42 protein-coding genes and 1 tRNA gene (2 of these 43 running past the window's edge) are annotated in these 57671 nt (G+C 40.1%); 29 read left to right on the top strand and 14 right to left on the bottom strand.

All coding sequences use genetic code 11. The annotated features are described in order from the left end of the window. The 11 genes from BUR11_RS17545 to lhpI all read left to right on the top strand — a co-directional run. Positions 1-288, top strand: the final stretch of a protein-coding gene (locus tag BUR11_RS17545) for a DUF6090 family protein (RefSeq protein ID WP_074226322.1). The gene continues 471 nt to the left of window position 1, outside the view; 288 of the gene's 759 nt are visible here — the last part of the coding sequence; its start codon lies off the left edge, out of view; its stop codon occupies positions 286-288. A gap of 21 nt (positions 289-309) precedes the next feature. Then, complete coding sequence (locus BUR11_RS17540; protein WP_143186069.1) at positions 310-1089, top strand: DUF6090 family protein; 780 nt, start codon at positions 310-312, stop codon at positions 1087-1089. Further along, entirely contained in the window at positions 1086-1856 is a 771-nt protein-coding gene (locus tag BUR11_RS17535; protein WP_074226320.1) for a hypothetical protein, read from the top strand. Before BUR11_RS17540 ends, BUR11_RS17535 begins: the two co-directional genes overlap by 4 nt. A 536-nt stretch (positions 1857-2392) precedes the next feature. After that, complete coding sequence (locus BUR11_RS21430; protein ID WP_074226319.1) at positions 2393-5116, top strand: LuxR C-terminal-related transcriptional regulator; 2724 nt, start codon at positions 2393-2395, stop codon at positions 5114-5116. Between the two features lie 42 nt (positions 5117-5158). Further along, positions 5159-5506, top strand: a complete 348-nt coding sequence (locus BUR11_RS17525; protein WP_074226318.1) for a hypothetical protein — start codon at positions 5159-5161, stop codon at positions 5504-5506. 13 nt (positions 5507-5519) lie between these two features. Then, positions 5520-7157, top strand: a complete 1638-nt coding sequence (locus BUR11_RS17520) for an amidohydrolase family protein (protein WP_074226317.1) — start codon at positions 5520-5522, stop codon at positions 7155-7157. 50 nt (positions 7158-7207) lie between these two features. Next, the gene (locus BUR11_RS17515) at positions 7208-8872 is read left to right on the top strand and encodes a M81 family metallopeptidase (protein WP_084561058.1); all 1665 of its coding nucleotides are present in this window, start codon (positions 7208-7210) and stop codon (positions 8870-8872) included. Positions 8873-8913: 41 nt separating this feature from the next. After that, positions 8914-9906, top strand: a complete 993-nt coding sequence (gene bla, locus BUR11_RS17510) for a class A beta-lactamase (RefSeq protein WP_074226315.1) — start codon at positions 8914-8916, stop codon at positions 9904-9906. Between the two features lie 125 nt (positions 9907-10031). Continuing rightward, complete coding sequence (locus BUR11_RS17505) at positions 10032-11540, top strand: serine hydrolase domain-containing protein (protein WP_074226314.1); 1509 nt, start codon at positions 10032-10034, stop codon at positions 11538-11540. A gap of 380 nt (positions 11541-11920) precedes the next feature. Next, positions 11921-13198, top strand: a complete 1278-nt coding sequence (locus BUR11_RS17500; RefSeq protein ID WP_074226313.1) for a DcaP family trimeric outer membrane transporter — start codon at positions 11921-11923, stop codon at positions 13196-13198. Positions 13199-13637: 439 nt separating this feature from the next. Beyond that, positions 13638-14585 (top strand): bifunctional Delta(1)-pyrroline-2-carboxylate/Delta(1)-piperideine-2-carboxylate reductase, encoded by a 948-nt coding sequence (gene lhpI, locus BUR11_RS17495; protein ID WP_074226312.1) that lies wholly within the window; start codon positions 13638-13640, stop codon positions 14583-14585. An 84-nt stretch (positions 14586-14669) separates the two neighbouring features. Here the strand turns inward: lhpI and BUR11_RS17490 are convergent, their stop codons facing one another. The 3 genes from BUR11_RS17490 to BUR11_RS17480 form a co-directional block, all read right to left on the bottom strand. Continuing rightward, positions 14670-15416 carry a molybdopterin-dependent oxidoreductase gene (locus BUR11_RS17490; RefSeq protein WP_074226311.1) on the bottom strand — a complete coding sequence of 249 codons (747 nt, stop codon included), beginning with the start codon at positions 15414-15416 and terminating at the stop codon, positions 14670-14672. Between the two features lie 2 nt (positions 15417-15418). Continuing rightward, a complete protein-coding gene (locus BUR11_RS17485) occupies positions 15419-16162 on the bottom strand; it encodes a cytochrome b/b6 domain-containing protein (protein ID WP_074226310.1) in 744 nt (247 codons plus the stop codon). A gap of 203 nt (positions 16163-16365) precedes the next feature. Beyond that, complete coding sequence (locus BUR11_RS17480; protein ID WP_074226309.1) at positions 16366-17010, bottom strand: NAD(P)-dependent oxidoreductase; 645 nt, start codon at positions 17008-17010, stop codon at positions 16366-16368. A 227-nt stretch (positions 17011-17237) separates the two neighbouring features. Here BUR11_RS17480 and BUR11_RS17475 point away from each other — a divergent pair, with 227 nt between their 5' ends. The 10 genes from BUR11_RS17475 to BUR11_RS17435 all read left to right on the top strand — a co-directional run bounded on the left by BUR11_RS17475 (position 17238) and on the right by BUR11_RS17435 (position 26782). Then, positions 17238-18224: an FAD-dependent oxidoreductase gene (locus tag BUR11_RS17475; RefSeq protein ID WP_074226308.1), complete on the top strand. Its 987-nt coding sequence runs from the start codon at positions 17238-17240 to the stop codon at positions 18222-18224. Positions 18225-18281: 57 nt separating this feature from the next. Continuing rightward, positions 18282-19205 carry an alpha/beta fold hydrolase gene (locus BUR11_RS17470; RefSeq protein ID WP_074226307.1) on the top strand — a complete coding sequence of 308 codons (924 nt, stop codon included), beginning with the start codon at positions 18282-18284 and terminating at the stop codon, positions 19203-19205. Positions 19206-19284: 79 nt separating this feature from the next. Beyond that, positions 19285-20958 carry an N-acyl-D-amino-acid deacylase family protein gene (locus BUR11_RS17465; RefSeq protein ID WP_074226306.1) on the top strand — a complete coding sequence of 558 codons (1674 nt, stop codon included), beginning with the start codon at positions 19285-19287 and terminating at the stop codon, positions 20956-20958. Between the two features lie 85 nt (positions 20959-21043). Then, the gene (locus BUR11_RS17460) at positions 21044-21892 is read left to right on the top strand and encodes a hypothetical protein (RefSeq protein WP_074226305.1); all 849 of its coding nucleotides are present in this window, start codon (positions 21044-21046) and stop codon (positions 21890-21892) included. Positions 21893-21969: 77 nt separating this feature from the next. Then, entirely contained in the window at positions 21970-22299 is a 330-nt protein-coding gene (locus BUR11_RS17455; protein ID WP_074226304.1) for an ArsR/SmtB family transcription factor, read from the top strand. Between the two features lie 23 nt (positions 22300-22322). Next, on the top strand, positions 22323-23210 hold the full coding sequence (locus tag BUR11_RS17450) for an arsenite methyltransferase (protein WP_074226303.1): 888 nt from the start codon (positions 22323-22325) through the stop codon (positions 23208-23210). 147 nt (positions 23211-23357) lie between these two features. Then, a complete protein-coding gene (locus BUR11_RS21340) occupies positions 23358-23978 on the top strand; it encodes an MFS transporter (protein ID WP_234982192.1) in 621 nt (206 codons plus the stop codon). Then, positions 23975-24547, top strand: coding sequence for an MFS transporter (locus tag BUR11_RS21335; RefSeq protein ID WP_234982191.1), 573 nt, complete (start codon positions 23975-23977; stop codon positions 24545-24547). Before BUR11_RS21340 ends, BUR11_RS21335 begins: the two co-directional genes overlap by 4 nt. 188 nt (positions 24548-24735) lie before the next feature. Further along, a complete protein-coding gene (locus BUR11_RS17440; protein WP_074226302.1) occupies positions 24736-26046 on the top strand; it encodes an alpha/beta hydrolase family protein in 1311 nt (436 codons plus the stop codon). 73 nt (positions 26047-26119) lie between these two features. After that, complete coding sequence (locus BUR11_RS17435; protein ID WP_074226301.1) at positions 26120-26782, top strand: DUF2461 domain-containing protein; 663 nt, start codon at positions 26120-26122, stop codon at positions 26780-26782. A 153-nt stretch (positions 26783-26935) separates the two neighbouring features. Here the strand turns inward: BUR11_RS17435 and BUR11_RS17430 are convergent, their stop codons facing one another. From BUR11_RS17430 to BUR11_RS17410, 5 genes are all read right to left on the bottom strand, one after another. Further along, positions 26936-27787, bottom strand: a complete 852-nt coding sequence (locus BUR11_RS17430) for a sugar phosphate isomerase/epimerase family protein (protein WP_074226300.1) — start codon at positions 27785-27787, stop codon at positions 26936-26938. An 84-nt stretch (positions 27788-27871) separates the two neighbouring features. Then, positions 27872-28894: a ThuA domain-containing protein gene (locus tag BUR11_RS17425; RefSeq protein WP_074226599.1), complete on the bottom strand. Its 1023-nt coding sequence runs from the start codon at positions 28892-28894 to the stop codon at positions 27872-27874. Between the two features lie 69 nt (positions 28895-28963). Beyond that, the gene (locus tag BUR11_RS17420) at positions 28964-29836 is read right to left on the bottom strand and encodes a phytanoyl-CoA dioxygenase family protein (protein ID WP_074226598.1); all 873 of its coding nucleotides are present in this window, start codon (positions 29834-29836) and stop codon (positions 28964-28966) included. A 249-nt stretch (positions 29837-30085) separates the two neighbouring features. Beyond that, on the bottom strand, positions 30086-31588 hold the full coding sequence (locus BUR11_RS17415) for a RagB/SusD family nutrient uptake outer membrane protein (RefSeq protein ID WP_074226299.1): 1503 nt from the start codon (positions 31586-31588) through the stop codon (positions 30086-30088). An 18-nt stretch (positions 31589-31606) separates the two neighbouring features. After that, on the bottom strand, positions 31607-34705 hold the full coding sequence (locus tag BUR11_RS17410) for a SusC/RagA family TonB-linked outer membrane protein (protein WP_074226298.1): 3099 nt from the start codon (positions 34703-34705) through the stop codon (positions 31607-31609). 488 nt (positions 34706-35193) lie between these two features. Here BUR11_RS17410 and BUR11_RS17405 point away from each other — a divergent pair, with 488 nt between their 5' ends. Further along, on the top strand, positions 35194-36606 hold the full coding sequence (locus BUR11_RS17405) for a Gfo/Idh/MocA family oxidoreductase (protein ID WP_074226297.1): 1413 nt from the start codon (positions 35194-35196) through the stop codon (positions 36604-36606). 74 nt (positions 36607-36680) lie between these two features. Here BUR11_RS17405 and BUR11_RS17400 read toward each other — a convergent pair whose 3' ends face one another. Continuing rightward, the gene (locus tag BUR11_RS17400) at positions 36681-37727 is read right to left on the bottom strand and encodes a PorP/SprF family type IX secretion system membrane protein (RefSeq protein WP_143186067.1); all 1047 of its coding nucleotides are present in this window, start codon (positions 37725-37727) and stop codon (positions 36681-36683) included. Positions 37728-37809: 82 nt separating this feature from the next. Between BUR11_RS17400 and BUR11_RS17395 the strand changes: the two genes are divergently transcribed. The 5 genes from BUR11_RS17395 to BUR11_RS17375 all read left to right on the top strand — a co-directional run bounded on the left by BUR11_RS17395 (position 37810) and on the right by BUR11_RS17375 (position 51914). Next, positions 37810-43317: a T9SS type B sorting domain-containing protein gene (locus BUR11_RS17395; protein WP_074226296.1), complete on the top strand. Its 5508-nt coding sequence runs from the start codon at positions 37810-37812 to the stop codon at positions 43315-43317. Between the two features lies 1 nt (position 43318). Further along, the gene (gene yaaA / locus BUR11_RS17390) at positions 43319-44071 is read left to right on the top strand and encodes a peroxide stress protein YaaA (protein ID WP_074226295.1); all 753 of its coding nucleotides are present in this window, start codon (positions 43319-43321) and stop codon (positions 44069-44071) included. 110 nt (positions 44072-44181) lie between these two features. Then, a complete protein-coding gene (locus tag BUR11_RS17385; RefSeq protein ID WP_143186064.1) occupies positions 44182-47682 on the top strand; it encodes a gliding motility-associated C-terminal domain-containing protein in 3501 nt (1166 codons plus the stop codon). Positions 47683-47803: 121 nt separating this feature from the next. After that, positions 47804-50548, top strand: coding sequence for a hypothetical protein (locus BUR11_RS17380; protein ID WP_074226293.1), 2745 nt, complete (start codon positions 47804-47806; stop codon positions 50546-50548). Positions 50549-50669: 121 nt separating this feature from the next. Beyond that, positions 50670-51914: an MFS transporter gene (locus BUR11_RS17375; protein WP_074226292.1), complete on the top strand. Its 1245-nt coding sequence runs from the start codon at positions 50670-50672 to the stop codon at positions 51912-51914. A gap of 33 nt (positions 51915-51947) precedes the next feature. Here the strand turns inward: BUR11_RS17375 and BUR11_RS17370 are convergent, their stop codons facing one another. Then, complete coding sequence (locus BUR11_RS17370; RefSeq protein ID WP_074226291.1) at positions 51948-52196, bottom strand: YgdI/YgdR family lipoprotein; 249 nt, start codon at positions 52194-52196, stop codon at positions 51948-51950. A gap of 229 nt (positions 52197-52425) precedes the next feature. After that, a tRNA-Arg gene (locus tag BUR11_RS17365) sits at positions 52426-52499 on the bottom strand. A gap of 181 nt (positions 52500-52680) precedes the next feature. On the opposite strand from BUR11_RS17365, the gene BUR11_RS17360 reads away from it, so the two are divergent. After that, the gene (locus BUR11_RS17360; RefSeq protein ID WP_074226596.1) at positions 52681-53418 is read left to right on the top strand and encodes a porin family protein; all 738 of its coding nucleotides are present in this window, start codon (positions 52681-52683) and stop codon (positions 53416-53418) included. 83 nt (positions 53419-53501) lie between these two features. Here the strand turns inward: BUR11_RS17360 and BUR11_RS17355 are convergent, their stop codons facing one another. Together BUR11_RS17355 and rpoN are read right to left on the bottom strand one after the other, a co-directional pair. After that, on the bottom strand, positions 53502-54122 hold the full coding sequence (locus BUR11_RS17355) for a PA-phosphatase (RefSeq protein ID WP_074226290.1): 621 nt from the start codon (positions 54120-54122) through the stop codon (positions 53502-53504). Further along, on the bottom strand, positions 54122-55576 hold the full coding sequence (gene rpoN / locus BUR11_RS17350) for an RNA polymerase factor sigma-54 (protein WP_074226289.1): 1455 nt from the start codon (positions 55574-55576) through the stop codon (positions 54122-54124). Before rpoN ends, BUR11_RS17355 begins: the two co-directional genes overlap by 1 nt. 177 nt (positions 55577-55753) lie before the next feature. Between rpoN and asnS the strand changes: the two genes are divergently transcribed. Next, positions 55754-57205: an asparagine--tRNA ligase gene (asnS, locus tag BUR11_RS17345; protein WP_074226288.1), complete on the top strand. Its 1452-nt coding sequence runs from the start codon at positions 55754-55756 to the stop codon at positions 57203-57205. Between the two features lie 44 nt (positions 57206-57249). On the opposite strand, the gene BUR11_RS17340 is transcribed toward asnS, so the two are convergent. Further along, positions 57250-57671: the 3' portion of a DUF3667 domain-containing protein gene (locus tag BUR11_RS17340; protein ID WP_074226287.1), read on the bottom strand. The gene runs 421 nt beyond the window's last position; 422 of the gene's 843 nt are visible here — the last part of the coding sequence; its start codon lies off the right edge, out of view; the stop codon is at positions 57250-57252.

Raw genomic sequence — 57671 nt, 5'->3', positions numbered from 1 at the left:
AATCAGGAAGATGGCTTTGTCAGGAGGCTATTAAATGAGCGTTTTTGGCCAGCAACAGATGGCAAACTGAATGCATTAAATGGTTTGGCAACTACAGGGAGGTATGAAGAATTCCCAGAAGGAACTTATCTTTCTGATTATGAATGGTTTTTCAGTAATCGTGAAATGGAAGATTTGTTAGCCAATATTGTCGCATGGAGAAAAGAGAATGTTTTGGATGAACAAGTTTTCAAAGAGAAAATAGACCGAATGATTCAGATTATCCAGGCTGAATTAAAAGATAAATAAAAATAGCTTGTACTGATAACCATGTTAAAATTCTTCAGAAAAATTCGGCAACATATGTTGGTTGAAAACAAGTTCACGAAATATCTACTTTATGCATTTGGGGAAATTATCCTGGTGGTAATTGGAATTCTAATTGCATTATCTATCAATAATTGGAATGAGGAGCGAAAAAACAACCTGGAAGAAACCGCCATCCTAGAAAGTCTGGATAAAAATTTAATTCTGGCAAAAAAACAATCCGAGGCCTTAGTTTCTGCTGAAAGGGAAACAAAGGGCGTTCTGTTAGTGGTTCTAGGGCTAGACTCAATCAAGTCAAATCTGGATGATCTTACGATTACAGATAAGATTTTCAAAGATGCTTTTTGGAATTTAGAAAATGACATACCTGTCATTAATACCTATACCGACCTCAAAAACACCAATAAACTGGGACTTATCAAGAATCAAAAGATTAAAGAAAAATTCACCAGCTTGGAAGTAAATTTAAATGAACTGAGAGGCATGCTAGAAGACCGATTAAATGTGCAACAAATTCGAATTGATGATATTGCTGAAAACGAGATCAATTTTATTCCTCTTATCAAATCAGCCATCCCCTCAATCAACATTACAAATGAAACCCAAAATGATTACAAGAGTATCCTATCCGATCAGCGCATCAGAAACCTGTTAGGTATCAAATTGAATATGACTCAAGATGTATTGGACTACCGAGTGAATTTAGACAATGACATCAGTGAGTTGACTATGCTGATCGAATCAGAATTGAAAGAAACCAATGAAAGAGGTACCAAACTATGATCAACTTCTTTAGAAAATTCCGCCAAAAATTAATATCTGAAGATGTTTCCACCTTTAAATCCGATAAAATAGTCAGGTATCTTTTTTATGCAATCGGAGAAATTTTGCTGGTCGTCATCGGAATATTGATAGCTCTTTATATCAATACCAGCCGTGAGGATTTTCTAGAAGACCAATACACCAAAAGTGTATTCGAACAAATCCACAAGGATCTTCAAAACGACAGGGTAAAGCTGGTACTTGATATTGAGAATATCGAGACTACCAATCAATTTATTCTCGATATGCTTGGAAATAAAATTCCAGATTCCTTTTATGAAAGCATCGATGCAGTCACTTATGATGACCCTAATATCAGGCCCATCCGGAGTTTATGTACTGACTTTGTGGCTTTTCTACCAAATACCAAAGGATACGATTTGCTCAAACTGCTTAATAATAAGGATTTGGTCAATGACTCATTAACCAATGACATTATCAGCTATTATTCACAGTTGGGAACTGTTCTTCCAGAATACAACAAAGTTACCGTGGAGATCTCCAAAAGAAACATTCAAGAATATAAGCAATACGATTGGTTTGAAAACTGGGCAATTGGCACGTATGACCCAGATTTTATTGAATATCTCAAGGAAAATAAAGACAACAAAAAGCGGATGGCTGAATTTTATTCCTACACTTCTGTGAACGAAACCTATTGGAAAGACCTAAAGCGAAACACTGATGAGTTGATCAACAGGATCGAGAAAAAATTAGAAACTCACTGAAGAATGTTAATAGAATTATCCAGAAAAATGATCCCTTGCCATTCTAGATATAATCATTTGAATTTCATGCCTAGAAGTATTTTTTAACTCTTCCTAGTGCTGTTTTAGCTCCAAAGATCAAATTCTCCTCCTATACGATAGAGAAACTTAAAAAACCATACACAAATATATACCACAACAATCCACCTTTTTGCTACTGAAGTAGCAGAAATTGTTAAGTAACCTCAAATAAAAATAGAAAAATAATTTATCCTTGAAAAAAAGAATCAATTCGTCCCAAAAGGCGAAAATGGAGCGAAAAAATTTATTGATAAGTTATAGTATATTTATTCTATGACTGGCCTTAAAAACACTTCTTTAAGAACTTGAAAAACTGGTCACTCTTAACAAGAAAAGAGTTGTGACTTTGACAGGAATATCCAAATGAAAGAAGGATAAATCCATAAAAACAATGGTAAGTAGGCTGTTTGAGATTATTTTAAACCAAAGAAAAGCAATACCTAATAATCCGACAGGAATAATAAAGTTAATCGCTGATGAATAGATCCCCGGAAAATTTCACCAAAATTCAATTCGTTGCGAAGTCCAAACTTTACAAACCTGCTTTAAGGAAAGAGTTTGTAAATCGAAAAGCTCTTATCGACCAGTTGGAGGCCAATATTTCTGCACCATTTACCTTGGTCTCAGCTTCAACAGGTTGTGGTAAAAGCATAACAGTAAGCCAATGGATTGAAGAAAAGGGGCATAATTACGGATGGCTCTCCCTTGATGAGGAACACAATGACGTGCAGGTTTTCCTAACGTATATAGTTGCCTTATTCAAAGAACAATGGCCGCAAAGAACCTTCCATTTGGAATCTTTGCTTGGAGGAAGTGATCTTCCATCAAATTTAATTTCTGCCCTTCTGATCAATGATTTGGATGAAACTCACGAGCCTTATGTTCTGGTTCTGGATGACTATCATGTCATCAGAGAACAGAAAATTCATGAAATCATTCAGGAAATTTTGCAGTTTCCTCCTGAGAAATTTCATTTGGTGATTCTGACCCGACGGGACCCTCCATTTAAAATGGCTAGGCTAAGGGCACAGAATAAGCTTTTGGAGATCAGAATGGTGGATCTCGCATTTACTGCGGAGGAGGCAATAAAACTTCGATCTAAAATTGCTTCCACCATTACGGATGAACAAATAAAGTCCTTAATCCAGAATACAGAAGGATGGATTACGGGAATCACTGTAGGACTTATGGGATTAAAAGAGGGGATTTCATTTGAGAAAATTCTGGCATCTCTGACAAATAGCAATTCCATAATTTCGGACCTGTTTGATGAAGTTGTCTACAAGGGATTGCCAATAAATATCCAAAAATACCTGATTTTGACTTCCTTGTTGGATCAATTCTCATTGGAATTGATCAGAACTATGGAAGCAGCCATAGATGACAGTGACCTCACACAGCCCGGGTGTAGGGAATTTATAAGATTGTCAAGGGAGCGTAATTTCTTTCTTATCCCACTTGATTCTACGGGCCAATGGTACCGGTATCACCACTTATTCAGGAGCCAGCTGAATTATCGAACCGAACGCTATTTTACCAAGGAAGTTGTTGAGCGTCTCTATAAAGCAGCAAGTGGTTGGTTTGAGGAAAACCAAATGTTTGAAGAATCACTGATATATGCAATTAGATCAAAGGATCTTCAATTTGCTGTGACAGTTTTTAACAGACATCGAATTGAATTGTTTAATCACGATAGGATCCAAAAACTGAATCAGTTTATTTCCCTTTTCCCCCCTCAGGCGATGAATGATTGCCTTGAAATAGTACTTAGTTCGGCAATGTTACAAAACTACAATGCCAACTTTGTGGATTTGGCAAAACACATCGATCGCGCCGAAGAGCTATCCAAAGCGTTGGATTTCTACAAACCCTACGATAGGAAGTTGTTTGGTGAGTTACACTGTTTAAAGGATATTATGTCCTTCAAATTAGGAGATATTGAGCGAACACTATTTTATGCGGAGAAAGCGATGGAGTTCATCCCTGGGGATGAACACTATTTTCATCGGGAATCCTCTGTGGCCTATTATTCCATGGCCTTGTACGTCAAGGGTTTAAAAGATCAGGCTTTGGAGAATCTGGATAGTGAGTTCGGAAAATTTGCGTCTTCGGACCCCTATTATAAGATGCGCTTGTTGCAGGGAAGATGTTTAATTCATTTTCTGGAAGGAAATACGGACCTGTTGGCAACTGATGGCGAAGCCCTTAAAACGTTTGCTGCCTCAGACATATTCCCCGCTGCTTGGATGATGGGCGCGTATAGTTTAGCTACTTCGCTATACATTACTAACCGTCTTGATAAAATCGGGGAATTCCATGAAGATTTAAAAAAACACCGCTATAGAGGTTGGCCCTTATGGATCATGCACTTTTATTTTATAAAGTGTCTTTCAGACATGGCTACAGGTAAATGGGAGGAACTAGACCGTGAAATTACTCACTGCGAAATTCTGGCAAATGAATTTGACCAGGAATCGATTAAGGGATTGGTGAAAGCATTTCAAGTGGAAGTGTTTCTGAGAAAAGGTGATATTGATAGCGCGGTTGCTATTTCACCATTCGCAAACTTCAATGTAGGCTCTTCTTTTTGGGGGCTCTATTATATACCGGAATTAACTCAGGTAAAGCTCCTCATTTTAACAGGTAAAGAGGAAAAGGGAAAAGAACTCCTTGAAAATTTAATTCATTCTGCAAGGGAGTTTCGCAAAAATAATCACCTTATTCAATGCCTTGCACTGAAGGCAATTGTGTATGCAAGGGAATCTCGGTATGAGCAGGCAAAGGAACTCCTTTGTGAAGCACTTGCACTGTCAAAAGATTTAAATCATAAGCGTACCTTCCTAGATATGGGATGGGGGATACTTCCTTTATTGAAGGAAATTGGCGAAACCCACGCAGATAATGCACACGTCCTAAGTCTTTTAAATGCCTTTGAAGAAGAAAAACGTTACTCCCTTAAAAAAGGTCCTGAAAAAATCATAACGCCCAAAAAATCTATATCAGGTTTATCAAAACGTGAATTGGAAATTCTTTTGCTTGTTTCCCGTGGTGCCAATAATGGGGATATTGCAGAGGAATTATTCATTTCCCTGGACACCGTTAAAAAACACCTCTACAGGGCTTACCAGAAACTTTATGTCAATAATCGAATGGCAGCGGTCCGCAGGGCTCAGGAACTCGATTTATTGCCCGAGGAGTAGAACCTGACAAAAATCATACTCCATATCTCTTCTCTTTATTGAATGTCCACTTTAGTGGCTATTGCTGATGGATTTCGATCAATACTTTTGGGTGTACAGATCATCAGCACCTTGTCTCATCCAAAAACCTATACTATTCAGTTTTCAGGCCCTGGCACCTATCGAATCAGGGTCCTGGGGAACATAGGTAAGAATATACTGGATCTCTTTGAGGGGATAGTGGAAAGTGTTGAAGATATCGGTGAAGGAAAGGTTTCCACTTCAATAATCGTAAATGTCCTTGATCAGGCCCAATTATGTGGAATAATCAATATACTCTACGACCATCGCCTGGCACTTATCTCCCTTATATGGGCTCCATCTTACATCAAAGAGAATATTAGCACTTGAAAACACTTGGATTATGAAAAAATCACTTTTAACCCTCTTGATTTCTGCACTTATTTTCAGCAGCTGTAATGAGACTGCAACAGAAAAGGGGGCAGATCCGAATCAGGAATTTGACGTTGTCATCCTTGACGGACGCGTAATGGACCCAGAAACCAATTTTGACGGTATCAGAAATGTCGGAGTTAAAAACGGTAAAATTGCGATCATCACTGAAGCTGAAATCTCTGGAAAAGAAACCATTGATGCTTCTGGACATGTTGTTGCCCCCGGTTTTATTGACGGGCATCAGCATTGTATAGAGCCGTATATGTATAACCTCATGCTTCGCGATGGTCGAACCACCATTATGGATTTGGAGGTGGGAGCCTACGGACCCAAATTAGATGAGTGGTACAAACGCCATGAAGGGAATACTCCTTTAAATTATGGAGTTGCCGTAGCACATGAGTTAGCACGTGCCGCAGTACTTGATGGCTTCAATGAGTGGGAATTCTTGTATACCATGGATGCATTAAAAACCCGTGTAAAAGATGGTTGGTCGAAAACAAGACCTAATCTGGAGCAAGGAAACGAAATATTAGCCCAAATTGATGAAGGGTTGCGTCAGGGAGGTATAGGCATCGGTTCTACGGTGGGTTATATGCGTGAGGGGGTGTCTACCCGTGAAATTTATGAACTGCAAAAATTGGCAGGTGCCTATGGTCGTCAAATAGGTATGCACTTTAGAGGTACCCCTGGAAATGATGTTGCCGAAGTAAATGGCATACAGGAAATGTTGGCCAATGCGGCTGCCCTGGGCGCACCAGCTATTGCCATCCATTTCAATAATCCCGGATACAATTTGGTACACGAATTATTGGTTAAAATGCGTGAACGAGGCTTCAATGTATGGGGCGAAATTTATCCTTATGCTGCAGGTTCAACCGCTTTAAATGCCGTTTTTCTCGAGCCCGATGTTTGGGTAAAATCGTTAGGCAACAAATACGAAGAAACCGTGCAAGACGTGGCCACAGGAGAGTGGTACACCCAGAAAAGCCGTGAGGAAATGCTCAAAAAAGAACCCACCAGAGCTGTTATTGTATATAAAATGCCAAAGGAAGCCATTGTTGACTGGCTAAAAATGCCGGGGGTGGCCATTGGTAGCGATGGTATGCCATTAATTCCATTTACGGGTCTGACCAGAAATACACCCTATGAAGACTTGCCCAATGTTCATCCTCGTTCTTCTGGCGCATTTGCGAAAACATTGCGTTTTGGCCAAGACAATAACATTCCATTAATGCAATTGGTGTCCATGACCTCTTACAATTATGCCAAGCCATTAGGCGACATGGGTTTAAAAGCCATGCAGGTACGTGGTCGTATGCAGGAAGGTATGGTGGCTGACATCACCATCTTCAGTCCTGAAAATGTAAAAGACAATGCAACTTATGCAAAGGGCACAACGCCATCGACAGGGATTCCTTATGTTTTAGTTAATGGAGTTGTTGTTGTAAAAGATTCCAAAGTCATGCCCGATACTGTTAATCCGGGTCAAGCGATCCGTTTTGAACCTGTGGAAGAGAGTAAACTTGTCCCTCTGGATATTGAGAGTTGGCAAAAAGAGTTTTATGCTGTACCAGATGATTTTGGTGGAGTGGGCTTAAAGTGATCCAACTTTAAAAATCGAGGGAGCCCTGATATGTCAATAAATCAAAAAAGATGGAGAGAAGAAAATTTATTATGCTAGCTGGTTATGCAGGTGTAGCTGCAGCATCAACACCTCTTCTTTCCTTCTCTTTGAAAGAGGAAAACAAATTGAAAAAAAATAAAAAATTAAGAGTTTCCTATGTTGGTTTTTTCCATGAAACCAACACCTACCTCACCGAGGGCATGGGCGAAACCACGCTCGACAGAATGCGCACGTTCCGGGGCGATCAGATCAAGAATATGTTGAAAGGAACTGCCATTGGTGGGGCAGTGGATGTGTGCGAAGAAGAAGGCTGGGACTTGCTGCCGGGTATTATGTACTATATAGACTGGTGCTTTAGCACGGTGAGCGATCAGGCTTGGAAAGATGCAAAAAAGGAAATCATGGACACGCTGAAATCACAGATGCCGGTGGACATCGTTTACCTTGGTGTTCACGGTGCCGGCATGGTGAATAGTACGAATGATCTTGAAGGAGACTTGGCGGAATCGGTCAGAGAACTGGTTGGAAAGGACACGATGATTGTCTGGAGTGGTGACCTGCATGGCAAGATCACAGATAAAATGAAGGACAACATGAATTTCTTCAGTGCCTGCAAAGAATATCCTCATATGGATATGAATGCATGTGCACGTGATGTAATGTATCGTGGTGCTGCTATCCTGGCAGGAGAATCGCATCCTACTCCTGCCTATCGCAAAGTGCCCTTGATGATGGGCATGAGTAATACCGAAGAGGAGGAAACCTTTGCAAATCGATTGAAAGAAAAGTGCATTGAAATAGAAAAGCGGCCCGGTGTTCTGAACTGCTCTGTTATGCATGGATTCCCATACCAGGACAGCAATTTTTGTGGTGTGTACCCAATGGTCACTACCGAAAATAACCTCAATCTGGCACAGGAACTGGTGGACGAACTGGCGAAGTGGATATGGGATCACCGGAAAGAGTCCATCCTCCCTTTAGAAACTTTGGACAAAACGATGGGCACTGTGCTGGCCATGCTCGAGAAGGGCGGCTACTATGTTCGTAAACTACCAACGAAAGGCGATATCATCGACCATACTCCTATAGTGATTGGAGACGCTGCGGATAATCCGGGTGGCGGAGCCGGAGGTGGGGGCACCCACCTGCTAAAGGCTCTTATGGAGACCAAAGGCTTGGGGAAAGTCGCTTTCATGTCCATACACGATCCTGAAACCGCAAAGGCTGCAGTGGCTGCCGGTGTCGGAGCTACGATCGATGTGAGCCTCGGTGGCAAATTTGAGAAATTAGCGGGCGAACCGATCAAAACCAAAGCTTATGTCAAGTCTATTTCGGATGGGAATGAGACCGTTCGCGGTGGGACCGCTTTCAACGGCCCATTCCAGCTTGGCCCTACCGTCAGGTTGGTCATCGAAGCGGAGAATACGGTAGATGTAATCGTTATTTCCGGACTATGCCAGACCTATGATGATACGCAGGGACGGCCACATGGCATCATCATTCAGGAATACGATGTCATAGGTGTCAAAAGCGGGATGCACTTTCGAGCCTTCTATGAAAACTTTACCGAAAAGTTGCTGCTCGCAGATGTTCCAGGAACCACTAGCCGTGATATTACGCTTTTCGAGCACACCCAGCTTAAGTATCCTATCTACCCTTTAGATGAAAACGCAACCTTTAGTATTGGGGATTAATATAAATCTAAAAAACGCAATGATTAATACTTAAAAGAAAGATGAAACCTATCATAACCATATTTTCAATTTTGATAGTCTCGGCATTTGTTGCAGTTCAACCTACATTTTCTCAAGAGTATAACACACAACAAATTTCTCAAAAGATTGAGAGACTTTCAGAGAAGTTAGCGGGTCGCATTGGAGTGGCGGCACAGGAAATTGGCTCTAAGGAGATGATCACCATAAACGGTGATGAACAGTTTGTGATGGCAAGTACCTATAAGGTTGCAATTGCTGTCGCTTTGCTGGACCGTGTCGATAAAGGTGAGCTTAAGCTTTCCGATTTAATTGATGTTGAACAAGAAACCATGGTTACAGGTGACGGCGCGATCGCTGTGAACTTCGTGCACCCTGGTATCAAGTTATCTGTAGCCAATTTAATTGAACCCATGATAACGTTGAGTGACAATACGGCAACGGATGCTTGTCTAAAACTAGCGGGTGGTCCGGAAGCGGTAACGAAAATGATGCGAAGTATTGGGATAACAGATCTACGAGTAGATCGATATACCAGCGAAATTTTAAGGGATTTCTATGGCTTACCCGACAGGGCCTACGCATCGGTACTTGCAGAGGCTCTTGTCAATGACCCAACGCTCGCAGCAAAGCAACCACTTCGAAATCTTGAGTTCGAACAAGAAGATCCACGTGACCAGAGCTCGCCAAATGCAATGCTGCAATTGCTATTGGCAATAGACAGCGGAAAGGCCTTGAGTGCCGAAAGCACTCAATTTCTTCTTAGCACCATGTCTCGCACCCGTACAGGTGCAGCTAGGCTAAAAGGCCTCCTGCCAAAAGGAACCCCGGTTGCCCATAAAACAGGAACGATTGGAGGTGTTGCTAATGACGTGGGGTATGTAACGTTACCCGACGGCCGACGTTTTGCGATTGTGGTATTCACCAAGAACAGTACAACCTCAGAAGCTGATCGTGATCGGGCCATTGCAGAAGTGACCCGGACTTTATACGACTTTTATTATTTAAAGCCCTAAGATAAATAAGCTTTACCGTGCCTAATAATTGGTTGCCTCGAATGACGCTTTGAGTCACTGGTGAAACAAGTCCTTAGGCATTCAAAAAATAAACTCAATAATTAATATTTAAAAAAAGAGGGACCATGAAACAAAACATGAAACTTTTATTTGCTGTAATAGTGGCTTCATTATTTGCGGTTCAACCGGCTCTTGCTCAGAAAAAGCAACCGTCTGCAATAAAAATGACAAAGAAGGAAGGCCAAGCGACCTTTGATGCGGTTCTCGCCGAAACGGCTGAGCTGATCAAGGAAATGAAAATCCCGGGGCTTGCAGTCGGGGTCATCTATGGGCCAAACACCTATAGCGCCGGCCTAGGTGTCACTAAGGTAGGCACCGACGAGGCCGTTACCCCTGATACGAAATTTCAAATTGGCTCTGTGACAAAAACCTTCCTTTCGACGGTGGCTATGAAGCTGTCAGAAGAAGGCAAACTGGATTTGAACGCGCGTGTGGTGGACATCCTGCCGTGGTGGAGGGTTGCTGATCCTGATGCAACTTCCAAAGCGCGGGTCGTCGACCTGTTCCATCATCGCGCTGGCTGGTATGGCGACCACGGTTTTCTTCGTGTTCCTCCGGGTGGATCGATCAGCGAGAAGGTCATGCTCCAGGCGGCTTACGTTGAGCAGATCTATCCGTTCGATCAAACCTGGATGTACAACAACACTAGTATCACCTTTGCTACCCATGTGGTGTCGCATGTCGGCGGAAAGCCGATCGAGACCCTGATCGAAGAGCACCTGCTCGACCCGCTCGGCATGGATTCGTCATCCTTTAATTACGACACCACTCCTCCGGCTAATAACTACGCATGGGGTCATCCGCCGATCTACGGGGAAGGCAACATCAGTGATCTAAAACCATACTACATTCCGTTGATTAGAGAGTCCGCAGCCTCCGGTGCACTCCGGTCTACAGTTACTGACATGCTGAAATACGCCCGCTTTCAGCTGGATGGCAAGGACGCCTCAGGGAACCAGCTGCTGTCCCAAGAAGCACTGGACTATGCCCACGCTCCGGCAGTCGAGGCTGAGACTGGCGACTTTACAGGGCTGACATGGTTCGTCCACGACTACGACGGAGTCACCAGCCCCAGCCACGGGGGAAATTGGCCCGGCACACGTTCTTTTCTGCAGCTGATCCCGGATCACGACTTTGCCGTGGTGGTCTTGGTCCACAGCGATCGTGGAGCCGAGGCCTACAAAAAAATTGCCAATGCAATGGTCAAAGCCTTCACGAAAATCGAGGCCAAGTCTCCGGTTGCAGCGGGCGTTGATCCGTCTGTGCTCGACCCCTTCGTCGGCGTCTTCAAGGGTAATTCCCAAAACATCGAGATCCGGAAAGAGGGCGACAAATATGTGTTTGTCCAGTTCTCTGCATTGACCTCGGGAGCGGATCCCGCGCCTGCCAATGTGGCCAACACGGCCGAGGGCTATTTTATCATCACCGAAGGCCCGAACGAGGGATCCCTTGGCGAATTACTTAAAGATCCTTCTGGAGAACTCAACTACGTGCGATTCAACCACCGGATCTTCATACGGGGCGAAGGGGCGGTCGACGAATTCTCGCTCTCCGGATCGGTATTCGACAAATAACCTGTTTGGCAGAGGACATCCCTATTCACGCCGTATGAAATTCTCAAGAAGGTAACCTGGAATAATGATGAAAAAATTTACTTGAATGGGCTGCGCAATTCTTACCAGGCAGTTCGGTGTTGGCGCCATCATCATGAAGGACTGAGTAATCTATAAAAACAAGTTTAAGGACAGGTACTCAGATAGCACCCATTATATGAGGTTGCTGTCTGGGTGCCATCATGCCAGCCATTATAATGCATGTATGAAGTACCATTTCCTTGACTTTTGTCTTTGGGAATATTCCTTATTAGAACTTATCATAAAAGGAAGAATGTAGTCAATAATCAAATAGAGGAATTGTAATACAAGTTTTAGTTTATCCCCAAAAAACATAAAACATGAAAAAATCAACCATTCTGTTTGCAGTGCTAGGCACATGCTCAGTTTTACCTGTTTTTGGCCAGAACTGGCACCCGGGAGATACGCTTAATACAGTTAAAACCGATTCGATTCGAATTAGCGATTTTAGGGATAATATAATTGACTATACCGGGCAGGATTTGGTAGATGCTACTTTCCCAAACTCATGGCCATTGTTTGGCGCCAAAGCCCGAATGGCTATTGGGGGTTATATAAAATTGGATTATATCCAGGATTTTGATGGTGGATATAATCGATTTCAATATGAAATCCAAAACGTTCCAGTGGACGGAGATGGGCGCCCCGCACAAAGTGGTTATATGAACCTGCATGCGCGAGAATCGAGGATCAACTTTGATATTCGAAGCATAAACGAGGTTGGACGCCCTTTTCAAATATTCATTGAATTAGACTTTTATAACCTTGATCGAGGGCCGTTTAACCAAACCCCAAGACTCCGCCATGCATACGGTGTTATGGGTCGATTACTTATTGGTAGAACGTGGGGTACGCAATCGGATTTGTTTGCCGTACCATCTACTATTGATTTTGCAGCTGGTGATGCATTAACAGGAACGCGAAGAGCTCAGGTACGATGGGAAGACAAACTTGGAAGCAGGTTTATGTATGCGTTGGCTCTCGAAATGCTCGAATTTCCAGGTATTGATGGAAGAGATACTGTTGGCCAAGCCAGTCAACAACTCCCTCTTTTAACTGGCAGAATTACAAAAAAAACAGCTTCAGGTGGACGCTTGTTTTTAGGAGCATCGGTCTTTCAACTCCGTTGGGATGGCTTGGGTATTATGCCAAATGCTACAGCAATGGGTTGGGGCTTTAGTTTTAGCGGTCGAGAATATTTTGGCTCAAAAAAGCATTATTTTCGTTGGATGGCCAGTTATGGACAGGGTTGGGGCAGCCAAATTGTAGCTACACTTGGCACAGAATCTTCCGCCATTGTAACACCGGAAGGCAATTTGGAACAGATGCCAGCATTGAATATAGGTGGTGGATTTGGACTCCGCATATCAAATACACTTATAGCTAATCTTAACTCAAACTTTTATTCTATTGATCCTTCAGAGTATAAAGAAGGATATGATATGAAAGCAGGTGTGTCGGGACATGCTAACTTGATTTGGTCACCAATTAAAAGTCTGAATACTGGAATAGAATATATGTTGGCACAGCGAACTAACGTGAATAATTCAAAAGGTAAAGGCAGACGAGCACTGTTGATGATTAAGTATTTGTTTTAAAATCCAAGAAAATTATTTTCCTAATTAACAGTTAAAAATGAATAGTGTGCTAGAACCTCCTTGGCAGTTATGGCATAAAAACTATTTCTTACTCTTTGCCTTCTCTCGACATTATTCTAATGTAACTTGAAGGCTCAAAAAAAAAATTCCTGTGGAATAAATCCTACACGGTTTGATTTCTAGTTTCTGAAAGGAGGACTATTAACTATTCAAAAAAAGAAATTGATATTTAAGTTCACCCTTTGATCTGGAAGACATTGAAGAGCTTTTTGATAGTCAATTAAAGTAACATTCAATCCTGTTTAGCTAATACTTTTCCCAGTCTAACCAGTTTAATTTTAAAGCTGATTATTCACGTCTCATTAACCTATCTCAATCCTTATAGCATTTCTCAAGAAATCCTCGAACTTTATCCATTCAATTAAACTAAGTCACAACTATGCTTATTATTCCAGATGCGGAAATCATTCAATTGCTGGATTATCACAAACTGATTGAAGCATTAAGAGAAATTTTTCAGTCTAATTATACCATGCCTGTTCGGCATCATCATTTTTACCAAACGGCAGAAGGGGATGAAAATACTTTGATCTTGATGCCTGTCTGGAACCAAGATTACCTTGGGATGAAACAAGTCACCGTTGCTCCAGCGAATGCTTCCAAAAACATGCCTTCCATCTTTGCCCAGTACATCTTGAGCGATGCCAAAACTGGCCAGCCCCTAGCGATGATGAATGCCACAGAGTTGACGGCACGAAGAACCGCTTGCGCATCCGCTTTGGCTGCCTCTTTCTTGTGTAGAGAAGATGCGGAACATTTACTGGTAGTAGGCGGAGGTAAAGTAGCCCAGCATCTGGTGCAAGCTCATTCAGCGGTACGTGATTTTAAGAAAGTTAGCGTTTGGATGAGAAACCCCACTAAACTGGAAGATTTTGTTTCGGATTTAAAAAAGCAAGGAATCCTTGCTGAAGGCGTGACCAACTTGGAAGAAGCTGCTCGCCAAGCAGACCTAATTTCATGCGCCACACCTGCAAAAACACCCATCATTAAAGGTGAGTGGGTAAAACCTGGTGCACATCTGGACCTAATCGGCTCATACAAACCCGACACAAGAGAAACAGATGATGTGGCCATCCAGAAAAGCTCCATTTTCGTGGATTCAAGGGCTGGTGCCTTACATGAATCGGGTGAGCTTGCTATCCCTATTGCCAGTGGTATTATCTCCAAAAATGATGTAAAAGCAGACATCGTGGAACTTGTAAAAGGTATTCATCCCGGAAGAACTTCCGAAGATGAAATCACGCTTTTTAAATCCGCTGGATTAGCTGTGGAAGATTTAGCTGCTGCCTTATTGGTGTATAAATGTTATACCCCAGCTAACAGTTAATCGAATAATTCTGGCAAGGATAAAATTAATTACCAGCCCCAATTCAACGCAAAGCCCGGTCTATTCAGATCGGGCTTTAGAATATTAAAACCCATTATACCAGGCCCAACCGATATCTCCTGGGTCAATGTATTCTTCCGAAACCACGATCTTCTCCAAATATTTCATACTCTTGAATCCAATCTGTCTTTCCAATCTCAAACGAACTGGGGCTCCATGGGGAATAGACAGATTTTTCCCATTCATCCCATAGGCCAAAATCGTCTGCGGATGAAATGCATCTATTAAGTCAATGCTGTCCAACCATCCATCATAGGAATAAAAATTCACCCATCTTGCTTTGGGCATAATCCCGGCATGTTCCAATACCAAACGAAGTGGTACCCCAGTCCATTCTGCAATGGCGGTCCATCCTTCTTCACAGGTATGCCGAGTAATCTGAGTACGAGGAGAAAATCGCTTGAGTTGATTTAGAGAATAACTCCCGGGACGTGCAACTAATCCTTCCACTGGCAACTCCCAGTTTTCAAAACCAGTTCGTAAATGTTTGTCATAGTTCTCACTAAAATATTCCTTTGAAGTGTCGGCAGGGTTGATAGTACCTGTAGCAGGCATGGAGGATATATCGCTGAAGCTATATTCTTTGGCTAAGGATTGCTTGGAAAGCAAAGCTCTATGGGCGGCATAGGTAAAATTATCTCCCATTCGAAGGATATTCCCATAGTTGGGAGGCATGGGTTGTTTGCATCCAGGAATCAATAATGCGCCCAATGCTGCCACCCCTGTAGTAAGGGCTGCTCGTCTTGTAATGATTTCTTTCCTCTTCTTCATAGCTATTTACCTAAAGTCATATATTTCAATTGGGCTTTAAATCCTGATAAAATAATCATCAGCACATGGACGATCAGAAAAACCTCTAAAGACAAAGAGGAAAAGAAATGGATCGTACGAGCAGATTGATATCCTCCAAAAAGGTCCAGCAGGAATGGATATGCAGCTGTAATCGCTGGAGACATGGTAAAGCCAGTAATGATTGCCATGGGTAAACCAATGAATATGATTCCCATGTAAGAAAGCTTTTGTAAGAGTCCGTATTGTGGACCACCGGTAGGAGGTGAAACTTTCAATCGGAAATGATCTTTCAAATCCCTGAAAAACTGTGTTGGAGTCAACTCCTTCAGTTTAGGCCAAATATGCTTTTGAAAGTGTCCGCTAAACAACCCAACAATCAGGTAAAAAAGCCCTGTTAAAACCAGGAACCAAGCCGCTAGGAAATGAAGACTTCTCCCCCATCCATTTTGGTTAAACAATTCTTCTTCTCCTCTTCTTCCTGCACTAACTGGAGAATCTTGGGCATCAAAAAAAGAAACCTCTTCCTCCCAATCCGACCATTGGTGGTTTCTGCTGATAGGAAGTTCCAAAAAAGCTGGAGTCAAATCATTCCCCACTTCTCCCCAATACAATCGAGGATGAACCATCAGGATTTCAATTCCGGTAAACACCAAAATCAAAAAGCTCATGGTTATGATCCAATGGGAAGTTTTAACCCATGATTTATGCTTTACTGGTTCAGACATATTCGAATTGTCAACATCAATCTTTAAAAAAATAGGTAAGAAAACAGCTAACTCCCTGTATTTAAATGTACTATTTTATTTGAATATCTTAACTTCAATAAGTTTCGGAAAAACATCAGGAAATTGGCAAAGGAAGAATATGGGTGAAATAATATTTAAAATAAACAAGGTGAAGGCACCTATTGTGCCTTCTTTTTATATCCCTATAAATTGAAAATGAAAGGAGCTTTTTGAATAAACTGACCAGAATGGATTTGGTCTGCTAGAAAAGCCGCCAAGGAAGTGGCACTTATACTATTGCCTTTGCAATCTTTTAAATCTGTTCCAACTGGATTTTTCAGATCAGTAAGCTCAATCATAGGGAGTCTCACCAAGGTCCAGTCTAAGCCTGAATTTAAAATAAGTTCATATTCATTTTGCTTGCTTTGCGTGGAAATTGGGAACGTTTGCTCCATCCAGGCAGTGGCTAGTAAATTCTTTTCACTTTTTTGATCTGAAGGAGTAGTTACATTCAATCCTGTGGTAAGAATATAACGTTTGATTCCAAAAGAACTCATGGTCTTCAGGATGATTAAACTTGCCTTCTCAAATAAATCCGAAGTACTTGCTGGAATTCCTAAACCCAATGTGCTAACTACTGCATCACAACCTTGGATTAATTTCTCAACCTCATTCTCGGCTAACACATCACCTAAGATCACAGTGAGATTATGGGAATCTTCAGGGATTTTCTCAGGATTTCTTACGAGTAGATTTACATGGAAATTTCGGGAAAGAAGCTCTTTGACTAAATAAGTCCCGGATTTTCCTGTGCCTCCTATAACTGCAATTTTTTGATTTGATTTCATGGTATTCTCTATAAAGTGTGGACATTAAAAAGACAGCCTTACATTTAAGAATGAAAGCTATTTTCGATCTGGGAGATCCTCATGCACTATTTATAGAGAGATTCTAATAGGTGAAAGGTAAGAAATTTATTCCATGTGAAATTTTTCTGAATTGGTATTTAAAGAGTAAATATGCTTTTGCTCTTGATAACCATTTTTAATGAAAGATTCCTGCTTAAATTCCCTATATGAAATCAGCCACAATCATAGGTTCAGGAATAATTGGTTTGACTTCAGCAATTGCCTTGCAAGAAGCAGGATTTCGAGTGAAAATCATTGCGAAGGAACCCTTTCAGAAAAGTCTTTCCAATAAGGTCGGTGCGATCTGGTTTCCTTTTGAAATTGCTCCCAAAGAAAAAACAAATACTTGGGCTACTAATTCCTATATCCGCTATTTACAAGACCTGCCTTTTCCATCAGGTGTTTCCATGATTCCTTTTATCAATGCCTATATCGAAGGCTCTAATACAGATTGGAGGCAACAATTACCTCCTGGAACTGTTCGGGAAGCAAAAAAAAAGGAATTACCAAATGGAATAGCTCAAGCTTTGTATGCGGAAGTACCTTTGGTAGAACCCGGAATCTATTTACCCTTTCTTTTCAATCAATTTCTTACGAATGGAGGGCAGTTTGAATTAAAGAAGATTTCTTCCTTGAAGGAACTAGCGGAATTAGGTCAACTCGTTGTGAATTGCACCGGTTTAGGCGCTAAAGAGCTATGTCACGATAAGGAGCTCTACCCTATTCGTGGACAGATTTTAAGATGCGAAAAACTAGACTCAATTTCTTTTGCGGATCCAACCAAAAAAGGGGCTTTGCGCTATGTCATCAATCGGAGTTCGGATACCATCATAGGAGGGACAGACTATGAGCATGATTGGAACCCAGAAGTAGACCCAAAGGATACCACTTTAATTCTTAACAGGTTAAAAGATTCTGGAATATCAGAAGCCCCTAAAATCCTCGATGAATTGGTGGGTTTAAGACCCAAAAGAACAGCCGTTCGGTTCGAGTTCGACGAAGATCACCTTCACGTTTTCCATAATTACGGACATGGAGGAGCAGGATATACGGTTGCTTGGGGATGTGCTTTGGAATTGGCAGAGGTATTAAAAGGGGGAATAAAAATGGTCGGAAAAGGCACAGACCAAAGCAGAAGAGAAAATAGCTTTTAAGTCCTTTTGCCTGAATTCGTTTAACTTGGTAAGGAATACTGCATTCCAAAAAATAAGATGAAGCACTTTTTCACTTTTGTATTTCTCGCCTTCCTATTCATATTCCAAGCTTCAGCTCAGGAACGCTTTGTAGAATTGAATGGATATAAAATCTGGATCAATACTATAGGCATAGAACAAAGAGAAGAAGGTCAGCCCTTGGTGATTTTTGAAAGTGGTCATGGAACACCCATGGGAAATTGGGACAAAGTGATAGAATCAGTAGCTGAATTTGCCCCTATCCTAACCTATGACAGACCTGGAATAGGCAAATCTGAAGCAACAGACTATATGCCTACCCTGAAAAACGTCTCTGAGCAATTGGTAAGACTCTTGGATAAATTAGAATTCGCCCCACCCTATATTTTAGTAGGACACTCATTGGGAGGAGTGTATGTCAGAGGATTTGCCAATTACTATCCAGAAAAATTAGCCGGCTTAGTGATCATTGACCCAGGGGATTTCACTGAAACCCATCAAAACAGAACCGAGTATTACGATATTCTCGATTGGGAACCTTCAAAGGTTGATAGTTTGATTCAGTCATTTATTGACATCAGAGCTTCAAGAAATAAGGATTCCCCAGCACCAATCAAGAGAGAAGGACAGGTGTTGGAAGAATTAAGGGAACAAGATTTCCAGGAAATAAGCGGCACACCACTCCCAAATATTCCTGTTCACATGGTTGTAGGGGGTAGGTTCGATATGCCAGTTCAATTTCAATCCAAAGAATACGATGATAAAGCACTGTTCCGATCCAAAATCAAACATCGAATTTCCCGTTGGACCGACGTCATCCAGTCAGTGGATAAAGGTATGTTGCTCTATAGCGGGGATGCAGGACACTTTGTACAATGGGATGATCCTGAATTGGTGATTTCTAGTATTCGGATTGTGATGCAGGATTATTACACACTTCAGGAAGAAATGCAGCAGAAGTAATCTTTTTTAACGGGTTTTCATTAACATCCTGTAAAGACTTCCAATGTTTTACTAATTTAATAGGCTAACCACCAACCCTATGAAATCCATTTTTCTTTTTTGTTGCACTATCCTTATTCTTGGAAGTTGTTCCAATCCACAAACTTTCGATGTCCTAATCAAAAATGGACAGATTGTCGATGGTTCCGGCAGTTCCTCTTATGTAGGAGATGTTGGCATCAATGCCGATACTATTGCTGCCTTAGGAGATCTTCAAGGGGCCAAAGGAACTTTAGAAATCGATGCAACTGGTCTAGTGGTTGCTCCCGGCTTTATCAATATGTTGAGTTGGGCCGTGGAATCCCTGATCGAAGATGGGAGGTCTATCAGTGATATTAAACAAGGGGTCACCCTGGAAGTTTTTGGAGAGGGGAATTCAATGGGGCCTTTGAATGAAACTATGAAGGAAGATGAACTCCAAGCCCAAGGAGATATCAAATACCCCATTGGATGGACCTCTTTAAGTGAATACTTGGAATTTTTAGTAGACAAAGGTATTTCCACAAACGTGGCATCTTTTATTGGAGCTACTACGGTTAGAATCCATGAATTGGGCTATGAGGACCGAGCTCCAAATCAGGAAGAATTAGAGGCCATGAAAAAATTGGTTCGACAAGCTATGGAAGAAGGCGCTATGGGAGTAGGATCTTCGTTGATTTATGCCCCGGCATTTTATGCCAGTACGGAAGAACTCATTGAATTATGCAAAGTGGCTTCAGAATACGATGGCATGTACATTTCTCATATGCGAAGTGAAGGTGGTAGGTTGCTGGAAAGCTTGGATGAATTGATCCGGATTGCTGATGAGGCAGATATCCGAGCAGAAGTATACCACCTCAAAATGAGTGGTCGTGATAATTGGAACAAATTTGATGCAGTAGTAGCCAAGATTGATTCTGCTAGAGCAGCTGGGTTGGAAATCACAACTGACATGTACAACTACGTGGCGGGAGCCACAGGATTGGATGCTTCCATGCCCCCCTGGGTTCAGGAAGGAGGCTATGATAAATGGGCGGAACGTCTTCAAGACCCTGCCATTCGAAAACGCGTATTGAAAGAAATGACTACTCCCACCAATGAATGGGAAAGCCTGATGCAGGCGGTGGAAGGGCCTGATAAAATCATTTTGGTGGGTTTCAAAAACGACAGCCTCAAATACCTAACAGGAAAAACGCTGGCAGAAGTAGCAGCCATGCGAAATCTTTCTCCTGAAGAAACCGCTATGGATTTGGTCGTTCAGGACGGCAGCCGAGTGGGTACAATCTATTTTTTGATGTCTGAAGAAAACGTAAAAAAGCAGATTAAGCTTCCCTATATGAGTTTTGGTTCGGATGCAGGATCCTACTCCATTGAAGGGGTATTTTTGAAGTCCAGCTATCACCCCCGAGCTTTTGGTAATTTTGCACGAGTACTTGGAAAATATGTTCGAGAGGAAAAAGTGATTCCTCTGGAAGAAGCCATTCACAAATTGACCACTTTGCCTGCCAATAATTTAAAAATCAAAAAAAGGGGCGCATTAAAAGAGGGATTCTTTGCTGATCTGGCAATTTTTGACCCAAATGAAATCCGGGATCATGCAACTTTCGAAGAGCCTATGCAGTATGCCACGGGGATGGTACACGTATTCGTCAATGGAACCCAAGTGTTAAAAGAAGGGGAACATACAGGAGCATTTCCTGGGCAAGTTGTGAGAGGACCAGGGTTTAAGGAGTAAATTTCGATTTGATCATGATAGGTATACCAGATAGGTATACGACATCACATTTTACAATTCAAACAACTAAAACACTTTTATTTTAGTGAATTTTCATCCCCATATTCTTAGAGTATTTCTTCTTATTTCAGCGGTTTTATTTTTAACATATTGTAAAAGTATCCCTCAAGGAACTTTTTTCGATGGGTATAGTGGCTCTCCTACCAAATTAGAATTTATATCCTTCCAACCTCAACCTGTAAATCAAGATTCCACTCCTATTTTAAGTTTTAAATCGGTTTACCATTTCAATAAGAAAGGGCAAACTAAATACATCGAGGATTTTAAAAACGAAAGTCAATTAGCATATGGCCCAACCCATTATTTTTATGATAAAAAAGGATTAAAATCATGTGTCGAATATTATGATTTGGATGGAACAGTTCGCTCAACTACCCAGTATGAATACAACCCTAAAGGGCAAGTAATTCAGACAAAGACATTTACCAATAACAAGATTTACATTAAAAAAACTTCTTTTAACAAAAAGCCTGATAAGATTAATATAGATAAAAAAGACCCTTTCATTGTTTTATTACAAAATGCTTGTATCGAATTGGATGATCAAGGAAGGAAGATTTCAATGACGGATTATTCTCCAAATGGAAACATTAAATCAAGAATAGAATTCGAATATGATGAGCAAGGAAATGAAATAGCTTCCTGGTGGTTCAATTCCCAAAACGAACTTTTTTTATTTTTTTTAAAGACCTATAATTCCAAAAGCTTAGAAAGTTTAATTGAAGAGTTTAGAGTTACAAATTCTGATACACTTCTTACAAACCAAACTTCATTCGAATACAAATATGACTCTCTGGGGAATGTTATTGAGAAAAAGTTTTATAGCGGGGAAACGGTCTTTTTAGAAAAAATTCTAATCTCCTATCCAAAATAAAAGTCATAAAAGAACTTTACTTGATTTTTTCCGGTTAACCATTTGATCGTATTATCACGATTAATTAGTTTTGAACCATGGGACTCGCAAAAACTGAAATATTCAACCAGCAACAAAATGAAATCGCTTCATTGGCCAAAGCTCTAGGCCACCCCGCCAGAATCGCCATTCTGCAACATCTATTTAAAATCAACGCTTGTGTTTGCGGGGATTTGGTAGAGGAAATCGGATTGGCGCAGGCTACCATTTCCCAACATCTGAAAGAATTAAAACAAATCGGACTCATCAAAGGAAATGTAGAAGGCACCAGCGTTTGCTATTGTATTGACAAAGAAAAATGGTCAAAAATGAAAGGACTACTCTCAGAGTTTTTGGATCAAGACCTTCGTAACTCAACTTGCTGTTAAGAACCCTATAAGTACCATATATCATGAACAAGGAACAAGAATTAAAAAACATCGTCAAAGAGCGATATGCAAAAATAGCCGAGCAAGGAAAAGCTGAAAATGCGGCTTCCTGCTGCGGTGCTACCACCCCATCCAATAAGATTTACAATATCATGATGGATGATTACTCTGAAACCAAAGGGTATTTGGAAGATGCGGATTTAGGCTTGGGATGTGGTTTACCTACACAGTTTGCCAAGATCCAAAAAGGAGACACGGTTATTGATTTGGGTTCCGGGGCAGGAAACGACTGCTTTGTGGCCAGACATGAGACAGGTGTAGAAGGCAAAGTGATCGGGATTGATTTTACTCCTATCATGATCCAAAAAGCAAGAGCCAATGCGGAGAAATTGGGCTACAATAATGTGGAATTTAGAGAAGGTGATATTGATAATATGCCTGTCAACGATGCCGTGGCCGATGTAATCGTCAGCAACTGTGTTTTGAACTTAGTCCCAAATAAACAAAAAGTGATTTCTGAAATTCATCGAGTGTTAAAACCAGGAGGGCACTTTAGTATTTCTGATATTGTGTTGGTAGGTGATTTGCCTGAAGCATTGAGAGAAGATGCGGAAATGTATGCAGGATGTGTGGCAGGAGCGATTCAAAAATCCGAATACTTGCAGTTCATCGAAGACCAAGGATTCCAAAACATCACTATCCAAAAAGAAAAACCAATTGTGATCCCAGATGATATTTTAAGTAAATACCTATCTGAGGAAGAGGTGAATGAATTCAATAATGGAGAAACGGGGATCTTTAGTATATCCGTGTATGCAGAAAAGACTGGAGCTAAATCTTCTAAACCCAAGTTTAAGCTTTCAGAGTTGCAATCCGGTTCTTGTTGTGAGCCAAGTTCAGGATGTTGTTAATATTTATAGCCCATGGTTGAAACCATGGGCTATCTTTTTCTTTTTCAACTTGCTGGAATCAAAAATTTTCAGCTACTTTTCTACACTTTCAAAAGATTACTTGCTTCGGATACTATAGAAAAGAGTCTTTTTTATCGCCAACTGAATTTGAAAAACCGGATCCTTTTACTGATCATCTATCTGGCATTTATCAGCCTTGGTTTACCGGATGCCCTTTTAGGCTCTGCTTGGCCAGCGATGTTTGAATACTTGAAAGTACCTGTCTCTTATGCAGGAATCATTTCGATGATCGTAGCTGGCGGGACTGTTATTTCCAGTCTGTTCAGTGGTTATTTAATCCAGAAATTCGGGGAGGCAAAAGTCACAACTTTCAGTGTTTTCCTAACAGCACTTGCTTTGATGGGCTTTGCTTATTCCCATTATTTTATATTCCTCTGCTTGCTGGCAATCCCTTTAGGTTTGGGGGCAGGAAGTGTAGATGCCGCGCTAAACAACTATGTAGCCCTACATTATCAAGCAAAGCATATGAACTGGCTCCACAGCTTTTGGGGAGTTGGTGCTGCAATAGGACCGATGATCATGGCAAGTTATTTGGCAAAAGGAGGTCTTTGGACACAGGGATACCATACTATTGCCTGGATTCAAATTGGCTTGGTTATCATTTTACTGCTTTCCTTGCCTTTATGGGTTTCTTCGAAAGAGGATACTTCTGAAGAAAAAAAGACTCAAAAAGCCTTTTCAGTTTGCTTAAAACCATACCGGGTTTGAAGCAAGCGTTACTGATCTTCTTTTGCTATTGTACCATCGAAGCAAGTTTTGGATTATGGGGCGCTAGTTTTTTGGTTTTTGAAAAAGGCTATCCAGTCGATAAAGCAGCGAGATTGGTCTCCCTTTATTATGTCGGAATTATGGCGGGAAGATTTCTTTCCGGGTTCTTAACCCACTATTTCACCAACCGACAATTGGTATTTGCTGGTCAGGGAATTATTGGGATAGGGATCATTTTATTACTACTTCCTTTTGATTCAGTATTATTACCAGGGTTTTTACTCATAGGCTTTGGATGTGCTCCTATTTTTCCAAGTTTACTTCATGAGACTCCAGTGAATTTTGGCAAAAAACATTCTCAAAAAATTATGGGGATGCAAATGGCCAGTGCCTATGTAGGCATAACCCTGATGCCCTTTGTTTTCGGTGAAATATCCATATTTACTGGCTATTCATTTCTACTACCATTTCTGGGAGTGTTCCTGATCTTCATGATCATCCTCACTAAAATGCTCCATCAAAAAACAGCTAAGTTAAATTTGACTACTGAAGATCAATCATCTGCCTGAATAGTTTCAAGCAGGATCTTGGAGAAACCATTCGGTTTAACCAATTAATTATTGCCATACTGCCGTCTAAAATTGAGATCACCCTACCCTTTTAGAAAATCCAATTCCTTCATTTTGACACTTATCATCCTGTGTTTTTTAATCTGAAGATTTGAAGATATCTTGGGAGATAACCTTTCAAAGTATCTATGTTTAATAAACCCAAATTTTTGTCCCTGCTTATTTTTATCATTTTGTTAGGGAATGTAACACCCAACTACGCCCAAACTGCTTCTAACCAATTTATCTACGGAGACTTACTTCCTGATGCCCCAGAATTGGCTGCAAGAGGAAATTATGCTGTAGGCGTACAGACACTGGATTTGATCCATGAAAATCAACTGGACATCCTAAACTACGGGAAAGGTGGAGATTCATTATACAATCGACCTTTAAAAGTAGAAATTTGGTATCCATCGGAAACTAAGGAAGGATCCAATGAAATCATTTCTTACGAAGAAGTCATGGGGCAAAACGGGGCTCCGTCAAGGCCAATCATTCCTTTTACTTTTTTGGGAAGAGCCACAAGAGATGCAAAACCTGCCTATTCAGACTCTCCATTTCCACTGGTGATTGTATCTCATGGTTATACTGGATCTCGGTATTTAATGACATATCTGACCGAAAATCTAGCTTCCAAAGGGTATGTAGTGGTAGCTATAGATCATACCGAAGCAACATTTAGAGATGCAGGAGGCTTTCAAAGCACACTGCTAAATCGGTCCTTAGATGACCTATTTGTTTTGAATGAAATGGCCAGATTGGGCCAGGATCAAAGTTCCTTTCTAAATGGTTTATTGGATGCAAACAATACCGCTTTGATTGGATACTCCATGGGAGGCTATGGGGCAGTGAATGTAGCAGGAGGTGGGTACAGCCCTCAGGCAGCTCAACTCTTTGAAGGAATGACAGGGGGAAGCAAAGCGTTATTGAAAAGGACTGTAGGCAATCCGGAATTTGAGGCATCCATTGATCCAAGAATAAAAGTCATCGTAGCCTTTGCTCCTTGGGGCATGCAAAGAGGAGTTTGGAATGCAGAAGGATTGGCAGGCATAAAAATTCCTTCATTCTTTATTGCTGGAAGCAAAGATGATATTTCTGGATATGAAGACGGTACAAAAGCGATTTATGAAGGTGCGGTAAACGCTGAGAGATTTTTGCTGACTTTTAAGGAAGCCCGACATAATACTGCTCCTAACCCCGCTCCAATAGAATCTTTAAATCCAGATTTGAATATTGACGAGTATTTGAGGTATGCTGATTCAGTGTGGGATTCAAGAAGAATGAATAATATCAATCAGCATTTTGTCTCGGCATTTTTGGGATATTATTTGAAAAACAAGGAGGAGTATAAAGCTTATTTTCATTTGGATCCTGATTCTGTGGAAAAAGAATGGCCGGGATTTAAGCCTAGAACTACAGTAGGATTAGAATTGGAGCACCAAAGTCCAAGAAATTAACTTTTGCTGATACAGGAGATTAATACAGTCAAATAAATTATCCATCAGTTCATCACATCGCTAGTATCTTATCATGAAAAGAGGTTTTGAATTTCTCAAACTGCTCCAGGAAAACAACAATCGTGAATGGTTTAAAGAGCATAAACCTGAATATGATTTGATTAAGGAAGAGAATACAAAGTTTTTCAACCAGATCTATTCTGAACTCCAAAAACATGACAGTTTAAATAAAATCCATATCTCTAGAATCTACAGGGATATCCGCTTTTCAAAAGATAAAACACCTTTCAAAACCAATTTCGGAGCAGGATTCTCTCGAGTTAAGCCCTTGCTGAGAGGTGGCTATTATCTCCAGGTAGGCCCAGATAGCAGTTTTGTAGGAGGAGGTTTCTGGGCTCCAAATAAGGACGATTTATTCCGTATTCGAAAAGAATTCGAAATGAATCCAGAGGAAATCCAGCAGATCACTTCAGACAAAAATTTCCTGAAATACTTTGGAAAGCTAGAGGGAGAGGATGGCGTAAAAAATGCTCCTAAAGGCTTTGACAAAACACTTCCTGCGATTGATTTAATCAAGAAAAAGCAATTTGTAGTAAGAAGAAGGTTTACTGATCAGGAGGTTTTGGCTGACGATTTCCAGAAAGAGGTGCTTCTGACATTTTTGGCCATGCGACCTTTCTTTGATTACATGAGCGAAGTGCTAACTACTGACCAAAATGGAGAGTCGATTTTGTAATAAATGATCTTGAGGTTAAATACCATGCCTTAGATTTTCTAAATAACTGCTGAGATTTCTCCTTTCAGTCGAAATGACCTTAAAACAATTTCCTCCTCGGTTTGTCTCCTCACAAAAATAAATAGCCCATGGTTTAAACCATGGGCTAGGAATTTACAATCCGTATTTCTCTCCCATCTCCCGAATCATCTTGTATCCGTTCTCTGCCATATCCCAAGGTTCGGAGAAATTCCTCCACACCCCTATGGAATTGGCAAATGCTGGATCATTACGGGTAAATCCTTCGATAGTCAACCAGCCTTTGTATTTCACCTCAGCCAAGGATTGAAAGGTTTCATCGAAATTGACATGCCCTGAACCCGGGGTTCCTCGATCATTTTCAGAGATATGAAAATGGCCTAATTGAGGTGCAATAAATTTGATGGCATCTCCCAATTTCTTTTCCTCAATATTTGCATGGTGCGTATCAAACATGGCCTGCACATTGGGGTGATTCACTTTTTTGAGCAAATACGAAAGCTGTTCCATGGTATTGCAGAGATAGCACTCAAATCGATTCAAGGCTTCCGGCGTCAATAATACTCCCGCTTGTTGCGCATAATCTCCCATTCCATGTAAATACTCGGCTGACCAATTGTATTCATCCTCTATAGGTTCCCTTGATGCAAAGACAGTGAATGCCGAATGGTATGGACCACATAATACCTGCGCATTTAAATCGACTGCCCGATCTATTACCCACTTTAATTGTTCGCTGGCAGCAGCACGGATTTTGGCATCTGGTGAAATCGGATTTTGTTCTGGGCCCATCACGGTCACAGCAGTTACTTCCAAACCGATATCTGCACAATGTTTGCCGATCATTTTAAAGGATTCTTCAGGCGATCCTCCAATAAAAAATTCTGCCCCATCATATCCGATTTTTTTTAATCGATCCAATACAGGCAACAAGTTCTCTGACATCTCCGCAGACCATGCCAGTACATTAAATCCTATTTTATTCATTGCTTTAATATTGTCAATAGACCACAGACGACGGTCGACAGTCGCACTAAGGTGGACTGTGGACCATGGACTGTTGACCAAATTTTATTTAAAATCCTCTACTTTCATTCCTTTTCGGAAGCTATCAAAACCAAACATGGTTGGTTCATAGGACCCAACAATCGCTACATTTAATTCAGATGTGATCACTTCAGGCATATCTAAAAGCCAAAAGGATGCATTAACAATAAGTCTTCGCATATCCTCCGCTTGGAAATCCAAAGAAGATCCTAAAGTACTTCCCAATACTTTACCTGTTTTTCCATCTTCCATTTTGTACTCTTTGGTCCAAGCAATAGGCATGATGGATTTATCCCACATCAAGGGAGCATCTGGAGTCATTCCTGCAGTTGATTGCCCGTAAAGTAGCACATTGGCAGAAGCAGGAAGATTTTTGATAGAATATACATCAGTAGGTGCCCAGATATCATCCACTCCTCGAAGAATCGGATGATCAGCATCACGGTCCACTCCATCTACCAAAGCTCTCGTTCCTTCAGATTTATGGATTCCATGATGAGCAACCCAAGTTTCACCGATGATCTGCTGACCAAATCCTCCTTCCCATCCAGGGACTTTGCTATTCCAATTCCATTTGAAATAAGGAGAGTTTTGATCTTTTATTGCAAAAGGATGCGTGGAAGTTCTCAGTGCAATAAAAGGCTTACCAGATTTGAAATAATCCTCCAACTGTTTCATTTGATCCAATGGAAGATCTCTAAATCGAATCAACATAATCACGAGATCCGCATCTTGTAGATGTTCCAATCCTGGAATATTTTTTTGATAGCTAGGAACGATATCTCCTGTTTCAGGCTCAATCGGAAACAGCACAGTAGTATTGAAACCATAGGTCTCGGAAAGAATTTTGGCCATCATTGGCATGGATTCTTCAGATCGATATTCATCATCGCCTGAAATCAGCACCACGTGTTTACCTTTCCCAGGTCCAGTTTTCCCTTCAAATTGAAGAAAAGTTTTACCGTTTTGGGCGCAAGCCACAGAAATTGAAAAAGAAAGTACCAGAGCAAAAACAGTTGCCCACTTACTATTAAAGAGAATTTTCATAGATTTTTTGGGTTGAAATGGGAAGAAATAAAAATATTTTCCTCCCACCAAACAGAATATGTTTTACGGCTATTTTATTTCAAAAATTTTAGGGAAAAATTTACCTTCCATTTTTTGCCCCTTGGGAATAATAGGTACACCCTGCAATAATGGTTCATTGGTATCAGAAACTGTACCATCTGCAAAAACATTCAAAACAAATGCTCTTCTGGCATTCTCGGAATAATTTGCAAAACTTCCATGTACCATCAAGGGATGATGAAAGGTTGCATATCCGGCTTTCAAGGGAACAGCTACCGGGTTAAATTCTTTCAATTGCTGCTCAGTTAGCATGGTCTTTAATCCATCCATCTCCCCTGCTAAAGCAGGTTTGTCCAGCAATCCCCATCGATGACTCCCTGGAATATAATTCAAACATCCATTCGCTTCCGTCGCATCATCCAATCCACACCAACAGGTCAGGTGTTGCATCGCCACGGTCCTTGTCCAATATGAATAATCCTGATGCCAAGCTACGTTGCCCCCATGCTTTGCGGGTTTACAGAAAAGCTGATCATGCCAAAATCTCACAGATTTATCACCAAGCAACTGACTGGAAGCCATCAAAAAAGCTGGATTCCAGATTACATCATGAAAGGCTGGATGTATCCTCCAATGCCCTAATGAATGAAATAAAACCTGATTTGGGTCTGAGGACTCATTGCTATGAAACTCATGAAATAAGTGATGCATGGGATGCTTAGGATTGGACACCTTTTCCAATGCTTCTTTTAAAACACGAATCTGATCTTCATCCAATAATTTGATTCCAGACAAGTAGCCGTTTTCATGGAAGAAATCAACCTGATCTTGGCTAAGTCTGTATTTCTCCCATTCAGCTTCTGTTTTGGGCTGTTCAAAAAGGTCCGTTATTGGATGAGAATAATCCGATAGATCTCTCATTTTTGGGTGCGTTAAGTTGACAAGGAAGTTAACAAAATCCTGATTTTGATCTGTCATTACTTTCTGATTTTTCGCATAATTATTGAAATACATTGCACTTCAAATAGGTTTATTCAACTGATTTGCCCTGAAAATTCAAGAAGGCTTTGTCAGTTAAGACAAAACCTTCTTAGGAGGAAACATATATTTTTTTGATCAAGAACTATAAAAAAGTAATTAACCACCCCCTTATTGGCACCCAAACCAATATTAATAACCTGCGTTTTGAACAAGGTTTGAATTGTTCCTTATCTCCGCAGTTGGAATAGGAAATAACAATTCTCTTTCTTTCAAAGTCGGACCATAAACAAATTGGTGTCCAACATAGTCATCAAACTGACGGGTAGTCACATTGAACCCTTTCCTGATCCTCACCATATCAAACCAGGTTTTGTTCTCAAATGAAAGCTCGAAGAATTTTTCTCTCCATATCGCTTCCCTTAACTCCGTTTGTGACATTCCCGTCAGTGGATCCAATTCGGCTCTTTCTCTTATCAAATTTACCGCTTGATAGGCCTCATTTGTGGGGCCATTCGCCTCATTGGATGCTTCTGCATAAATCAACAAAACTTCTGCATACCGGATAATCGGCCAGTTCATATCACTGCTAGTGGTACTAGTTTGAGCCAATTCATCAAAATGTTTATAGATATAATAATCTCCCAATTCCAAAATTTGACTTCTGTCATCCCTTAGGGAATAGCTGGTATAATAAAACTCCTTTTCGTCGGCTCGCTTATCACCAGATTCGTAGGACTTCACAAATTCCTCTTGGGCAAAAATCCCTCCTGTCTCTGCACTATAATTTGAGATTCCGCGGTTATAAGGAATGATCGAAACTTGCCAGCTGGATGGCTGGATGTATGCAGCAAATTGTGCCATAAAAATATTCTCTCCTAAGTTTTTCATACTAGGATCATGAAGTGCATCATAGGAATCAAACAGTGAAAATTCTTTGGAATCAATCACTTCCTTCGCTTTCGCAGCTGCTAAGCTATAATATTCATTTCCTTTCTGTAATGGATATCCTGCCATCGTCAGGTAGACAGAAGACAGTAAGGATTTGATGGCTCCCATTGACACTCGTCCTGTTGCATCTCTCATAGGCAATCCAGAGTCTTCCGCTTCAGTCAAATCCATGACAATCTGATCATAAACCGCAGAAGGATCTGCAGGATTTGGATATAATTCCTCGGAAGTCAAGTCTACAGGATTGGTGATTAAGGGGATATTTCCAAAAATCCGAACGAGGTTGAAGTAATAGTATGCTCTCAAAAACCTGGCCTCTCCTAGAAGTTTTTGCTTTTGAGTTTCATCCATATTCATCTCAGGAATATTGGCAATTGCCAAATTAGCATTGGCGATCCCTCTATAATAATTAGTCCAAAAGGTTTGACCATATCCATTGTCTGAATTATTCACAAGGTCTTTAACAAACAAGCTGTACTGAGCCTGTCCCAATTCTGTATCTGCCAAGCCTGTAGCAAATTCCAACATCATCCAAGGTCCACCATTAAACCCACTACTCATAATTGGCTGCATGCTTTGGTAAATAGAATTCACCACACTGACCGCATGCTCCGGTTTAGTAAAGTAGTTGTCAAGGGTAAAATTTGATTTGTCGGTTTCATCAAGGAAGTCCGCACAGGATGTTGCAAAAAAGACAGCAGTAAGAACAAGGACTTTAGTAATATATATTTTTATACTTTTCATGTTTTTCAGGAATTTAGATTACAAACTGACGCTTAGACCAAGCATAAAAACTCTTGGTTTTGGGTAGGCATATAAATCAACTCCTTGATCAAATGCGGCTCCAGAAGTAGATACTTCAGGATCGTAGCCTCCATATTTTGTAGAAAGGAAAAAGTTTTGAACTGAGAAGAAGGTCCTTAGATTTCTCACTTTAATTCTCTCCAATAATTCGGGAGCAAAATTATAGGACAACATCAGGTTTCTTCCTCTTACAAATGATCCATCCTGAACCCTGTCTGAATCGTTGTTGGTATTATACCCTGCAGTCAATGGTCTGATCTGTGCAATATTGGTATCCTGATTTTCTGGAGTCCAGGCATTCAAGACAGTTTTAAAGCTGTTTGCTATCCCTGTACGATCCTCAGCTGAATGTTTGCTTCTAAACAACACATCATTGCCATAGCTAAACTGAATATCTACCAGTAACTCAAAATTCTTGAATCGGAAGGTGTTGGCAAAGGTTCCAAAACCATCTGGTATCCCTTTTCCAATAATTACTCGATCTGCATCATTGATGACACCATCTTCATTAACATCTTGATACTTAATATCTCCAGGTCTTTTATTATAAGTTGCAGCTAGTGATTCTTCATCCGTATTCCAAGTACCTTGGTGAACAAACCCAAAGAACGAACCTACTGACTCCCCTTCCCTCACGATAGTTGATCCTAAGAAAATATCAGCTCCTCCTGTTAATTCTTTGACTGTGTTTTTGTTGTAGGAGAAGTTAAAGTTGGTATTCCATGAGAAATTAGCCCGCTCAATATTGACCGTATTCAGACCAATTTCAATCCCTTTATTTTCCATACTTCCCACATTTTTACTGACTACAGTGTATCCGCTACTGGAAGGAACTGGTGCACTCAACAGCATATCATCGGTAATCTTTCTATACAAGTCCACTTCCAACAATATTCTGTTTTGAGCAAATCCTATTTCCGCTCCAAAATCGACTTGACTTGTTTTTTCCCATCTTAAATCCGGATTGGCCAACCTGCTAATACCAATTCCGATTTCTCTTTGGTTATTGAAAACCACCGAATAATTCCCCATACCAGCCAAAGACTGATAAGCAGTGATTTCAGAGTTACCAGTTTGACCGTAGCTAGCTCTAAATTTCAAATCAGAAATTGTAGTGTTATTTCTCAAGAATTCCTCATCCGATGCCCTCCATGCAAAAGCTGCTGAAGGGAAAAATGCGTATTGATTGGAGGAACCAAATTTTGAAGAACCATCCACCCTTCCAGTGAAGGTAAACAAGTACTTGTCGTTCAAAGTGTAATTTATTCTACTGAAATAGGAGTTTAATCCGTAAGCTACACTACCGGATTGAGGTTGGACTGCATTAGCACCGGCCCCCAGGTTATTAAACATAAAATAGTCATCCTGGAAATTCTGTGACCTAGCGGTAGCATTAAAACGGTCTACATGTTGCCAGGAAAGACCCACCATTGCATTTAACCTATGACGATCATTAAACTCCTTTAGGTAGGTCAGATAATTTTCAAACTGCCAAGAGTTTAATCGGTCATTAAAAACATAAGCATCCCCTCCCTGGTTTTTAGCAATGTAATTCAGCTCTCTGCCACCATAGTAGTCAACTCGCTGATTTACAATATTTGCTGAAATATTAGATCTAAGTTCCAAGCCTTCTGCCAGGTAAATATTGGCATATACATTCCCGATGATGGTCTGCGTATTGACTAAATACACTCTTTCTTTGGAGACTTGTAGGGGGTTATTCCCTCCTTCCATTCCTGGATAATCAGCATTACCGGCCCAACTTCCATCTGGATACCTCACTGGAATTATCGGAAGTGCTTCCAATACTTGTCTCATCGCTACGATTCCCCCATTTCCTAAGGGATCTACTTGACTTTCTTTTTGATCATTGTAGCTCAAAACACCCCCAACTTTAATCCAGTTTTTAAGCTTACTATCAAACACAAAACGGGAAGAATATCTTTTCATCCATGAGTTTGCCATCAAGCCATCTTCATCTCTATACCCTAGGTAAACACCGAAATTGTCGTCTACATTTCCAGAAGTGAAGTTTAACTGATGGTTTTGAGTAAATGCAGGTTTAAAAGATTCTTCCTGCCAATCTGTATCATATAATGGATTACCATTTGCGTCAAATAAGTTTGGATCAGTCCGTTTCAAGGCCGGATCTTTATAAATCCCATTGGCCCACCCATTGGGGTCGTATTTTTGAGCATTTTGATATGCTAAATCTTCAGTAACTAAAAATTCCGCTGAATTGAGTAATGGGATTTTTTTAGGCAACACACCTATACTATAATTTCCCTCATAGGAAATAATTCCTCCTGATTGACTACCCCGTTTCGTGGTAACCAAAATCACACCATTGGCTCCCCTTGCTCCATAAATAGCAGTAGCGGATGCATCTTTTAAAACCTCCACAGAAGAAATATCATTCGGGTTGATATAATCTATGGGTGTACTTCCATTTGCAAGGCCTGCAGCATGCATGATCACCCCATCAATGACGTATAGTGGATCATTAGCAATACTCACTGAGGTATTTCCACGAATACGGATATTTGCTCTACCACCTGGACGCCCAGAATTTATTGATACATTTACTCCCTGAATTTTTCCAGAAAGCGCATTGGATAAAGAAGCTGCCGGACGTTCTTTTAAATCATCTTCGCCAACGGAACCTACCGAACCAGTCAAATCTGATTTTTTCTGAGTACCATAACCAATCACGACTACTTCGTCCAACTCCGACTCATCCATTTCCAGATTTACTCTTATTTCTTGAGAGGGATCAGTTATTACCACCTCTTTGGTAGTAAATCCAATGAAACTAATAACCAAGGTTTCATTTACACTTGCTTCTATAGAGAAGCTTCCGTCATTTTCAGAAACAGTTCCTCTTTGTGTTCCTTTTACTACCACTAATGCACCAGGTACTGGTTCGTCCTGATCCCCAGAGGTGACGACTCCTTTGATTAATGAAGTTTGGCTTGAGGCAAAATGACTCAGGAAAAACAATGAGAAAAATACTCCCAGAATGATGGATTCCCGGAGATTTGTAAAAATTTTCAGCATACGTTCAATGGGTTTATTGTTTTTGTAATTCACCTAAAGTATCTGAAGATTAAACACTTAGTATCCTGCAGAATCCTGATCCAAATCCTTGAAATACAACAGGATAGATCAGGACAAGTATTTTCTAAAAAGATGGATTTTATAGGGTTTCCAAGAATCAATTAAAAACCATTGGCATCAATTAAAATCATTTTCATACAACTAAATCTACTTTTTAAATAAAAGGTCAGTAATTAATTACCCCTCCCTTACATCCTATTTCTTCCTTCGCTATTATTCCCTAATAGGATTTATTTGGGATAAAAAAGCAGAAAAATAGTTGAAAAATATTGAAAGCATACTCATCTGATTTTGATACCTACATATTAGATAATCACGAAATCCATTCCGTTAGTTTTCGCTTGAGAAGCCTATTTCTAAAAAATACTTAGGAAAGATTTTCTTACTTTTTCAGTTCAATTGATCCGATAATCCATAAATATCCTGATATGAATAATAAAAGAAGAGATTTTATAAAAACCAGTGCTCTTGGAATGGCAGGAATTAGCTTTCTCCCATCCTCAGTATTTGGAAAACCATTAGGTCATGTTGCCCCTAGCGATAAAGTGGACTTGGCTTGTTGTGGAATAGGAAATAGAGGAGCCCAGATCATCAAGGCCCTCTATGATACAGGTCTTTGTAATATCGTTGCTCTTTGTGATGTAGACATGGGCGCTCCTCATACTTTGGAGATTATGAACAAGTTTCCAAATGCGAAACGTTTTCAGGATTTTAGAGAGCTATTTGACCAATTTGGCCATGGCTTTGAAGCCATCACCGTAGGTACTCCTGATTTTTCTCACTTCCCTATCACCATGCTGGCGATGTCAGAAGGAAAGCATGTTTATGTAGAAAAACCAATGGCACGAACCTTCAATGAAGTTTCCCTAATGATGGACTGTGCAAAAAGACATAATGTGGTTACTCAAATGGGGAATCAAGGACATTCCGAAGGAAACTATTTTCAGTTTAAAGCCTGGAAAGAAGCAGGTATTATAAAAGACGTTACTGCAGTTACTGCACATATGAATAGTCCAAGAAGATGGCATGGATGGGATGTGAATATGCAAAGCTTCCCAAAAGCAGAACCCATCCCTTCTACCTTAGACTGGGACAATTGGCTTATGGCGAGAAGTCAACATGATTATAATAAGGACTTCATCAATGGGCAATGGCGTTGCTGGTATGACTTTGGAATGGGAGCTCTTGGCGACTGGGGTGCACATACCATGGATACTGCTCACGAATTTCTGGAGTTAGGTCTTCCTTATGAAGTAGATCCAGTGATGTTGAGAGGGCACAATAATTTCTTCTTCCCTATGTCCTCTACGTTGGCATTTAAGTTTCCAGAAAGAAATGGAATGCCTGCCTGTACGTTGACCTGGTATGATGGAGTAGACAATATTCCACCCGTGCCGGAAAATTATGGCGTTTCAGAACTGAATGCGGATATTCCTGCAGCGAGCAATGGCCAGATCCAACCTGCTAAACTTAATCCGGGTAAAATCATTTATGGAAAAGATTTGACCTTCAAAGGTGGTTCACATGGAAGTACCTTATCCATTATAGGGGAAGAAAAAGCCAAAGATATGGCCAGCAAACTTCCAGAAGTCCCAGAAAGCCCTTCTAACCACTTTGCAAATTTCTTGAAAGCTTCCAAAGGTGAAGAAGAAACCCGCTCTCCTTTTTCTGTTGCAGGTCCTCTAAGCCAAGTTTTCTGTTTAGGTGTTTTGGCCCAGCAGCTTAATTCCAAGTTAATTTTTGACAGGGAAACGCATCGCATCACCAATAATCCTCTAGCCAATCAACTATTGACTGGGGAGGCTCCAAGAAAAGGATGGGAAGAGTTTTATACCCTATAAACTTCCAATCGATTAAAAATAAAAAAGCTGAAAGTAGACCTTTCAGCTTTTTTTATAACTAATCCGAAGCCTGCTTAGAATTTCGGACAAGGTAATATGGTATCCCTTCGATTAGGTTTACCCTCATATTTATTAGGCAGCGTCCAGGACAAACTCAATTCATGCGCACCTCCAGATTGAATTCCCAACTGAGAAACTGTATAGTCGAAACTATATCCAATATTCAATCCACTGAGTAGATTTAAACCTACCATCATCACGATCGCATCCCGATTGCTTTGATTTTCTACAGGCTTGTAAGGTAATCCCCGGTACCAAAGTCCGAAAACAACAGGTTCTACATAGAAATAGGCTCCTACATCCAGCTGTTCAAATGGTCCTTGGCGTTTATAATTAATGGTTGGAGTTAAATAACGCTGACGACGCATATGAGTAAAATCCTGTCTCATTCCTCCTTCACCAAGATTAAACCGGTAACCGCCATGCAAGGAGATTTTTGCAGGCAACTTGCTGACACCATCCAAAAATGATTGGTTGGGTTGATTCACATGGTGAGCCGAAACGCCAATCCAAAAATCTTCGGTGAAAAACATCCCTCCTAAGGATAAGGACAACATACTTACCGGATCACCCAATCCTGGTAAATCAGTCCCAGGCAATATTGGTCCAAATGGATCATTGGGATTTATTTGGTTGGCAAAGACTAGATTTTCATAAAAACCTATTTCTCGTCGAATATATGATGCTTGAAATCCCGGACGAAAATAAGCGTTGTCACTAATTTTTAATTCGTAAGAGTAAAGCGCAGAAATCGTAGTGGACCTTAATTTTGAAGCTCCTTCGGTATCTTGCATCACCATAACCCCAATTCCTGAATTATAATTTGGAAGGTAGGTATCATAGTATGCTGAGAAGGTAGTAAACTGAGCATCAATGCTTGGCCACTGGTTGCGATAGTTGAATCCTATTCGTCCCGTTAACTCTCCCCCGGTCATTGCAGGGTTTAGGTAAAGGGGCGCTGCATAATATTGGCTATATTGGGGGTCCTGCCCAAAGGCATTAATCTGAAGTCCTAGACAACAGATTGAAAAAAAAACAATAAGAGACAGAGACCGTAACAAGGATTTGTTCGTTTATTTGATTATTCAGTTGGCTTTTAAAACGTTTTACTAGTTTGGTTGTTTTAAAAGCGATTCGAAAATTATGAAAAGCAACCCTAATTCCATAAGGATCAAGTATATTTTTACCTTTTCGCTTCTATTTGCCCTTTTTGCGATAGAATCAAAAGTCCTATCTCAGGGGTTTAATGAAAACGAGTGGATTTTCGGAAGTTGCGAAACAGGAGAAAGCAATTACTTATCATTTGGTAAAGGCAATACTCCCACGGTACAAACACTACCAAATACCGTGCTACTTGGCAAAAACAATAGTGCGATCGCCATTGATCCAATTACAGGACAACCGCTTTTTCAAACAAATGGTGAACTGGTTTATGATTTCAGTCAATCTCCTATAGAAGGTTCTGCTCCAGGGCTCAACGGCAATATAGATGGTACTCAGCAAGTAGCTACAGGTTTTTTGGAATACGATCCGGAAGGCAATAAATTATTCTATATTTTTTACATATCCCTATCCGGAGAACTCCAATATTCCTTGGTTGACATGAATGCACCAGGCCAAGCGACGGGAAATGAAAGACCGCTGGGTGAAGTTGTTTCGAAAGACAACAGTATGGGGAATGCCTCAGGAGCTATCCTTGTTGTAAAAACTTCCTCTTCTCCATCTTATTTAATCAGTTTTGACGGAGGAAACTTGGTTTCCCAAAGATTAGAGGATGGGGAGGGGAATTTCAGTACTACGGATAATCAAAGCTTACCATTCACACCAGAAAGGATTATTTTCAATGAAGATTCTGGTCAATTGATATTAATCCCTGAGACGAGCTCTGATCCAATCCAAGTTCTAGATTTCGATACAGGAAGCGGAAGCTTTAGCAATCCAACTCCAATTTCATCGATTCCAGGCTCTGGAAATTATGGAGGAGCAGATTTTTCTCCTGACGGAAGCTTTATTTATTATTCTCTTGGAAATCAATTAGTAAGAGTTCCATCAAATGACCTTTCTGCTACCCCAGAAATTATTCCACTTACAAATCCTGTAAACTCGATTTATGATGTAAAAGTAGGTCCTGATGGAAGCCTTTATTACATCTATGAGGAAACTGTTGGAGGTCCACAATTAATCGGTCAAGTTGAAAATCCAGATGAACCAGATCTTACCTTATTGACATTAGATGAAGATCCATTTATGGGTGCGGATTTTTGCGGAAGAATATTCCCAGTTTTTGCCCCAAACGCAGATATTTCACCTTCAGTAGATTTCACATGGGACCCTGAAATGCCCTGTTCCAATAATCCTGTTCAGCTAACCAGCACGATTACTCCAGAAAACTACAATCCTGCGACTTATACCTGGGAATTTTCTCCTCCATTGACTGATTCGGACGGTAATCCAATAGAGGCTGATTACAATCAGGAACATTTTTTAATTCCTGCTGACGCTGCTCAAGGCACTGACATTACTGTGACGCTGACAGTTGAGTATGAGGACGGAGAAACTCAATCCTCTACGCATTCCATTCCTTTGACCGAAAACAACCTAGAGGCAAACTTTAATCCATCTGATACTACGATCTGTAATACCTGTATTGACATTGGACCACTTTTGCAAGCCCAAGCTGCAGGTCAAGATGGAGAAGCTCCAGATACAGGAGGTGGTTCCAATTATGAATATTTCTGGTCCAATTATCGGGATGAAGGCTGGGGAACGAGACAGGAAAATGAAGTATGTCAACCAGGATTATATTGGGCTTTGGTAAGAGAACCAGGTTCTTCTTGTTATGCTTATGCAGAAATCCGAGTAAAAATCTGGGATTTAGATGACCAAAGTAACAACATCTGGTATTTTGGAGATGGAGCAGGGTTAGATTTTAACCCAGATCCTGATGATCCTGATGCCCCCACTCCTAGACCTATTGAAAGTCGACACCCTCAGGATATTCCTGCAGGAACTACAACTATATCCGATCAAACAGGTCAAGTCCTATTTTATACCGATGGAGCATCTGTATGGGATCTCAATGGGGACTTGATGGAAAATGGGGATTCTATTGGAGGAGACAATTCTGCAAGCCAATCTGTGCTGGCGGTTCCTGTCCCTGAAGAACAAACTCTGTTCTATTTATTTACTACTCAACAGTCTGCTAATGGTTCCAATCAAGTGAGCTATTCTTTAGTGGATATCAAGGCAGAAAATGAATCAGGAATCGGGAATGTGGTATCCAAAGACAACTTCCTATTTAGCCCGTCTACAGAACATACTGCTGCCTTAAATGCAGGGGATACCACTTGGATGATGTTCCATGAATTGGGCAATAATACCTTTAGAGCCTACCCTGTTTCCTCATTGGGGATTGGGCCGCCTGTCCTAAGCTCTGTGGGAAGTAATCATGGATTTAATTCTGGGGTAGGAGCAATGAAGTTCAACTCAGATGGAGACAAAGTAGCAGTCACCATTTCTGAGGGAGGATGTAACAAACTTGAAATCTTCGACTTTGATGCGGATACCGGAGAAATGACTGAATATGCCAGAATTGATCTTGGATGTGACGGAGATGTTTATGGACTGGAGTTTTCCGAAGATGGCGATCGAGTCTTGGTCTCTTACAGAAATGGAGGACCCGGGATCGAGGAATTCAATATCAAACCTGTGGAAAATGACGATCCAGATGCCGCAGTATGTCCTACATGTTTTGAAAATGCTACCACCAGAGCTGAAATTGAAGCCTGTATTTTAAGTACCAAAAACGGGGTTAGCCAAACTTCTGGACTTGATCTCGGTGCACTTCAAATCGGTCCAAATGGACAAGTTTATGTAGCAGTAGTAGGCGATAATCGAATTGGTCAGATCAATGTAGGTTCAGGTTGTAATTCCTCCAGCACATTTACTATGGATGGTGTAGAACCTATGCCTGGTACTTCAAATTTAGGTCTTCCTTCATTTGTACAAAACTCAGGAAGTTCTATCCCTGAACCATCCCTATCTGGTCCACCAAGAATTTGTTTGGATCCTGACGAAGGTGGTGGAGCGATGTTTGAAGGCGCCGGAGAACCTGATATAGACAGCTATTTTTATACGATTACCGATGAAAATGGAGTAGTCGTATTAGATAATTTTGGAGGTCCTGGAGAGGAGTTCCAGAGCTACGAACATAATTTTACAGAGCCAGGGTTATATACTGTTGATTTACGTGTGGACCGATGCGGAGACCCTACCTATTATGAAGCCAGTTTAGAAGTTCAGGTTGATGCCCCACCTGTTTTGACTTTGGAGGATGATATGACCTTATGTTCCGGAGCCCCTGTCACCCTAACTGCGATTGACGGATATGATCCAGCAGAAGGTTTGTATGATTTCCAATGGACCAATGCAGCAGGTCAGGTATTTGGCGATGAGAACTCCAATGAAATTACTGTTGACGAGGAAAGCATCTACACTGTAACTGTAAGCTACAGATTGCCTGATGGACTTTCAGATGATGAAGCCTTACTCTATGAAACATGTCCATCTACCGCAGAAGTTTTTGTGGGTCCTGCCTTTGAATTTGAATTAACTCAAACTTCAGAGGAGGTATGTTATGAGGAGACCACAGTCATCTTTGCGCCAGACACTCCGATCACCGGAGAATGGTTCTATACGTTGGACGGAGACCCTAGCAGGACTTCTTTAGGAAGTTTCTTTGAGTTGGAGTTATTCATCCCTAACCTTCCTGGCCCAGGTCAATATGAAATTATTTTTGTAACCCAAGACCCAATTTTGGAAGGCTGTACCGTAGAGAAGAAAGTGGATCTAATTGTAAATGAATTACCTCTATTTATTGCCAACCAGACAAATCCTGCTACAGACTGTAACACAGCAGATGGGTCATTTGAAATCACGATGCAAAGTGATGCTGAATCAATTACTATTTTAGAGACTGGCGAGGTATTTAACAATGTATCACCAGGCAATTCAATTCCCGTCGTTGACCTTTTCCCGGGTGTTTATACGATTGAAGCCCAAAATAGCTTTGGGTGTATGTATACAGCAACAGTAACAGTCGTGAATAGCAATCCTCCTTTGGATTTTGAATATATCGTCACACCAACTGATGAACTATGTAGCAGTACTGGAGTGGAAAATGGGGTCCTGACAATTGACTTCACAAGCTCCCCACAAAGCGGAAGTTATGTAATTACCAGACAAGGTGATGGGCAGGAGTTTACAGGGACATTCACCAACACCAATCAAGTTTTGGTGAATGTCCCTTATGGGGAATATGCCGTCGAAGTTTTTGACGCTAATAACTGTTCCATACCGGATGATACGCTATATCCGATCGAGCAAAAATTGCAGGTGGTATTCTCAGTCCCCACTGATTTCACAGCTTGTGAAAGCCTCACCTTTACCCCTGATGCTCCAGATTCATTAAGCTATACCTTGACCTCCAGTACTGGGACCATCATATCGCCTAATTCGGATGGAAGTTTTACCATTGACTCAAGCGACACTTTTACCATGCTGGGAGAGGATCCAAATGGCATTAATTGTCCAAGAGAAATAGAAATGGTTGCCAATATTACCCAGCCTATCGATTTTGAGGTGAGTGAGCCAATTATCGATTGTCAAGTCGGTACTGTATATGAAGCCATTCTGAATAATGCAGACCCTGCCGATGTGATATTCCTTTGGAAAGATGAAGGGGGAATAATTGTAGGAAGATCTCAAAGTTTTGCTCCTAATAGAGAAGGGAATTACACCCTGGAAGTACAGCCTATTTCCGGAGGACTTTGTCCAGTGGACAAGAAGTCTTTCGAGGTGGAATTGGTGGATCAAAATCTTGAAGTGGAATTGGATGTGGTGCCATTTTGCGTCGATCAAATCAGTACTACCATCACAATAGTAGCCGATTTGAGTACAGTTGCGGAAATTGAATGGTATTCTGTACAGGGGGCAACTAGAACCAGGATTCCAGCCTTTGATAATCTTCCGATTATTGAAGTTTCACAGGAAGGAACCTATGAGGCTTTATTGAGAAATTCATCCGGCTGCGATTTGGGAAGAGCTTCAGGAGTTGTCGTAAAATCCACGATTATCCCTCCTGTATTACCAGATTCTATCACGATTTGTGCTGCCGAAGGTGTCACAGAAAGTATTGCCCCTGGAGACTACGACAATTATTCATGGGTATTAGATGGCGAGGAAGTATCTCAAGATTCTTTATTTACACCTACTTTACCTGGTATTTATACTTTAACAGTATCTGACGATGTGGGCTGCGAATACATAGCCACTATGGAGGTTATCGAAGACTGCTCTCTAAAGATCTCTTTTCCTAATGGAGTCGTTTTAGACGACCCTAATAGAAGCTTTATTCTTTATGCAAATGAGTACATTGACTATGTCGAGGTTTACATTTATAATAGATGGGGTGAATTAATTTTCTATTGTGAACACGAAAATTTAGAGCCTGGCCAGCCATTTTGCCCTTGGGATGGGCAATTAAACGGAAAATTTGTTCCAAATGGAACATATGCGGTCGTTGTGAAGTTGACAAGTGAAGACCAAAACATTACCCAAAAAATCACCAAAGCAATTACAGTCATTCAATAACATGTTAATTTTAATATCCCCTGCCAAAACGTTAGACTACAGTTTACCCGATTTCAAATCCCATACCTTACCGGAATTTCAATCCGACACACAAGCATTGGTAAGAATCATGAAGAAAAAATCTGCCAAAGAAATTTCTGGGTTGATGCATATCTCTGATTCCTTAGCAAACTTGAATGAGGAACGTTACAAAACTTTCCAAAAAGAGTTCAACTTTGAAAACTCCAAGCAGGCATTATTGGCATTCAAAGGAGACGTGTATACCAAAATAGAGGTAGATGAATATGATGAGAACGACTTTGAATTCGCCCAGCATCATTTGAGAATTCTTTCAGGCTTGTATGGATTGTTAAAACCTCTGGATTTAATTCAACCTTACCGATTGGAAATGGGAACCAAATTGGAGAATAAAAAGGGTAAAAACCTCTATGAGTTTTGGGATAAGAAAATTGCAAAAGCAATAAATAAAGTCGCGGAAGGAGCTCCAATCGTCAACCTTGCTTCACAAGAATATTTCAAGGCTGTAGACCAAAAAACGTTAAAATCCCCTTTGATAACTATCCACTTTAAGGAATATAAAAATGATAGCTATCAAGTGGTTGGTTTTTTCGCGAAACAAGCTAGAGGAATGATGACTAATTATGCCATCATAAATAGAATTACCGATCCCGAGGAACTCAAAAAATTCAATCAGGAACGATATGAATACTCAGAAAATTTAAGCACGGAATCCGATTGGGTTTTCGTAAGATAGGCGAGACCAATTCAATAGAAATCCAGAGGTTTAGGAAACTTCTGGATTTTTTTTGACCTAAATTTTATGGTAGCTTAGAGGTCTGTTTCCCATCAGTTTTCCTCAATATTTTGAAGTTAACATACGCAAAAAGACATCTATTATTCACTTTATTCCTCACTTTGGTTAGTGGATCGGTTTCTATTGCCATATCGGATTTTTTTGCGGAAAACCTCAATCCAACAAATCTACGTAACCAAAAAATTCAAGATCCTGAATTAATAGGTCCAGATAAGCTTTGTAACGTCTATGGAAGCGTAATAGGAGATTTTTTTGGTGCTGGAAATCCCCAAACTGATGTGTATTTATGGAAAATTTTTAATCCAACTGGCCAATTGGTTTTCGATAAATCAGGAGGGGAAAGTTTTCAAACCATCAGCTATACATTTGACCAAATCGGAACACACCGGGTAGAATTAATTGTAAGAAGACCAGGGGTCCCTGATTTTAGCCAATCACAAGACGTAGAACTGATTAAAGGACCTACGATTAGTTTACTTCCCGCCTATGAGATTTGTGATATAAATGGGATCAGCATTTCTGCCATAGATGAAAATAGTTCTGAATTCACAGACTATGAATTTATTTGGGAAGATGGAGAAGGAAACGTGATAGGGGACTCCAATACCATCACAGTAGTTGAACCAGACCGGTACACGGTAACGTTTTTCTTCGAAGATGAAGATGGAAACCAAGCCTGTGAAACAAGCCTTTTCACAGATATCAGTTTGTATGAAGGATATGAAATAGAAAGCTCTACCCCATTCATTTGCCCCGACAATACCGTTACATTAACTACCTCCGAGGACTTGAATGGATCCTGGTATTTTAGAAAACTCCCTAATACTGATGAAATATTTCTAGATCAGGATAAAAGTATCGTGATCACTCCGATCCTAGACCTTGACATGCCAGGAGAATATGAAATCATTTTTAAACCAAACCCTGTCAGTGGAAACAACTGCTTGATTGAAAAGACCTATCCATTAACCTATTATCCTCAGCCAGACTATGAGGTCATAGATAGCAAAAGTTCATCAAACTGTTTGATCCCAGATGGAAGTATTACTATTCGGGCCCTCACTCCGCTAGATAAAGTCTTCTTGGAAGAAAGTGGGGAATCATCCCCTCCATTAAATCCCGGAGAAACTTATGAATTTACCAATCTTAAATCTGGAGCTTATACCCTCACTGGTGTATTAGGAGGTTGTTTGAATTATTTAGGATCTGTTGTCTCCCTAGCTACTGAGCCTGATAGTTATAAGTACGACATACAGAATATTACCGGCGAGGCATGTACAGCTGAAGGAAAAATAAATGGCTCTATTAAAATCCTTTTTCCAAATGGTCCAGTAAGTGGATCTTATCGATTGATCAATGAAAAAGGCACTTTGATCAGAGAAAACGAGGTTCTGGGTATAAGCAATCTTGAAATCAGCATTCCTGGAGGACAGTACTATTTTGAGTTTTATGGAGAAGACGAATGTAGAATTCCTAGAGCGGATTTGATAGATGTACCAGGACTAGAACAAACTGATTTTTCTGTCCCTGAAATATTGACTGTTTGCCAGTCATTCGAACTATTCCCAGAATCAAATCAGCTTTTGGATTATCAACTGCAACTTCCTGATGGCACTACGGAATATAAAAGCAATGGAGAGCCTTTTGTAATCACTCAAGCAGGACCTTACAAAATTACTGGTTTGCTTCCTAATCAATCAGAAGTCTGTCCTTCAACTCTTGAATTTGAGGTTACCCTAGTAGACCCAGTAGACTTTAAACCAGTATTGATCAAACAGGACTGTTTTGGGAATAGAACCTACTTCGCTGATATTTCAGGGGTAGATCCTTCTGCAGTAATTTTCTCCTGGTACAATGAAAATGATGAGTTGATAGGAACAGGCCAAACTATGTTTCCTACTTCATTTGGAGAATTCAAGCTGGATGTTCAGCCTTCCAATAGTGCAGCTTGTCCAATTCCTCCAAAATCTTTTTTGATTGAAGAGCCCATATTAGAGGTGGATGTGAGCATGGAAACTACAAAACTATGTGAACTTGGACCAGGTGCGACCATTTCAATAGAAACAACATTCCCTGATGAGGTGACAGATATACTATGGAGAAGGTATACTTCAACTGGGATTATTGAAGAACTCGATCAATTTAAAGACGAAACCGAGATTACAGTTTTTGAAGATGGAACCTATGAAGCTTCTGTGTATAGTATAATCCCCACTATAGAAAAAGATTGTGAGTTAGGCAGAAATTCAATTGACTTGACTTTCAATACAGAAAAGGTTGAATTTTCAGTCCCTGATTCATTATCTATTTGCCAGTCTTTTGATCTTATTCCCGAAACAGACCAACCATTACAATTCATATTAACTCTTCCAGATGGAAGCACCGTTGAAAAAGATGCAGATAATCCATTTGAATTAACCCAAGAAGGAAATTATAGCCTCTTTGGCTACCATCCTGAAATAAGCTCCCCTAATTGCCCAGTCATTAAGGACTTCTATGTAAAGGTTAATCAACCAATTCCTTTTGAGCCTATATTATTTAGCGAGGATTGTAATGGTGAAAAAACCTATCAAGCGAAATTGACCGGGGCTTCAGCTGAGGATGTACTAATATTTTGGTTTGACGAAGACAATAACCTTTTAAGTACTGATGAATTTATTAGCATAGGCAATTCAGAATTTGGAAACTATTACTTAGAAGTCCAGCCAAGGAATAGCGAACCCTGTGATCTAGAACCCATTTTATTTGAAGTAAAAGAATCAGTTTTGAGTCTTGAGGTATCTTTACTAGCTGCTCCACTCTGTCCTGAAGCCACAGATGCCGCAATTTCCATCGAGGCAGATTTGGATTTGGTCAATACCATAGAATGGTGGTTTACTGACTTAAATGGAAATCAGACTCAATTGACCAGCCAAAAGAATATGCCTGAAATATTAGCTTCTGAGGAAGGCACATATGAAGCAAGGCTTTACAATAATGTTCCATGCTTGGTGGGTTCAGATTTAGTTTTACTTACTAGAAGCATGGATCAAGTTAGACCCGAAGTAGATGAGCGTTATCAAATCTGTCCAAGGTATGAAATCGCGCCTGTGATCAACCCTGGAAGTTTTGCTTCTTATGAATGGTACCATGAAGGAAACCTGGTTTCCACAAGCCCAAACTATAAACCTTTGTTGGTAGGGAATTTTGAACTTGTGGTATATAGTGAAGAAGGATGCGCATACAGTACAAATTTTGAAACCATTGAGGAATGTGAACTCCGAGTAACTTACCCAAATGCTATTGAGCTCGATAATCCAGATAAAGGCTTTTTGGTTTACACCAATTATCTTATTGATGAATTAGAGGTCTTCATTTTTAATCAATGGGGGCAGATGGTTTTCAATTGCAAACAAACGGACTTGATCAAAGAAGAATCAACTTGTTTTTGGGATGGGACCTACAATGGTAAAAAAATTCCAAATGGGGCCTATTCTATCCGACTCAATTATGTGAACCTCGAAAGAGGGATCACTGATTATCAAATTGGATCAATATTAGTAATCAACTAAGGGTAAATTACTAAGTGTTTAAGTGGAATAGATTTTGATATTTTTCGGCATGCGATTAGAAAGTTCAATTCTTTCTGAGGCAGATCATGTAAATTTGCAGACACTTAAATAAGTAGAAATTTTGCGAGCTAAAGACCAATTTCCTACCTGGAAGATTGGAATCCTGTATGCAATGATCAGTTTATTGACTGTATCATCCCCGTTAACCTCCATAAGCGCCGTAAAAAATATTCACAGAACGGTCGCTGAAGATTTTGGAGTACTGGAATTAATGGGTCCAGAGTACTTATGTATTGTTTTTGGAGGAGTTATAGGAACCTTTAGCGGCGGGGGTGATCCCGAAACAGACGTCTACACATGGGTAGTCACCGACCAAAACGGGGAAGTAATATTCAACCAATCCGGAGGTGGAGTACAATATGAAACTGTTAAAATTTCATTTAATGAAATTGGTAAGTACCAGGTTAAGCTGAACGTAAGGAGAAATAATCAAAGTGATTTCTATGAAAAAACCATGGAAGTTACTGTTCAAAAAGGCCCTGAATTAGCATTAGAGCCAGATTACCTCCTTTGTAATGGAGGATATGCCGAACTTACTGCGATCAATCCCAACAATACTCCAAACATCAATGACTACACCATTATCTGGAGAGATGTTTTGGATAATGAAATTGCCTCTGGCAATACCATTCAAGCTTATTATGAGGGATATTATAAAGTAGAAATCTTTTTAACCAATTCTGAAGGTGGACAAGATTGTTTAATTACAGGTTCAACTTTCGTAGGCCCTCCTATAGATTTTAAAATAATCCAAAGTTCAGAACAAATCTGCGAAGGGGAGAACATTACTTTTTCATTGGACACTCCTCTTTCTGGGGAATGGTTTATCAGAAAAGACACCGAGACCACCAAAGTAAGCCTTGGTGAAGGATTTGAAAAGGTAATTCGATCTGAGGACATCGATGGCATCGGGTATTTTGAAGTATACTTCAGTGCAGTGAATGAGGAATTCCCAGATTGTAGATCTGAGAGAAGGAAATTCTTTTTTGTAAATGAAGCTCCAAAAATCCAACTAAGTATGACAGATCAACCTGAGGACTGTTCTGACTCTTCTGGAGGCTTTCAGGTAACTACGCAATCTGATATTGACTCCCTATTTATTCCTGAACTTGGCTTAACTGAATATGGTGTTTCTGTTGGCCAAACACTTTCTTATTCTAATCTCAAACCAAAGATATATACCATAAAGGCCTTTAAAAATGGGTGTGAAGTAACGGAGTTAATGAAGTTGGAAGCCATGGATCCACCTTTGACAGCTTCTCCTCCTAGTCAGGCAAATGTTAACATCATAGAAGAACCAGAAACCTGTAGTCCTACTGGGGTATCTCGAGGAAAATTGACTTTTGAATTTGATGAACCTGTCACTGGTTCTTTTAGGGTCATGCAAGAAAACGAGGGGGAAATAATCTATGGGGAACTGATCAACGAAACGAGCAAAACTGTCGATTTATTAGGGGGGAAATATGTGCTGGAGTTTATTATGGGAGGTTGTACTTACCCAATGGAAGAAGTAATAATCGGAACTGAAAAGCAGGTGGAATATTCTGTTCCTGAATCCATCAACATTTGTGAAACCTTTGATTTGATCCCAGAAACGGAAGAAGACCTAACATACACCTTAACTTTTCCGGATGGACATGAGGAACAAATAGGAGCTAATGGTGCCTTTTCTTTGACTGAACCAGGAGATTATGAAATATTAGCAGTCTCTAATGATGGGAGTTCAGGACTATGTCCAAAGAAAAGACAATTCACCGCCTCTCTCTCACAGTCAATTTCATTTGACTATCAATTGATCGAGGAGGACTGTTTTGGGAATAAAGTTTTTGAGGCTTCCATTGAAGGAATAGAACCTGAAAATGCTAGTATTCGTTGGCAAAATTCAGACGGAGAAATAGTGGGAAGAAGTCCCATATTCTATCCTACAGCTTATGGCACCTATTCCTTAATCGTACAACCATTAGGAAGTGGTTATTGTCCTGTTGAAAAGATTTATTTCGAGGTTGTTGAGCCGATTTTTAGAGTTGATACAAAACTGGAAGCTACCAAAATCTGTCCTCAGCCTTATGAAGCGACCATTACTTTGACTACTGATGAAGAAGCAGTAGATCATATTGAATGGATCTTTTTTGACTTAAATGGAAATCGAGAAAATCTTACCGAATTGGATGATTTATTGGAGATTCCAGCAGTGGAAGTAGGAACCTATGAGGTAGTAGTCTACAGTGAGTTGGGCTGTGAATTAGGTAGAAACCAAATAGAAGTTGAAGAAAGTACTTTTACGACTCTTCCACAAGTAGAGGATTCTTATGCATTTTGCTCTATAGAGAATAACACGATCCCTGCTATAGACCCAGGAGATTTTGCGACTTATAGTTGGTTCCATGAAGACCAACTGGTATCCACCTCCCCTACTTATAAGCCAGAAGAAATTGGAGATTACCTAATAGTAGTTACCACCGAAGATGGCTGTGAATTTACAGCAGAATTCAACACTTATGATGCATGTAATTTCCAAGTGGTCTATCCTAATGCCATGATCTTAAACCAAGCTGATAAAGATTTCAGAGTTTTGATCAGTGAAGGCGTTTCAGAGGCAGAGCTATTTGTATTAAATAGACAAGGAACTTTAATTCATCATGAGTTAACCAGCGAAATCCCAGTGGAGGCGCCTGTATTACAATGGGATGGAACAGTCAATGGGAAAAATATTCCAAGCGGTACTTACGTAGTCATTTTGTTGTTACGAAATAATGAATTTGGTTTTGAAGATAAGATAACTAGCTCACTGTTAGTTATCGAGTAAAGAATATCTTGATTCTTTAAAATTTTTATATAATCGGAAAAGCCTTAATCCGATATTTTTCCTATTTTCAAAGCCATTTCAAAAGTTATTTTAATGACCCAGTAACCAAAATACCTAGCTTATGACTCAAACCATCAACAAAAGTGCGCTCTTCAACGCGAGTTGTTTTGCACTGATTACAACGGCATTTTCATTCAGTATCAGTGCCGGAACATTAAGACAATTAGGAGATGACTTAGGATATACTGCCGAAAGGTTAGGGTATATCAACTCCCTATGGTTCTTTGGATTTCCAATAGCGATGATCATCGGAGGATTGATCTATCATTCTATAGGACCTAAAAAAATCATGAAAATCGCATTCCTTTCTCACTTTATAGGAGCAGCATTGACGCTGTTTGCGATTTATTTTGTTTCAGATATGAGCTATGTTTTGCTACTAGCTTCAAATCTTTTAATGGGAATTGGATGCGGATGTACAGAGGCAGCTTGTAACCCAATGATTGCTGATATGTATACCGGTTCGACGATGAATAAAATGCTAAACAGATTCCACATGTGGTTCCCTGGTGGTATTTTCGTTGGAGCTCTTCTTTCAGAAGCAATGACTAGCCTTGGGTTCTCTTGGCAAAGTCAGTTCTGGTTAATTCCTATTCCTGCAATCATTTACTTCTATTTATTCAACGGAAAAACTTTCCCTAAAGCAAGTGTAGAACAAGCAGGTTCTTTGTCAGGAAACATCAAAGCGATGTTTACTCCTTTATTCCTTTTCATCTTCGCATGCATGGCACTTACTGCAATTACTGAGTTTGGACCACAGAAATGGACTGGATTGATCATGGAAAGTTCTGGTGCTAAGCCTATGTTGATCCTTGCTCTTACCACTGGACTGATGGCTGTATTGAGATTCTTCGGAGGTCCAGTAACCAAGGCATTGGGTCAAACTGGTGTTTTATTGGGAGGTGCTATCGTATCTACCATAGGAATTTACTTGTTTAGTACACAAACTGGTGTAATGGCTTACGTAGCAGCTATTTTCTTTGCCGTGGGAGTTGCCTTCTTCTGGCCTACTATGATTGGATTTGTCGCGGCAAAAATCCCAAAAAGCGGTGCCTTAGGCATGTCAATCATCGGTGGTGTAGGAATGTTTTCTACCGCGATTTTCCAACCTATTATCGGTGGATGGATTGATAGCGATATTGCAGAACAAACAGCTTTGGGATTAACTGGAGCGGAACTAGATCTTGCTGCAGGTCAAGCAACTCTTTCTACAATGACTACTTTCCCAATTATTTTGATTGTGGCATTCTTGATACTGTTCTTTTGGCAGAAAAGCTCAAAACCTTCAGTAGCAACAGCACATTAAAAAAGAGCAGCCTTCGGGCTGCTTTTTTTTGCTTTATTGATTTCCACATGAATAGGAAGTATACTCTTCTTTAAAAAGAGACCAAATCTTCCCCTCTTCATCTCGGTATGTAATACCTTCATACCTTTTTGAAACTTCGATACCACCTGTAGTTTCTATGGTGGATCCATCTTTCAATGTGATCACACAAGGACCTTCAAATTTCTGAATGTCTACTAATTTGGTATCTTCAAACAGGCTACAACCCATTAAAAGAAATAGAAGAGGGATAACTTTTTTCATTTGTTCCTACTAAAACTCAAGGCTAAAATGAACAAAAAATAGTTCTTATAAAAACTGATATCACTGCTAGAAATACTTTATCCACTCCTTCCAATGATTCATCATTTTTCTTTTAAATAAGTGTTAGATATTCTAGCCAAAATCCAGCTAGATAACCATCGTGGGCTGAAACCTCCTTTATCCGTTTTATTGGGCACAAAAAAAGCTCAACCGCTATGGATGAGCTTTGTGACCTCGTCAGGATTCAAACCTGAAACCTCCTGAGCCGTAATCAGGTGCTCTATTCAGTTGAGCTACGAAGCCGAAATGGAATGCAAAGGTATTTATTTTTCTTTTTATTCCAAACAAGTACAAGGCAGAAAAAGATCTTTTTGTAAATTTAAACTTGATCAACACTTAAGAATAATTAAGACTAAAAACAGGGTAATTCCTTCAGGAATTCATATTTTTGCCCGCGATGAATTTGAAATTCAATCCTTATTTAATGAAAAAATTATACACTATTTTGTTCGCTTTGGTTTTATTCCAAACCGCTTTTGCACAGGAAAAGCCAAAAACTCCAATTGGAGGAAGACCAAATATTCCAAGCAACTTATCTTTTGAGTTCGGATTTAACCAATTAAACAACCGACCTGAAGACATGAGCCTGAACTTCTTTGGTTCCAGGACTTTCAATGTATACTTCCAGCACCCATTTAAAATATTTGGTGAAACATCTGGTTTTACATTCGATCCAGGTATCGGCTTTGGAACAGACAAATACGCTTTCAAAGATAGGAAAAACCTGTTTAATGATGTAGAGAAAGGACCTGAATCCAGTGACCTGCTTGAAGTAACTGAAGTATATGGAGAAAATATTCGTTTGAATAAAAACACCTTTGCAGCAAACTATATAGACTTTCCATTAGATTTAACATACCACTTCAATAAAACCAATCATTACAAAGGATTCAGGGTTTCATTAGGAGCCAAGTTAGGCTTGCTTTATGAAGCACATTCTAAAATTAAATTCACTGATTCTGATGGTTTAGAAAGAAAAATCAAGGATTCCCAGAATTATGGACTTGAGAAATTCAGATATGGATTGACCCTAAAAGCAGGATCTCCTGGTTTTTATGCCTGGATGTATTACGGATTGAATAAAACTTTCCAACAAGGAATGGGACCGATTGGAACGGGAGCAACACAACTTAACTTTGGGGTTGCAGTCAATGTCTTCTAATCCCATTCAGCATATCAAAAAAAAGCCGGAATTATTCCCGGCTTTTTTTATGCTATTTTTTTGAATAGTACTTCTAAAAAAAATCAGGGGTAAATCAACTCAAACCCCAAAAAGCAAATGATAAATCCATACACAAAGCCAATATAAATTTCCGATGGTTTGTGAGCGTTTAAATAAAGCCTACAAGTAGCTACCAACCCAGAAAGCACAATGGCTCCTAGTAACGGATACAATGCATCGAAGGTGGCGAATTTCAAATTCAGGACTATAACTGTCGCCACTAAGCCCCCTAATCCAGTCATATGTGCAGACATTTTCCAAAAAAATGTTACCAAGGTCAAACCTACAATGGAAACAGATATAATGCCTAATACCTGCCAAAGAATGGGGTCCAATTCATTCTTATCATGCAGAAAATAGGTGGTCAATAAAAAATAGATGGTAGTCACGATAAATGGGACAATCCGATCCTTTATATCGACCATATGGATACTTTTCAAAGTACCACTCAGTCTTAACCCAAAAATAGTCACCATTGGTATGGCAAGGGTAGACAAGACAATTAAAAGGAAGATTCTGTTTTTAAAAACATCTGGGATACTGCTTGCCTCTGGCACCAAGTACAAGATCAATCCAAACACCAGGGTAGGGACTAGCAAAGGCTGAAAAACTACTGAAACAAATAAAGCAATAAATCTAGGCACTAGAGTTCTTTTCTTAGTCTTGCAACCGGTATTTGAAGTTGTTCCCTATATTTTGCCACCGTCCTTCTAGCTATATTATATCCCTTTTTATTGAGCATCTTCACAAGCTTATCATCTGATAAAGGCTTTTTCTTATCCTCTTGATCCACCATAGCCTGCAAAACTGATTTTACTTCACGGTTACTTACATCCTCTCCACTATCCGTTGCAATTCCTTCCGAAAAGAAATACTTTAAAGGATATACACCAAATTCTGTCTGGATGGCTTTACTATTTGCTACACGAGACACAGTGGAAATATCCATATCAATTCTTTCCGCAATATCTTTTAGAATCATCGGACGTAGGTTGGTTTCATCCCCATCGATAAAAAATTCCTTCTGATAAGTAAGTATTGCCTCCATGGTCCTCAACAAGGTATTTTGTCGTTGCTTAATGGCATCAATGAACCATTTTGCAGCATCTAACTTCTGTTTGACAAAAGACACTGTCTCTTTGAGCTTTTTATCCTTCTTATCACTCTTATCATACGCATCAAACATCTCAGAATAAGACCTGGAAATTCTAAGCTCGGGTGCATTCCTGGAATTTAGGCTAATTTCCATTTTTCCTCCGTTATTCGTCAGAATAAAATCAGGAATAATGTATTGGGTACGGACCAATCCATCTGCTACGCCTCCAGGCTTCGGGTTCAATTTCGTAATTAGATTTACCGCCTCTTTCGTCTCCTCCTCCGTTAGATCACACTTTTTCTGAATCTTGGAATAATGCTTTTTTGTAAACTCATCAAAACAGTCATGAATAATTCGAAGAGCATGGATTACCGTAGGATCTTCTGGATGTTCTTTGCGTTCAAGCTGAAGTGTCAGACATTCTTGAAGATTTCTTGAAGCGATTCCAGCAGGATCAAACCCCTGGATTTTTCTTAAAATTTCCTCCAGTTCATCAATATCAGTTTCAATATTTTGACTAAAAGCCAAGTCATTTATTATCGCGTCTAGGTCCCTACGTATATAGCCATCGTTTTCTATACTGCCAATCAACTGTTGCCCGATGATTCTTTGTCGATCATCCAACTTCAGAAAATTAAGCTGAGACACTAATTGCTCATGCAAGGATGACTGACTGGAAATCGGGATTTCCCGATCTTCTTCATCAGGGCTATAATTCCCATCTCCTTGCATCTTGTAACCTCCATATTCATCATCGAGGTAATCGTCAATGTTAACATCCCTATCATCCTGCACAGAATCCTCCTCATAACTATCTTCAAAATCGTCTTGAGAACTATCTGAATCTTCATCCTTCCCTTCTTCCAGAGCAGGATTTATTTCCAACTCTTCCTCAATTCTGGTCTCCAATTCTGCAGTTGGTACCTGCAACAATTTGATAAATTGGATCTGTTGAGGAGAAAGTTTCTGTGAAAGTGACTGGCTAAGATTTAGCTTTTGCATTAGAAATCAGATAAAACCAATATTTGGGTTCAAAAAAGGCCTTTTCAAGTGAAAAAGCCTCATACCCAAAGTTAGGAAAAACAAACAATTTTTTGATAAAAAGCTTATTTAATCGTTTTTTTGCATTCCACTTTAATATCATCGGAAATAGATATTTTCCTTAAATAAATTCTCCTAATGGCATTTAACAAACGGGTCAAAATCAAGACCATCCTGGATGAAAGTCCAATAGGTTCAGAAGTGACACTGATGGGCTGGGTACGTACTAAAAGAAGTAACAAGAATGTTTCATTCATCGCTCTTAATGATGGATCTATCATTACGAATTACCAAGTAGTCGCAGACCCTAATGTGATCTCAGAAGATATCTTAAAAAATTGTGCTACAGGAGCTTGTTTGAAAGTTACTGGAAAGGTAGTGGAATCCATGGGAGCTGGACAGGCTTCTGAATTGAATGCTACTTCAATTGAAATATTGGGCAAGGCAGATCCTGAAAAATATCCACTTCAACCTAAAAAGCATTCCCTTGAGTTTTTGAGAGAGATTGCACACTTAAGAATAAGAACCAATACTTTTGGAGCTGTTTTCAGAGTTAGGCACGCCTTGGCTTTTGCTGTACATAAATACTTCAATGATAAGGGGTTCTTTTATATCCATACCCCAATTATCACTGCTTCAGATGCTGAAGGTGCTGGTGAAACTTTTAAAGTAACTACCCTAGATCTCAAAAACCCTCCATTAAAAGAGGATGGTGCGATCGACTATACAGAAGATTTCTTTGAAAGAGAGACCAACTTGACTGTTTCTGGTCAATTGGAAGGTGAATTAGCTGCTCTTGCTCTTTCTGAGATTTATACCTTCGGCCCTACTTTCCGTGCAGAGAATTCAAATACTGCTAGGCACTTAGCAGAATTCTGGATGATCGAACCTGAAATGGCATTCTACGATGCAGAAGACAACCAAGACCTCGCAGAAGACTTCTTAAAATATGTCATCCAATATGCGTTGGATCATTGTGCGGAAGATCTCAAATTCTTGGATCAACGAGTTGCTGAGGAAGAAAAAGGAAAGCCTCAAGACCAAAGAAGTGAATTGGGATTACTTGATAAGTTGAAATTCGTAGTCGAAAATGATTTTGAAAGACTAACCTATACGGAGGCAATCGATATTCTTAGAAACTCCAAGCCCAATAAGAAAAAGAAATTCGCTTACCTTATTGACGAGTGGGGTGCTGATTTACAATCTGAGCACGAACGCTACTTAGTAGAAAAGCACTTTAAGAAGCCAGTAATCTTGACGGATTATCCAAAGGAAATCAAATCCTTCTACATGCGTCAGAATGAGGACGGAAAAACTGTAGCAGCTATGGATATCCTATTCCCAGGAATTGGTGAAATTGTCGGAGGTTCTCAAAGAGAAGAAAGACTGGATGTTCTTACCCAAAGAATGCAAGAAATGAACATTCCACAGGATGAAATGTGGTGGTATTTAGACACCAGAAGATTTGGTACTACCCCTCATGCCGGATTCGGTTTGGGATTTGAACGAATGGTACTGTTCGTAACAGGAATGAGCAATATCCGAGATGTGATTGCATTCCCTAGAACCCCTGGAAACGCAGAATTTTAATCATCATTCCCCGGCCAATTTGTCGGGGATTTTTTTTTGATTCCTTAAGTGACCATCCAAAAGGTCACCCAAAATAAAATGTACCTGTAAATAATAAAACTCGGGATGATAAACAATCCTAACAGGACACTTCTCCAAATAGCTCCTAGATTATCCACTTCGAAAGCCTTTCGGATAAGAAAAAACATGTAGAAAACGATTATTAGCAAAAACACAATGCTAATCGTCAATTCATTGAAAAGGGTACTCATCGAGAAATCAAAAATCTTACTAAAAAGGATCACAATTGCTGGAAATAAGACCAATACAAAAAGTATATAAAACCCATAAAAATATGCTGAGGCTGCAAGAAAGTCCACTAAAAACAGCCTTTTAGTCTTCCAGAAAATGACTTTCAGAAATAGCCCTTGAAGAATTACTAACACGATTAACAATAGTTTTCCATTGGAGGCGGATACCTTTTCAA

The organism is Algoriphagus halophilus (genome assembly GCF_900129785.1).
GTDB classification, from domain to species: domain Bacteria; phylum Bacteroidota; class Bacteroidia; order Cytophagales; family Cyclobacteriaceae; genus Algoriphagus; species Algoriphagus halophilus.
The sequence above is the reverse complement of the archived record's forward strand: the minus strand, read 5'-3'. Positions and strand labels throughout refer to the sequence as shown.

Coding starts and splice junctions, on each gene's coding strand:
- BUR11_RS17540 (WP_143186069.1), top strand. CDS start 310: ATGTTAAAATTCTTCAGAAAAATTCGGCAACATATGTTGGTTGAAAAC.
- BUR11_RS17535 (WP_074226320.1), top strand. CDS start 1,086: ATGATCAACTTCTTTAGAAAATTCCGCCAAAAATTAATATCTGAAGAT.
- BUR11_RS21430 (WP_074226319.1), top strand. CDS start 2,393: ATGAATAGATCCCCGGAAAATTTCACCAAAATTCAATTCGTTGCGAAG.
- BUR11_RS17525 (WP_074226318.1), top strand. CDS start 5,159: ATGTCCACTTTAGTGGCTATTGCTGATGGATTTCGATCAATACTTTTG.
- BUR11_RS17520 (WP_074226317.1), top strand. CDS start 5,520: ATGAAAAAATCACTTTTAACCCTCTTGATTTCTGCACTTATTTTCAGC.
- BUR11_RS17515 (WP_084561058.1), top strand. CDS start 7,208: ATGGAGAGAAGAAAATTTATTATGCTAGCTGGTTATGCAGGTGTAGCT.
- bla (WP_074226315.1), top strand. CDS start 8,914: ATGAAACCTATCATAACCATATTTTCAATTTTGATAGTCTCGGCATTT.
- BUR11_RS17505 (WP_074226314.1), top strand. CDS start 10,032: ATGAAACAAAACATGAAACTTTTATTTGCTGTAATAGTGGCTTCATTA.
- BUR11_RS17500 (WP_074226313.1), top strand. CDS start 11,921: ATGAAAAAATCAACCATTCTGTTTGCAGTGCTAGGCACATGCTCAGTT.
- lhpI (WP_074226312.1), top strand. CDS start 13,638: ATGCTTATTATTCCAGATGCGGAAATCATTCAATTGCTGGATTATCAC.
- BUR11_RS17490 (WP_074226311.1), bottom strand. CDS start 15,416: ATGAAGAAGAGGAAAGAAATCATTACAAGACGAGCAGCCCTTACTACA.
- BUR11_RS17485 (WP_074226310.1), bottom strand. CDS start 16,162: ATGTCTGAACCAGTAAAGCATAAATCATGGGTTAAAACTTCCCATTGG.
- BUR11_RS17480 (WP_074226309.1), bottom strand. CDS start 17,010: ATGAAATCAAATCAAAAAATTGCAGTTATAGGAGGCACAGGAAAATCC.
- BUR11_RS17475 (WP_074226308.1), top strand. CDS start 17,238: ATGAAATCAGCCACAATCATAGGTTCAGGAATAATTGGTTTGACTTCA.
- BUR11_RS17470 (WP_074226307.1), top strand. CDS start 18,282: ATGAAGCACTTTTTCACTTTTGTATTTCTCGCCTTCCTATTCATATTC.
- BUR11_RS17465 (WP_074226306.1), top strand. CDS start 19,285: ATGAAATCCATTTTTCTTTTTTGTTGCACTATCCTTATTCTTGGAAGT.
- BUR11_RS17455 (WP_074226304.1), top strand. CDS start 21,970: ATGGGACTCGCAAAAACTGAAATATTCAACCAGCAACAAAATGAAATC.
- BUR11_RS17450 (WP_074226303.1), top strand. CDS start 22,323: ATGAACAAGGAACAAGAATTAAAAAACATCGTCAAAGAGCGATATGCA.
- BUR11_RS17440 (WP_074226302.1), top strand. CDS start 24,736: ATGTTTAATAAACCCAAATTTTTGTCCCTGCTTATTTTTATCATTTTG.
- BUR11_RS17435 (WP_074226301.1), top strand. CDS start 26,120: ATGAAAAGAGGTTTTGAATTTCTCAAACTGCTCCAGGAAAACAACAAT.
- BUR11_RS17430 (WP_074226300.1), bottom strand. CDS start 27,787: ATGAATAAAATAGGATTTAATGTACTGGCATGGTCTGCGGAGATGTCA.
- BUR11_RS17425 (WP_074226599.1), bottom strand. CDS start 28,894: ATGAAAATTCTCTTTAATAGTAAGTGGGCAACTGTTTTTGCTCTGGTA.
- BUR11_RS17420 (WP_074226598.1), bottom strand. CDS start 29,836: ATGAGAGATCTATCGGATTATTCTCATCCAATAACGGACCTTTTTGAA.
- BUR11_RS17415 (WP_074226299.1), bottom strand. CDS start 31,588: ATGAAAAGTATAAAAATATATATTACTAAAGTCCTTGTTCTTACTGCT.
- BUR11_RS17410 (WP_074226298.1), bottom strand. CDS start 34,705: ATGCTGAAAATTTTTACAAATCTCCGGGAATCCATCATTCTGGGAGTA.
- BUR11_RS17405 (WP_074226297.1), top strand. CDS start 35,194: ATGAATAATAAAAGAAGAGATTTTATAAAAACCAGTGCTCTTGGAATG.
- BUR11_RS17395 (WP_074226296.1), top strand. CDS start 37,810: ATGAAAAGCAACCCTAATTCCATAAGGATCAAGTATATTTTTACCTTT.
- yaaA (WP_074226295.1), top strand. CDS start 43,319: ATGTTAATTTTAATATCCCCTGCCAAAACGTTAGACTACAGTTTACCC.
- BUR11_RS17375 (WP_074226292.1), top strand. CDS start 50,670: ATGACTCAAACCATCAACAAAAGTGCGCTCTTCAACGCGAGTTGTTTT.
- BUR11_RS17370 (WP_074226291.1), bottom strand. CDS start 52,196: ATGAAAAAAGTTATCCCTCTTCTATTTCTTTTAATGGGTTGTAGCCTG.
- BUR11_RS17360 (WP_074226596.1), top strand. CDS start 52,681: ATGAAAAAATTATACACTATTTTGTTCGCTTTGGTTTTATTCCAAACC.
- rpoN (WP_074226289.1), bottom strand. CDS start 55,576: ATGCAAAAGCTAAATCTTAGCCAGTCACTTTCACAGAAACTTTCTCCT.
- asnS (WP_074226288.1), top strand. CDS start 55,754: ATGGCATTTAACAAACGGGTCAAAATCAAGACCATCCTGGATGAAAGT.